This is a genomic window from Cellulomonas sp. URHE0023 (assembly GCF_000688475.1).
Classification (GTDB): domain Bacteria; phylum Actinomycetota; class Actinomycetes; order Actinomycetales; family Cellulomonadaceae; genus Cellulomonas.
In genome coordinates this window covers 625,933-683,603 of record NZ_JIAN01000006.1, presented here as the reverse complement: position 1 = coordinate 683,603, position 57,671 = coordinate 625,933, and the positions used below count along the sequence as shown (strand labels likewise).

Annotated in this window: 40 protein-coding genes (2 of these 40 only partly in view); 22 read left to right on the top strand and 18 right to left on the bottom strand. The window is 70.9% G+C overall.

Features of this window, described 5'->3' with window-relative positions; genetic code table 11:
- The 5 genes from N553_RS0112340 to N553_RS0112320 all read left to right on the top strand — a co-directional run.
- Positions 1 to 1,394, top strand: partial view of a DUF5107 domain-containing protein gene (locus N553_RS0112340; protein ID WP_028046776.1) — the 3' portion only. The gene continues 1,999 nt to the left of window position 1, outside the view; the window shows 1,394 of its 3,393 coding nt (coding positions 2,000–3,393); the start codon falls outside the window, past its left edge; it ends in the stop codon at positions 1,392 to 1,394.
- The gene (locus N553_RS0112335; protein ID WP_051640118.1) at positions 1,391 to 2,323 is read left to right on the top strand and encodes an aldose 1-epimerase family protein; all 933 of its coding nucleotides are present in this window, start codon (positions 1,391 to 1,393) and stop codon (positions 2,321 to 2,323) included. Before N553_RS0112340 ends, N553_RS0112335 begins: the two co-directional genes overlap by 4 nt.
- A gap of 100 nt (positions 2,324 to 2,423) precedes the next feature.
- Entirely contained in the window at positions 2,424 to 4,115 is a 1,692-nt protein-coding gene (locus N553_RS24300; RefSeq protein WP_081844534.1) for an HD-GYP domain-containing protein, read from the top strand.
- Positions 4,116 to 4,568: 453 nt separating this feature from the next.
- Positions 4,569 to 7,607, top strand: coding sequence for a glycosyl hydrolase 53 family protein (locus tag N553_RS25855; RefSeq protein WP_081844533.1), 3,039 nt, complete (start codon positions 4,569 to 4,571; stop codon positions 7,605 to 7,607).
- A gap of 167 nt (positions 7,608 to 7,774) precedes the next feature.
- A complete protein-coding gene (locus tag N553_RS0112320) occupies positions 7,775 to 8,611 on the top strand; it encodes a glycosyltransferase family A protein (protein WP_231505251.1) in 837 nt (278 codons plus the stop codon).
- A 70-nt stretch (positions 8,612 to 8,681) separates the two neighbouring features.
- Here N553_RS0112320 and N553_RS0112315 read toward each other — a convergent pair whose 3' ends face one another.
- Positions 8,682 to 9,713 (bottom strand): LacI family DNA-binding transcriptional regulator, encoded by a 1,032-nt coding sequence (locus N553_RS0112315; protein WP_051640116.1) that lies wholly within the window; start codon positions 9,711 to 9,713, stop codon positions 8,682 to 8,684.
- A 356-nt stretch (positions 9,714 to 10,069) separates the two neighbouring features.
- On the opposite strand from N553_RS0112315, the gene N553_RS0112310 reads away from it, so the two are divergent.
- From N553_RS0112310 to N553_RS0112280, 7 genes are all read left to right on the top strand, one after another.
- A complete protein-coding gene (locus N553_RS0112310; protein ID WP_028046772.1) occupies positions 10,070 to 11,389 on the top strand; it encodes an ABC transporter substrate-binding protein in 1,320 nt (439 codons plus the stop codon).
- Positions 11,390 to 11,474: 85 nt separating this feature from the next.
- Positions 11,475 to 12,458 carry a carbohydrate ABC transporter permease gene (locus N553_RS0112305; protein WP_197030038.1) on the top strand — a complete coding sequence of 328 codons (984 nt, stop codon included), beginning with the start codon at positions 11,475 to 11,477 and terminating at the stop codon, positions 12,456 to 12,458.
- A complete protein-coding gene (locus N553_RS0112300; protein ID WP_028046770.1) occupies positions 12,451 to 13,263 on the top strand; it encodes a carbohydrate ABC transporter permease in 813 nt (270 codons plus the stop codon). Before N553_RS0112305 ends, N553_RS0112300 begins: the two co-directional genes overlap by 8 nt.
- Complete coding sequence (locus N553_RS0112295) at positions 13,260 to 16,265, top strand: glycoside hydrolase family 2 TIM barrel-domain containing protein (RefSeq protein WP_028046769.1); 3,006 nt, start codon at positions 13,260 to 13,262, stop codon at positions 16,263 to 16,265. The genes N553_RS0112300 and N553_RS0112295 overlap by 4 nt, the downstream gene beginning before the upstream one ends.
- 170 nt (positions 16,266 to 16,435) lie before the next feature.
- Complete coding sequence (locus N553_RS0112290; protein ID WP_028046768.1) at positions 16,436 to 18,559, top strand: beta-galactosidase; 2,124 nt, start codon at positions 16,436 to 16,438, stop codon at positions 18,557 to 18,559.
- Complete coding sequence (locus N553_RS0112285) at positions 18,529 to 20,565, top strand: beta-galactosidase (protein ID WP_231505250.1); 2,037 nt, start codon at positions 18,529 to 18,531, stop codon at positions 20,563 to 20,565. Before N553_RS0112290 ends, N553_RS0112285 begins: the two co-directional genes overlap by 31 nt.
- A 50-nt stretch (positions 20,566 to 20,615) precedes the next feature.
- Entirely contained in the window at positions 20,616 to 21,656 is a 1,041-nt protein-coding gene (locus N553_RS0112280) for a LacI family DNA-binding transcriptional regulator (protein ID WP_028046766.1), read from the top strand.
- 88 nt (positions 21,657 to 21,744) lie between these two features.
- Here the strand turns inward: N553_RS0112280 and N553_RS0112275 are convergent, their stop codons facing one another.
- From N553_RS0112275 to N553_RS0112255, 5 genes are all read right to left on the bottom strand, one after another.
- On the bottom strand, positions 21,745 to 23,094 hold the full coding sequence (locus N553_RS0112275; RefSeq protein ID WP_028046765.1) for an ABC transporter substrate-binding protein: 1,350 nt from the start codon (positions 23,092 to 23,094) through the stop codon (positions 21,745 to 21,747).
- Between the two features lie 103 nt (positions 23,095 to 23,197).
- Positions 23,198 to 24,148 (bottom strand): carbohydrate ABC transporter permease, encoded by a 951-nt coding sequence (locus N553_RS0112270; RefSeq protein ID WP_028046764.1) that lies wholly within the window; start codon positions 24,146 to 24,148, stop codon positions 23,198 to 23,200.
- Between the two features lie 10 nt (positions 24,149 to 24,158).
- Complete coding sequence (locus N553_RS0112265; protein WP_028046763.1) at positions 24,159 to 25,097, bottom strand: carbohydrate ABC transporter permease; 939 nt, start codon at positions 25,095 to 25,097, stop codon at positions 24,159 to 24,161.
- On the bottom strand, positions 25,094 to 27,298 hold the full coding sequence (locus N553_RS0112260; RefSeq protein WP_028046762.1) for an alpha-galactosidase: 2,205 nt from the start codon (positions 27,296 to 27,298) through the stop codon (positions 25,094 to 25,096). Before N553_RS0112260 ends, N553_RS0112265 begins: the two co-directional genes overlap by 4 nt.
- A gap of 230 nt (positions 27,299 to 27,528) precedes the next feature.
- Positions 27,529 to 28,551 (bottom strand): LacI family DNA-binding transcriptional regulator, encoded by a 1,023-nt coding sequence (locus tag N553_RS0112255; RefSeq protein WP_028046761.1) that lies wholly within the window; start codon positions 28,549 to 28,551, stop codon positions 27,529 to 27,531.
- A 253-nt stretch (positions 28,552 to 28,804) separates the two neighbouring features.
- Between N553_RS0112255 and N553_RS22480 the strand changes: the two genes are divergently transcribed.
- Positions 28,805 to 30,559, top strand: coding sequence for an RICIN domain-containing protein (locus N553_RS22480; protein ID WP_156043816.1), 1,755 nt, complete (start codon positions 28,805 to 28,807; stop codon positions 30,557 to 30,559).
- A gap of 353 nt (positions 30,560 to 30,912) precedes the next feature.
- Here N553_RS22480 and N553_RS0112235 read toward each other — a convergent pair whose 3' ends face one another.
- From N553_RS0112235 to N553_RS0112220, 4 genes are all read right to left on the bottom strand, one after another.
- A complete protein-coding gene (locus N553_RS0112235) occupies positions 30,913 to 34,287 on the bottom strand; it encodes an ATP-binding protein (protein WP_028046759.1) in 3,375 nt (1,124 codons plus the stop codon).
- Positions 34,284 to 35,018: a DUF4194 domain-containing protein gene (locus N553_RS22475; RefSeq protein WP_051640114.1), complete on the bottom strand. Its 735-nt coding sequence runs from the start codon at positions 35,016 to 35,018 to the stop codon at positions 34,284 to 34,286. Before N553_RS22475 ends, N553_RS0112235 begins: the two co-directional genes overlap by 4 nt.
- Positions 35,011 to 36,483 (bottom strand): DUF3375 domain-containing protein, encoded by a 1,473-nt coding sequence (locus N553_RS0112225; RefSeq protein ID WP_028046758.1) that lies wholly within the window; start codon positions 36,481 to 36,483, stop codon positions 35,011 to 35,013. The genes N553_RS22475 and N553_RS0112225 overlap by 8 nt, the downstream gene beginning before the upstream one ends.
- A gap of 102 nt (positions 36,484 to 36,585) precedes the next feature.
- Complete coding sequence (locus N553_RS0112220; protein ID WP_051640113.1) at positions 36,586 to 37,908, bottom strand: nitrate/nitrite transporter; 1,323 nt, start codon at positions 37,906 to 37,908, stop codon at positions 36,586 to 36,588.
- Between the two features lie 272 nt (positions 37,909 to 38,180).
- Here N553_RS0112220 and N553_RS25655 point away from each other — a divergent pair, with 272 nt between their 5' ends.
- The 4 genes from N553_RS25655 to N553_RS0112200 all read left to right on the top strand — a co-directional run bounded on the left by N553_RS25655 (position 38,181) and on the right by N553_RS0112200 (position 42,548).
- Complete coding sequence (locus N553_RS25655; protein ID WP_028046756.1) at positions 38,181 to 38,483, top strand: hypothetical protein; 303 nt, start codon at positions 38,181 to 38,183, stop codon at positions 38,481 to 38,483.
- 133 nt (positions 38,484 to 38,616) lie between these two features.
- Positions 38,617 to 40,611 carry a serine hydrolase gene (locus tag N553_RS22470; RefSeq protein WP_051640112.1) on the top strand — a complete coding sequence of 665 codons (1,995 nt, stop codon included), beginning with the start codon at positions 38,617 to 38,619 and terminating at the stop codon, positions 40,609 to 40,611.
- A gap of 27 nt (positions 40,612 to 40,638) precedes the next feature.
- Positions 40,639 to 41,895, top strand: a complete 1,257-nt coding sequence (locus N553_RS22465; protein WP_156043815.1) for a sensor histidine kinase — start codon at positions 40,639 to 40,641, stop codon at positions 41,893 to 41,895.
- Positions 41,892 to 42,548, top strand: coding sequence for a response regulator transcription factor (locus tag N553_RS0112200; RefSeq protein WP_028046755.1), 657 nt, complete (start codon positions 41,892 to 41,894; stop codon positions 42,546 to 42,548). The genes N553_RS22465 and N553_RS0112200 overlap by 4 nt, the downstream gene beginning before the upstream one ends.
- Positions 42,549 to 42,564: 16 nt before the next feature.
- On the opposite strand, the gene N553_RS0112195 is transcribed toward N553_RS0112200, so the two are convergent.
- A complete protein-coding gene (locus tag N553_RS0112195; protein WP_028046754.1) occupies positions 42,565 to 43,626 on the bottom strand; it encodes a phosphotransferase enzyme family protein in 1,062 nt (353 codons plus the stop codon).
- A 300-nt stretch (positions 43,627 to 43,926) separates the two neighbouring features.
- On the opposite strand from N553_RS0112195, the gene N553_RS0112190 reads away from it, so the two are divergent.
- Genes N553_RS0112190 through N553_RS22455 form a run of 3 tightly spaced genes read left to right on the top strand, consistent with a single transcriptional unit; the run spans position 43,927 to position 47,601 of the window.
- Positions 43,927 to 45,291, top strand: a complete 1,365-nt coding sequence (locus N553_RS0112190; protein WP_028046753.1) for an aspartate aminotransferase family protein — start codon at positions 43,927 to 43,929, stop codon at positions 45,289 to 45,291.
- Between the two features lie 4 nt (positions 45,292 to 45,295).
- The gene (locus tag N553_RS22460) at positions 45,296 to 46,099 is read left to right on the top strand and encodes a GntR family transcriptional regulator (protein ID WP_156043814.1); all 804 of its coding nucleotides are present in this window, start codon (positions 45,296 to 45,298) and stop codon (positions 46,097 to 46,099) included.
- Positions 46,096 to 47,601 carry an amino acid permease gene (locus tag N553_RS22455; protein WP_081844531.1) on the top strand — a complete coding sequence of 502 codons (1,506 nt, stop codon included), beginning with the start codon at positions 46,096 to 46,098 and terminating at the stop codon, positions 47,599 to 47,601. Before N553_RS22460 ends, N553_RS22455 begins: the two co-directional genes overlap by 4 nt.
- Before the next feature lie 69 nt (positions 47,602 to 47,670).
- Here N553_RS22455 and N553_RS0112175 read toward each other — a convergent pair whose 3' ends face one another.
- The 5 genes from N553_RS0112175 to N553_RS0112155 form a co-directional block, all read right to left on the bottom strand.
- Positions 47,671 to 48,189 carry a hypothetical protein gene (locus N553_RS0112175; protein ID WP_028046752.1) on the bottom strand — a complete coding sequence of 173 codons (519 nt, stop codon included), beginning with the start codon at positions 48,187 to 48,189 and terminating at the stop codon, positions 47,671 to 47,673.
- A gap of 567 nt (positions 48,190 to 48,756) precedes the next feature.
- Positions 48,757 to 50,382 (bottom strand): beta-N-acetylhexosaminidase, encoded by a 1,626-nt coding sequence (locus tag N553_RS22450; RefSeq protein WP_051640110.1) that lies wholly within the window; start codon positions 50,380 to 50,382, stop codon positions 48,757 to 48,759.
- Positions 50,379 to 51,215 (bottom strand): carbohydrate ABC transporter permease, encoded by an 837-nt coding sequence (locus tag N553_RS0112165; protein WP_028046751.1) that lies wholly within the window; start codon positions 51,213 to 51,215, stop codon positions 50,379 to 50,381. The genes N553_RS22450 and N553_RS0112165 overlap by 4 nt, the downstream gene beginning before the upstream one ends.
- On the bottom strand, positions 51,215 to 52,165 hold the full coding sequence (locus N553_RS0112160) for a carbohydrate ABC transporter permease (protein ID WP_028046750.1): 951 nt from the start codon (positions 52,163 to 52,165) through the stop codon (positions 51,215 to 51,217). The genes N553_RS0112165 and N553_RS0112160 overlap by 1 nt, the downstream gene beginning before the upstream one ends.
- Before the next feature lie 72 nt (positions 52,166 to 52,237).
- Positions 52,238 to 53,518 carry an extracellular solute-binding protein gene (locus N553_RS0112155; RefSeq protein WP_028046749.1) on the bottom strand — a complete coding sequence of 427 codons (1,281 nt, stop codon included), beginning with the start codon at positions 53,516 to 53,518 and terminating at the stop codon, positions 52,238 to 52,240.
- Between the two features lie 163 nt (positions 53,519 to 53,681).
- Between N553_RS0112155 and N553_RS0112150 the strand changes: the two genes are divergently transcribed.
- Positions 53,682 to 54,527 (top strand): GntR family transcriptional regulator, encoded by an 846-nt coding sequence (locus tag N553_RS0112150; RefSeq protein WP_028046748.1) that lies wholly within the window; start codon positions 53,682 to 53,684, stop codon positions 54,525 to 54,527.
- A gap of 308 nt (positions 54,528 to 54,835) precedes the next feature.
- On the top strand, positions 54,836 to 56,245 hold the full coding sequence (locus N553_RS0112145) for a cellulose binding domain-containing protein (RefSeq protein ID WP_028046747.1): 1,410 nt from the start codon (positions 54,836 to 54,838) through the stop codon (positions 56,243 to 56,245).
- Positions 56,246 to 56,359: 114 nt separating this feature from the next.
- Here the strand turns inward: N553_RS0112145 and N553_RS22445 are convergent, their stop codons facing one another.
- Both N553_RS22445 and N553_RS0112125 read right to left on the bottom strand, forming a co-directional pair.
- Positions 56,360 to 57,100 carry a BTAD domain-containing putative transcriptional regulator gene (locus N553_RS22445; protein WP_081844530.1) on the bottom strand — a complete coding sequence of 247 codons (741 nt, stop codon included), beginning with the start codon at positions 57,098 to 57,100 and terminating at the stop codon, positions 56,360 to 56,362.
- A 562-nt stretch (positions 57,101 to 57,662) separates the two neighbouring features.
- Positions 57,663 to 57,671 carry the 3' portion of a hypothetical protein gene (locus N553_RS0112125; protein ID WP_028046745.1) on the bottom strand. It continues 381 nt past the right edge of the window, so only the last 9 of its 390 coding nucleotides appear in the window; its start codon lies beyond the right edge, outside the window; its stop codon occupies positions 57,663 to 57,665.

Sequence of the window (57,671 nt, the reverse complement as noted above, 5' to 3'; positions counted from 1 at the left end):
TCGACGTCTGGACCCGCGACCTCGCCCGGATCGAGGTCGCCGCCGACGCCCCGACGCTCCTCGATGTCGCCCTGGAGTACGACGCGCTCGGCGCGTGGCGCGATGCCGTCCGGCTGCTCGAGGCCGCGGCTGCGGCCGAGCCGGCTCTGGGTCAGGTCGAGGTCCGGCCGCTGGCGCACCTGCACGCCGCACGGATCCTCGAGGCCGCCGGTGACGGCCCAGCCGCGGCACGGCATCGCGGGCTGGCGCGGACGGCGCCGGCCGTGCACTGCCTGGCCTCGCGCCTGGACGACGTGGACATGCTGCACGCGCACGTCGCACGTCACCCCGACGACGCCCGCGCATGGGCGATCCTCGGTCACTGGCTGTACTCCCAGTGTCGTCACCACGACGCGATCGCCGCGTGGTGCACGTCCACTGAGCTGGACCCGAGCGATCCGGTCGTGTGGCGCAACCTCGCGGTCGCGGCGTTCAACGTCCAGGCCGACCCGGACGCCGCGCGCCTGCACTACGAGCGGGCGCTCGCGGTCGCCCCCGGCGACCCCCGCCTGGTCTACGAGCGTGACCAGCTGGCCAAGCGGTCCGGCGTGCGGCCCCAGGAGCGCCTCGCGGTGCTCAATGACCAGCGCTCGGCGGTCGATGCTCGTGACGACCTCAGCGTCGAGCTCGCGCAGCTGAACACCGCCACCGGCAGGCCTGAGGTCGCGCTCGAGCTTCTCCTCGCGCGCCGGTTCCAGCCCTGGGAGGGCGGCGAGGGTCAGGTGCTCTCGGCGTGGGACGAGGCGCACCTCGCACTTGCCCGCCGCGCACTCGCCGCCGGCGACGGGCCCCTCGCCCGTGAGCACGTCAGCGCGGCACTCGAGCCCGCCGAGAGCCTGGGTGAGGCCCGACACCCCTTGGCCAACACCGCGCAGCTGAACCTGATGCTGGGTGACGCGCGCGCAGCGACGGGTGACGACTCGGGCGCCCGCGTCGCCTGGTCGCGTGCCGCGAGCTCGACAGGCGACTTCCAGAGCATGGCCCCGGTCGACTTCTCCGAGCAGACCTACTACGCGGCGCTGGGCTGGCGCCGCCTCGGCGACGACGTCCGGGCTGACGCCCTGGTCGACGGCCTCGCGGAGCATGCGGCGACGCTCCGCTCGACGCCCGCGACCGTGGACTACTTCGCGACCTCCCTGCCGACCCTGCTGCTCTTCCGCGCGGACCTGCAGGCAGCGCAGACGGCGACGGCGATACTTCTCGAGGCACAGGTCGCCGCCCTGCGGGGCGACGTCGACGGGGCGGTTGCGGGACTGGACGACGTCCTTGCCCGCGAGCCGGACCGGTTGCGGGCCCTGGACCTCCGGCGGGAGCTGTCCCGGCTCCCCGAACGCGAGACCGGGATACCGACGTGAGCCTCACCAGGGAGGTCGGGTCCGAGCGGCTCCTGCGCGTCGCCTCGCCGTGCGGCCGGACCCGCGCCACCGTCGACCTGCGCGGCGGGGGCCTGCACAGCCTGAGCGTCGACGGTGAGCCGCTGGTCCACACGTACGTCCCGGCCGGGCCGGTCCCCGACTGCTCAGGCTCGCTGCTGTTCCCCTGGCCGAACCGCGTACGGTCGGGCCGCTGGGAGCATGACGGCGTCCAGCACCAGCTCGAGGTGAACGAGCCGGAGCTCGGCAACGCCAACCACGGCGTGGTCCGCGACGCCACGTTCCTCGTCGACTCGGCCGGTGCGGAGTGCGTCACGGTGTCGACGGTCGTCGAGCCGAGGCCCGGGTATCCCTTCGAGGTGTCGCTGTCCACCACCTACACCGCCGACGAGGCGGGCGTGCGGGTGGACCACACGATTCAGAACCGGTCGGCACAGCCGGCACCGGTGGCGCTGGGCACCCACCCCTACGTCCGCGTCGGCACGGCTCCGGTCCGGGACCTGCGTCTGACCGTCCTCGCCACCCGACACCTGCCCGTCGATGCCGCGCTCATCCCGGTGCGGGACGAGCAGGTCGACGAGTCCGTCGACCTCCGTGGCGGTCAGCTCCTTGCCGGGCGGGAGCTGAATGCCTGCTACCACGGGCTCGAGGCCGTGGGGGAGACCTACCGGCACGTGCTCGCGGCGTCTGACGGACGGGCAGTCGAGCTCTGGACGGACAGGTCGTTCGCCTACGTGCAGGTCTACGTCACGGGCGTGTTCCCCGACCCGGTGCTCGGGACCGTCGAGGCGATCGCTGTCGAGCCGATGACCGCCCCACCTGACGCGCTGAACTCCGGCCGAGGCCTGTGCTGGCTCGCTCCCGGTGCCGCGTGGGCCCTCTGCTGGGGTCTGCGGGCACGGGGCTGGTAGCTGCTGCCGGCGGTTGCGTCGCGCGGCTCGCGCGGGCGACGTGACGATCACCACACCTGCTGGGTCTCAATGTGTGGTACCGGAAGGTCGAGAAGAAGAGATGGCTTCCGGTCCCACCCAACACTACGAAGACGCGAGTCTCGGTGTGTGGAAGGGTCGACCACGGCTGGCCGCCACCCTCCGTGCGCTGATCGCGACGGTTCCGGTGCTGCTGTCCGTCGGGCTGGGTGTGGCTGCTGTGCACTGGTTCCCGCCCGGTCGGCTCGGTATCAACCGGTGGGTGTGGCTGCTCGCCGAGATGGTCTGCGCGACCGTGGTGCTGGTGGTGGCGACGAAGCTGGCACGCCGGCTCATGCCGCTGACGACGTTGTTCCGGCTGACGTTGTACTTCCCCGACCGCGCGCCGTCGCGACTCAGCGTCGCGATGACTCTCTACTCACCGCAGGCGCTGACCGACGGACCGGGTGTCGGCACCAAACGAGGCCTGCGCCCGCAGGACGACCACGCCGCCCGCATCCTTGCCCTCGTTGCCGCCATCGGTGACCACGACGAGAGCACGCGAGGCCACTCCGAGCGGGTCCAGGCCTATTCGGCGCTGATCGGCAAAGAGCTCGGACTGTCCGCGCAGGATGCCGCCAAGCTCAGCTGGGCCGCACTCCTGCACGACGTCGGCAAGCTGCATGTCCCGAAGAGCGTGCTCAGCAAGCCTGCGCTGCCCACCCCGCAGGAGTGGACCGTCCTGACCGCCCACCCCGAGTCCGGCATGGAGATCGCCGAGCCGCTGCGCCAGTGGCTCGGGCCGTGGCTGGACGTCATCGGTCAGCACCACGAGCGGTGGGACGGTGGGGGCTATCCCGCTGGTCTGTCCGGCGAGGCCATCAGCAGGGGCGCCCGGATCGTCGCGGTCGCCGACGCCTACGACGCGATCACGTCGGCACGCTCGTACAAGAAGGCTCTCCCTGCCTCCGTTGCCCGCCAGGAGCTCGCGCGGTGCGCCGGCGATCAGTTCGATCCTCAGGTCGTCCGCGCCTTCCTGGCCATCGGGCTCGGGAGGCTGCACCGGGTCGCGGGGCCGCTGAGTGTCCTGTCCACCCTGCCGGGTCTGCCGTCCCTGGCTTCTGATCTCACCGCCGTCGTGCAGAGGGTGACTGCGGTGGCCGCGCTGAAGGGCGTCGGGGCCTTCGGCCTCGCCCTGGTGGTGTCGGCAGCAACCGCAGGCTCGGCGCTCGCAGGCTCTCCGGCAGGACGCGAGGCGCCGGCCCCCGCTCCCGGTGGGATCCCGGCGGCGGGGACTCCTGGACTCGACCGGGACGGCGGCGCGCCGGTCCTCCCCGGCGACCCTGAGGCTGCGGACGACGGCGCACCGACCGATCCCGGAGCCGGAACGTCCGCGCGCGTCGCGCCTGGTGCGGTCTCGGCGCCCGGCCCGTCTGCCCTGCCGGTCGGCCCGACGGGGATGGTCGTGCCACCGACGGACCAGAACGGTGCTCGGCAGGACGGGCAAGGCGGCACCGGCGCGACACCCGCGCCGGCGTCCTCTGCGCCCGGGGCGCCCGCGGCGCCTGCTCCGGCAGCTCCTGCGCCCGCGGCTCCGGCCCCGGCGTCTCCTGCTCCCGCGCCTCCGGCTGCGGTGCCGCCTGCACCTGCGCCCCCCGCCCCGGCGGCCCCTGCGCCGGCATCGCCCGCGCCGACGTCCCCGGCCACCGCGGCGCCCGGGCGCCCGCCGTCCCACGTCGTCCCGTGCGACCCGCAGATCGACAAGGGCAAGGACCCCGGACTGGCGTGCTCCTGAGGCGGTGACTCGCGCGGACGCTGAGGGCTCCGGCCGCGGCGCGTCGAGGCGCGTCGACCTGCCTCACAGGGGTCCGCGCACCAGGCCTGTGCCGAGGTGACGCAGCATCCGGAGCCGACCCGGATGGTCACAGTCCGGTAACGGACCGATCTGCCCGCTTTTGCTACGTCGGCGTCGGTGCCTAGCCTGTGCACGTTCACAGTCGGACCCGCGCACAGCCGCGCGGACCGACCAGACGGAGAGTCACGGACCCGGGCGGGCCGCGCACGTGCGCGACCTCGGCTGGTCGTCGGCAGGGCGATGGCATGTGCGCAGACGCTCTGCCACCCGCTCGATCTCGAGCGGCCCGACGACGGCTCGGACCTGATATCTCGCAGCACTGTGGCAGCACCGGCTCGACCGGGGTCGACGACGACGTACGACCGATGACGCTCGACACGAAGGGACCACGCTGTGTCTTCACTGCCTCGCCGACTCAGGGCCGCCGCCTACCTGGCGTCCGGATCGCTCATCCTCGCGGCGGTCCCGGGAGCCGTGCTCCCCGCAGCCGCCGCCGACCAGGGGCCGGTCGACGCCGGGATCGTCGTGCAGAAGGTCGAGGGGCTGCCGGAGGGCTTCAAGCGAGGTGTGGACGTGTCCACGGCGCTGTCCCTGGAGGAGAGCGGAGTGACGTTCCGGGACACCCACGGCCAGGTCGCGGACCTGTTCGACGTGCTGGCGCAGTCCGGTGTCACCGACGTCCGAGTCCGCGTGTGGAACGACCCCTGGGACGCCCAGGGCCACGGGTACGGCGCCGGGAACGTCGACGTCGAGCGGGCGGTGGAGATCGGCGAACGCGCGACCGCTGCGGGCCTGGGCGTGCTCGTCGACTTCCACTACTCCGACTTCTGGGCGGACCCGAGCAAGCAGAAGGCGCCCAAGGCGTGGGCCGACCTCGCGGTCGCTGAGAAGGCGGCTGCTGTCGAGACGTACACGGCGGAGAGCCTTCAGGCGTTCGAGGACGCCGGGGTCGACGTGACGATGGTGCAGGTCGGCAACGAGACGAACAACGGCGTCGCGGGCGTGACCGGCTGGGACGACATGGCGCAGATCTTCTCCGCAGGCAGTGCCGCCGTGCGCGACGTGCTCCCGGACGCGCTCGTCGCCCTGCACTTCACCAACCCCGAGTCGGCGGGCCGGTACGCCGGGTACGCGGCAGAGCTCGACGCGCGCAACGTGGACTACGACGTCTTCGCGTCGTCGTACTACCCGTTCTGGCACGGCACGCTGGAGAACCTGACCGCGGTGCTGAGCGACGTCGCGACGACCTACGGCAAGAAGGTCATGGTCGCGGAGACGTCGTGGGCGCGGACCCTCGAGGACGGCGACGGGCAGCCCAACGTGATCCGCGAGGGCTCGGTCGCCAACCCGGCCTACCCGTACTCGGTGCAGGGACAGGCGAACGAGGTGCGGGACGTGATGCAGGCCGTCGCCGACGTGCCCGGCGACGCCGGGATCGGCGTCTTCTACTGGGAGCCCGCGTGGCTCCCTGTCGGCCCCCCCCGCACGCTCGAGGCGAACAAGGTGCTGTGGGAGCGGGACGGCTCGGGCTGGGCGACGAGCTACGTCGGCGAGTACGACCCCGTCGACGCCGGTGCCCGCTACGGCGGCTCCGAGTGGGACAACCAGGCCCTGTTCGACGACACGGGCAACCCGCTCGAGTCGCTGCAGGTGTTCCGGTACGTGCTGACCGGTGCGGTCGCGCCGCGGGCGGTCTACTCGATCGAGTCGCCCAGCGTGACGGTCACCGACGGTGACGCCGTCGCCCTCCCGGGCACGGTCGCGGTCACCTACAACGACCTGACGGTCGTCGATGTCGCCGTGACCTGGAGCGACTCCGTGTCCTGGATCCGCGGCCCCGGCACGTACACGGTCAGCGGCGTCACAGCAGATGGTGCCGCCACCTTCGCGACCGTGAACGTCCTGCCGGTCAACGTCGTGCCCAACGGCAGCTTCGAGAACTGGGGCGAAGGCTGGTCGCTCGACTGGAACGTCGCGAAGGTCAAGGACGAGGCGGCGAACGTGCACAGCGGCGGCATGGCCGTGAACTTCTGGAGCGAGACCGACGGCACCTTCTCCGTGAGCCGGCAGGTCACGGGGATCGCACCCGGCACCTACGCACTCTCGGTGTGGAACCACGGCGCCCCCGAGGTCGGCGGCATCGGGCTCTCCGCCGAGACGTCCGTGGGCTCCTGGTCCGTGCCGATGCCGCAGTCCGGGTGGGCGGCCTGGGCCAACCCGTCGGTCGACGGCGTCGTCGTCGGAGCCGACGGTGTCGTCACCGTCGCGGTCGGCGGGTCCGTCCCTGCGAACGGCTGGGGCTGGTTCGACGACGTCGTCCTCACCCCGACGACCGGCGCCGTCGCACCCGACACGTCCGCGCTGGACGCCGCGCTCGCGGCTGCCGGTGCGGTCAGCCGGGCCTGGTACACGGACTCCTCGCTCGCGGCGCTCGACCATGCGGTGGAGGTCGGGCACGTCGTGCTCGCCGGTGGCTTCGTCACCGCGGAGGACGTCGCAGCGGCGACCGCGCTGGTGAACGCTGCCATCGCCGGCCTCGAGGTCAGCGCTTCCGCGGCCCCGACCGTCACCGCCACGCTGTCGGCCACCACCGTGAGCACCGTGACGGCAGCGGCGGTCCACGTGACGGTGGGCGCGGGTGCATCGGCCGCACCCACCGGCCAGGTCACCGTGCACTACGGCCCGCAGTCCGTCGTCGCGACCCTGACCGCCGCCGACGCGGGCCAGGTCACCGTGCCGCTGCCCGTCCTGGCCGCAGGCGCCTACGCCATCTCGGTCGATTACGCCGGTGACGCGGCCGTCGCGCCTGGAGCCGCCTCCGCCGGCACGCTCACGGTGGTCAAGCTCGCGTCGAACGTCACGGCGCACGTGCGCAGGGCCATCGTCACGACGAGCACCCGTGCCGTCGTCGACGTCCGGGTCAGCTCGGTGCCGACCGGAACGGTCCCGACGGGGACGGTCACGGTCACCTACGGAACGGCGACCACGGAGGTCGCGCTGGCGCAGGCGGACGACGGTCGGGTCGCGGTCGAGCTGCCCCGCCTGGCGACCGGCCTCTACCCCGTCAAGGTGGCGTACTCCGGGGACGCGGTCGTCGCCGGGTCGGCAGCCACGGCGGGTGTGGTGGCGGTGATCCGGACGCCCCCGGTCGTGAAGGCGCAGCTCGTGAGCGCCAGCGTCACCCCGTCGCAGGCGGCGAAGGTCGCCGTCACGGTGCAGGCGGCGGACTTCACGTCGCCGACGGGCAGGGTCACGGTCACCTACGGGTCGAGGTCGACGTCGGTGGCCCTGCGGGCGAGTGACGACGGGAGCGTGACGGTGACGCTCGGCAAGCTGCCGAAGGGCACCTACACCGTGCACGTCGTCTACGTCAGCGACGACAGCAGGGTCGGCAGCGGCGCGGCGGCGCCGCTACGGCTGACCGTGCGCTGACCTCTCGGGTCGAACGCCGGGGTGGCCTGACGATCCAGGCCACCCCGGCACGGTCTGTCGACGACGACGAACGAGTCACCCGCGCGCCCGTGCACCGAGGTCGCAGGTCCCGGAGCACGTCGAGGCCCGCCGTCGCTCCGCGCGTGCCAGCATGAGGCGTGCTGAGCGTGAGCGTGATCGTCACCGCGTTCGACCAGGGCGGGCTGGTCTCCGAAGCGGTCGAGTCAGTCCTACGACAGACGCGCGTGCCGGATGCCGTCATCGTGGTCGACGACGGCTCGACCGACGAGGCGTCGGTCGACGTCATCGAGCGGCTCCAGGGCGACGCTCGTGTCAGGGTGCTGCGGCAGTCCAACCGCGGGGTCGCCGCCGCCCGCAATGCGGGGATCGGCGCCGCCGGGACCGACCTCGTGGCCGTGCTGGACGGCGACGACCGCCTCGCGCCGACGTTCCTCGAGCGGACGCTCGCGGTCCTGGAGCGCGACCCCGTCGCACGCGCCGCCTCGTCATGGCTGCACGCGCACGGAGTGATCGACGCGGTCGTGCGGCCCGGAGGCGGCGCGGCGGTCGACTTCCTGCACCGGAACGCCTGCCCTGCGACCGCCGTCGTCCGTCGCGACGCCTGGCGTGCGTGCGGCGGCTACGACGAGGAGATGCGCAGCGGCTTCGAGGACTGGGACTTCTTCCTGTCCCTCGTCGGCGATGGTGGGCACGTCTCGGTGGTGCCGGAGCCGCTCATCGAGTACCGGACGGCGCCCGCCTCCGCGAACGTGCGCTCCATGGACTCCCGGCTCGAGCTGTACGGCCGGCTCGTCGACAAGCATCGCGCCGTCTTCGAGCGGCACCTGCGCGAGGTGCTGCTGGCGCTCGAGGCCCGCGCCATGGACGCCGCCCGACGGTGGGAGGACCTCGTGGCCGCGGACCGGTCGCTGCCGCTCGGGGAGGTCGCGTACGGCGACGGCGGCATGGCGGCAGCAGTCCGGATCGCCGTCCGCCGGGGCTGAGCCTCGTCCTCGGCGGCGGCGGCGCTGCTGCTGTGGTGAGGCGGCCGTGCCCGAGGTCGGCGGTGGAGGCTCAGCGCGGGGGTGGTGCGGTGCTCGCGCGGACGACGAGCTCCGTGGGCACGACCGTCAGCGCCGGCGGTGCGACGGTCCGCGACCGGAGCTGGCCGACGACGAGGGTGATGAGCTCGCGGCCGATCGCGTGGAAGTCCTGCCGGACGGTCGTGAGCGGCGGTGTGGTCCAGCCGGCGACGGCGATGTCGTCGAAGCCCACGACGGACACGTCGTCAGGCACGCGGCGGCCGTGCTCGTTCAGCGCCCGGATGAGGCCGAGCGCCATCTCGTCGTTGGCGCAGAACACTGCGGTGACCTCGGGGTCGGCCGCGAGCCGCTGTCCCGCCTCGTAGCCGTCGTGCGCGCTCCAGTCTCCGTACACCGGCTCGGGTGGGCGGATCCCGGCCTCCAGGAGACAGCGGCGCCAGGTGCCGCTGCGCACCAGGGCGTGCTCCGAGTCCCGCGGACCGGCGAGGTGGTGCACGGTGCGGTGCCCGAGCTCGAGCAGATGGCGCACCGCGTTCTCGCTGCCCTGGATCTGGTCGGCGGAGACGGTGGGGTAGTGACCCGCGAACTTGGAGAAGGACACCGCGACCGGCATGCCGGCGGGGAGCACGAGCGTCGCCGGCGACGCCTGCTCCGCCCGCATGATGACGAGCCCGTCGATGGCCTGGTGGGAGATGCGATGTGCGGCGTTCTCCCAGCTCTCCGGGCCGGCGTTGCGCACGTGCAGCAGCGTGACGGAGTAGTCCTCGAGCGCGGCGGCCTCGACCAGGGCCTCCGCGGTGAGGGCCTCGCCGGTGCGCTGGAAGCCGGTCGAGAGGACCCCGATGGCGCCGAACGTGCCGTTCCGCAGTGCCTGCGCCGCCCGGTTGGGCGAGTACCCGAGCTGGTCCATCGCCTGCACCACGCGTGCGCGAGTACTCGGTTTCACCGAGTCGGCGCCGGTCGAGACGCGCGACACCGTCTGCGGTGAGACGCCGGCGAGGCGGGCGACGTCGCCGATCGAAGGACCCGACCGGCGGCGGCCGGGCGCAGGCGCGGTTGTCATGGCGTGATCGTAGTGCTACGGAGCGATGGTGACGTCACCACGACGCCGACATGGCCGGAAAACTGTGTGCTTTCCGTTACCAAAGCGTCGCCAAACCAGCGGCCGGGCGCTGCTATGGTGACGTCACCAAACGCCAGAGAAGGTCGAGCGACTCCCGTTTCGCTCGTGGTCGGTGTGGACCAGACCCCTGTGGCTTGGCACTGCTAACTCACCACAGCACGACGCACGACCTCACAACAGCACTGTCGACCTACCCCGATCGACCTCCGCGATGTCGCGCCGGTCGAGCTGGGACCGGCGACGCGGCGAGAGCCGGCACCGGTCAAGGACGACCAACAGCAGGAAGGGATCACCCGATGAAGAAGACACGCTCGCTCGGCGCGCTGGGCGCCGCCTTGACGCTCACCCTCGCCCTCGCCGCGTGCGGCGGCGGAGACTCCGGCTCCGGCTCGGACGAGACGGCCGGCGGGAGCGGTGGCACCGGCGACAACACACTGACGGTGTGGGCCTGGGACCCGGCGTTCAACATCTACGCCCTCCAGGAGGCCGAGAAGGTCTACCAAGCCGACCACCCGGACTTCAAGCTCGACATCGTCGAGACGCCGTGGGACGACCTGCAGACCAAGCTGACCACGCTGGCCCAGTCGGGCGAGACCGACCAGCTCCCCGACATCTTCCTCATGCAGAACAACGCGTTCCAGAAGAACGTCATCAACTACCCGGACATCTTCGCCGACTTCAACGACTCCACGGTGGACTACAGCGAGTTCCCCGAGTCCGTCGTGGCGTACTCCACGGTCGACGACACGAACTACGGCGTGCCGTTCGACAACGGGACCGCGATCGGCGCGTACCGGACGGACGTCCTCGAGCAGGCCGGCTACACGGTCGACGACTTCACCGACATCACGTGGGACCAGTTCCTCACGCTCGGCAAGGACGTGCTGGCCAAGACCGGCAAGCCGCTGCTGACCGGCCAGGCCGGCTCGTCCGACATGATCATGATGATGCTCCAGAGCGCAGGCGCGAGCCTGTTCGACGACGAGGGCAAGCCCACGATCACGGACAACAAGGCGCTCATGTCCGCCATCGACATGTACGGGCAGCTCGTCAAGGCAGGCGTCTTCGTCGAGGTCAACTCGTGGGACGAGTACATCAACTCGATCGTGAACTCGGCCACGGCCGGTGTGGTCCAGGGCGTGTGGATCTCCGGCTCCATCCAGTCTGCCGCGGACCAGTCCGGCAAGTGGGCCGTCACCAACGTCCCGAAGCTCGACGGCGTCGACGGTGCGACCAACTACACGGCGAACGGCGGCTCGTCCTGGGCGATCAGCGCGGACGGCAACACCGAGCTCGCCAGCGACTTCCTGGACGCGACGTTCGCAGGCTCGACCGACTTCTACGACACGATCCTCCCGAAGTCCGGTGCGCTCGCCAACTGGCTCCCGGCCGGTGAGTCGGACGTCTACAACGAGCCGCAGGCGTTCTTCGGCGGGCAGCCGATCTACGCCGACGTCCTGAAGTACGCCGCGAAGGTCCCGAGCAACAACACGGGCGCCTACTACTACGAGGGCCGCGACGCGGTGAGCGTCGCCGTCACCAACATCATGAACGGCGCCGACCCGGCCTCCGCGCTCGCGGAGGCGCAGAGCACCGTCGAGTTCGCCATGGGGTGATTCCAGGGCGGGCGGCGGATGCCAGCCCTTGGCTCCGCCGCCCGCTTCCTGACCTGTCCGTCACCTGCGAAGAAGAGGTGAGCTTGTGTCCGCTCCCACCGCACCGACCGAGGACCGCGCACCGGACGCGCTCGGTCAGGGGACGAAGAAGTCCCGCGGCCATCAGTCCAGACCGCCCGCACCACCCCTGTCAGCGATCGCGCGCCGTCGCAGCCTGACCGGGTGGGCGTTCATCGTTCCCGCCGCAGCCATCATCGTGCTGGTCAACTTCTGGCCGATGATCCAGGCGCTCTTCCTGTCGCTGAAGACCGGCCGAGGGACCAGGCTCCACTGGGCGGAGCCGCTGTGGTTGAACTACCAGCGGCTGTTCCAGGACGAGAACTTCCGGCTCACGCTGGGCACGACGTTCCTGTACCTGATCATCCAGGTACCGATCATGCTCGGGATCGCGATGGTGCTCGCGAACCTGCTCAATGCGCCCTGGCTGCGGTTCAAGGGTTTCTGGCGGACAGCGATCTTCCTGCCGTGCGCCGTGGGCCTCGTGTCGTACTCGCTGGTGTTCCGGCAGATCTTCGCTACGGACGGGCTCGCCAACGACCTGCTCATGCAGTTCGGGATACTCGACGATCCCGTCAACTGGCTCGGCCAGACCGGCACCGCTCGGATGGTGATCATCCTCGGCCTGCTGTGGCGGTGGACCGGCTACAACATGATCTTCTTCCTGGCCGCCCTGCAGAACATCGACCGCTCGACCCTGGAGGCGGCTCGCGTCGATGGCGCAGGAGGGTTCAAGACCTTCTGGTACGTGACCATGCCGCAGCTCAAGCCGATCATCCTGCTCTGCGCGATCTTGTCCACCAACGGAACGCTGCAGATGTTCGACGAGTCGTTCAACCTCACCGCCGGTGGCCCGGGCAACACGACGATGTCGGTGTCGCACTACCTGTACAACGTGTCGTTCCGCAACAGCCCCAACTTCGGATACGCGGCAGCCATCTCCTACGCGATCCTCATCATCGTGGCCATTCTGGCCGCCATTCAAATGAAGGTGGGCGACAAGCGTGACTAAGACAACACTTCGCCGGATCCCCGCTTATGCGTTCCTGACGGTCGCCGTCATCTTCTCGGTCTTCCCGCTCTATTTCATGGCTGTCTCGGCGACGAACACGAGCAACGACGTCATCGCGTCCAAGCTGTTGCCCGGGGGTCACCTCGTCGACAACTTCAAGGCGCTCGTCGACGCGCAGCCCCTCGGCTCGGCGGCCTACCACTCGTCGCTGAACGCCGTCGTGACGACCGTGCTGGCCCTTGTCCTGTGCTCGCTCGCCGGGTACGCGTTCGAGATCTACCACTCACGGGCGAAGGACGTCGTCATGGGCATCCTGCTCCTGGCGATCATGATCCCGTTCGCGGCGACGATGATCCCGCTGTTCCGGCTCTTCGCGCAGGTGGGACTGGTGAACTCGACGACCGCGGTCGTCCTGCCGCTGATCGCGACGCCGTTCCTGATCCTGCTGTTCCGGCAGGCCTCGCGGACGTTCCCGCACGAGATCATCGAGGCCGCGCGCCTCGACGGGCTCGGCGAGGTGAGCATCTTCACGCGCATCTACCTGCCGACGATGAAGCCCACCCTCGCTGCCGCGGGCGTCATCACCTTCCTGTTCTCGTGGAACAACTTCCTGTGGCCGAAGGTGATCCTCGTCGACAACAAGTACCAGACCTTGCCGATGCTGCTCTCGAACATGCGCGCCGGGTACGTCACCGACTACGGCAGCCTCATGCTCGCCGTGCTCATCGTGTCGGTGCCGACGATGGTCGTGTTCCTCCTGCTGCAGCGGAGCTTTGCCGAGGGCGTCACGGGGGCCATCAAGTGACATTCGACATCGACCGGATCGCGGACCCCGAGTTCGTCAAGGAGAACCGGCTCGACGCGCACTCCGACCACCGGTGGTTCGTCTCGCCGCAGGAGGCGGCGACCGGGGAGAGCAGCTTCGAGCAGTCGCTCAACGGGCTGTGGAAGCTGCACTACGCGAAGAGCCCTGCGCTCGTCGTCCCCGGCTTCGAGCGGGTGGACGTCGACGACTCCGGCTGGGACGACGTGCCTGTGCCGGCGCACGTGCAGCTGCTCGGCTACGACCGCCCGCAGTACACCAACGTGCAGTACCCGTGGGACGGGTACGAGCAGGTCTCGCCGGGGCAGGTTCCGCAGCGGTACAACCCCGTGGCGACGTACCGCAGGACGTTCACCCTCGATCACCCGCTCCAGCCGGGCGAGCGGCTCAGCGTGAGCTTCCACGGCGCGGAGAGCGCTGTCGCCGTGTGGCTGAACGGCGCCTATGTGGGCTACGGGACGGACTCGTTCACGCCGTCGGAGTTCGACCTCACCGACGCCCTCGTCGAGGGTGAGAACCTCCTCGTGGCGCAGGTGGTGCGGTGGAGCGCCGGGTCGTGGATCGAGGACCAGGACTTCTTCAGGTTCTCCGGCCTCTTCCGTGACGTCGTCCTGTACCGCCGGCCCGTCGTGCACGTCGAGGACGTCCGGGTGCTGACCGACGTCACCGACGACCACTCCGAGGCGACGGTGCGCGTCCGGGTGGTACTCGCCGGCGAAGGCCGCGTGGACGCGAGGATCGCCGGCGCCGGACAGCTCGAGGGCGACGACGAGCTCGTGGTCCGCATCGAGCGTCCGCGGCTGTGGAGCGCGGAGGATCCTCACCGGTACGACCTCACGCTCGACGTGTACGACGCGTCGGGCCGCCTGACCGAGCACGTCCCGGTGCGGGTGGGCGTGCGCCGGTTCGGGATCGAGGACGGCCTGCTGAAGGTCAACGGGTCCCGCGTGGTCTTCAACGGGGTCAACCGGCACGACTTCGGCCTCCAAGGTCGCGCGATGACCCGCGAGCAGACCGAGGCCGACGTCCGGCTCATGAAGCAGCTCAACATCAACGCCGTGCGGACGAGCCACTACCCCAACAACTCCTACTTCTACGACCTCTGCGACGAGTACGGGCTGTACGTCATCGACGAGATGAACCTCGAGTCGCACGCCATGTGGGACCGGCTCCGGTACGCCGGGGTGGGCATCGAGGAGGCCCTGCCGGGGAACCGCCCCGAGTGGCTCCCCACCGTGCTCGACCGCGCCGCAAGCATGCTGGAGCGGGACAAGAACCATCCGAGCGTCGTCATGTGGTCGTGCGGCAACGAGTCGTTCGGCGGGACGGACATCCTCGAGGTCGCCGACTACTTCCGCAGCGCGGACTCCCGGCCGGTGCACTACGAGGGCGTCCACTGGGACCCGCGGCACCCGCAGACCAGCGACGTCACCTCGCGCATGTACGCACCGGTCACCGAGATCGAGGAGTACCTCGCGTCCCACCGCGACAAGCCCTACCTGCTGTGCGAGTACGCGCACGCCATGGGCAACTCGTTCGGGGCGGTCCACAAGTATGTCGACCTCGCCTACCGTGAGCCGCTGTTCCAGGGCGGCTTCATCTGGGACTTCGCGGACCAGGCGCTTCTGCTCACCGACCGCGGTGGGCGCGAGTACTTCGGGTACGGCGGCGACTTCGGTGACGCGCCGCACGACTCGGACTTCAGCGGCAACGGCATCGTCTTCGCGGACCGCACCCTCAAGCCGCTCGCCCAGGAGGTGCGCTACCTCTACCAGGGGTACCGGCTCGTGGTGGACGGTGAGAAGGTCACCGTCGAGAACCGTCACCTGGTCACCCCCTCGTCGGCGCACGAGTGCGTGGTCACCCTTGCCCGCGAGGGACGGGTGCTCCAGGAGGAGGTGCTCGAGACCGCCGTCGACCCCGGGGCCTCGCAGGTCTACGCGCTGCCTGTCACGGTGCCGACCGTGCCGGGGGAGTACACCGTCGACGTGTCCTTCCGGCTGCGCCGCACCACCCGCTGGGCGGCGGCCGGGCACGAGGTCGCCCACGAGCAGTCGGTGGTGGTCGTCGCCGGTTCCGCACCGGCCCGCCGGGCCGCCGCGCCGGAGGTCGTCCAGGGCATCCACAACGTGGGCGTGCGGGGGCGGCACTTCACCGCCCTGTTCTCGCGGCTCCACGGAGGACTGGTCTCGTACCGGTACGGCCTGACGCCGGACGGCGGCCGTGAGCTGCTGCGCTCGGTGCCGCAGCCGTGCTTCTGGCACGCGCCCACGTCCAACGAGCACGGGTGGGGCGCGCCCCTGCAGGACGGTGCGTGGCTCCTCGCCAGCCGGTACGCGACGGCCGTCCGGGGGGTCGACGAGCCCGCGGTCGAGCAGGCCGACGACGGGGTGCGCATCCGCTTCCGCTACGAGCTGCCGACCGCACCCGCAAGTCAGTGCGAGCTCACGTACCTCGTGGACGGTGACGGTCGCGTCGAGGTGACGCTCGCCGTGCGGCCGGGCGCCGGCCTGTCCGACATGCCGGAGCTCGGTCTCCTCCTGGTGACCGACCCCGCGTTCCGCACGCTGCGCTGGTACGGGGACGGGCCCGAGGAGTCCTACGTCGACCGTCGAGCAGGCGCACGGCTGGGGGTGTGGGAGGCCGACGTCCGGACCGCGCTCACGCCCTACCTGCGTCCGCAGGAGGCGGGCAGCCGGACCGGCGTGCGCTGGGCGACCGTGACCGACGAGCGCGGTGCCGGCCTCCGGTTGGAGTCGGACCAGGGCATGGAGCTGTCGGCCCTGCCGTGGACGCCGTTCGAGATCGAGAACGCCGCCCACCACACGGAGCTGCCGCCGATCTACCAGACGGTCCTGCGTCCAGCGCTCCAACGGCGGGGCGTCGGCGGCGACGACTCCTGGGGTGCGCAGACCCATGCCGAGTACCGACTGCCCACGCAGAGCGAGCTGACGTTCCGGTTCGCCTTCCGGGGGCTCCTCTAGGCGCGCGACCCGGACAGAGGCGGACCGAAGGCGTCGCCGACGGGAGTGTCTGCACTCCCGTCGGCAGCCGGTTCACCTCCGCCGCGTCGGTGGCCCGCTCACTACCCGGAGGCGGGCGGGACCGGGCTCGGCCCCGCCGATGCAGCTTCCACCACCACGGAGAGACGACCATGGCTGTGCAGCACGACCGAGTGCGATTCGGCGCCGCGTACTACTACGAGTACGCGGGTCCAGGACAGGACCCGAAGCCCGAGACGCTGGAGCGCGACCTCGACCTCATGCAGGCCGCATCGTTCTCGGTGATCCGGGTGGGGGAGTCGGTCTGGTCCACCTGGGAGCCTGACGAGGGCAGGTTCGCGCTCGACTGGCTCGAGCCCGTCCTCGACGGCGCCCTGGCCCGAGGGATCGACGTGGTGATCGGCGCGCCCACCTACGCGCTGCCCCTGTGGCTGGTCCGGCGCTACCCCGAGGTCGCCGGTGAGGACCGCACCGGAAGCCCGATGGGGTGGGGCGCCCGGCAGGAGGCGGACTTCACGCACCCCGTCTTCCGGTTCTACGCCGACCGGATCCTGCGCAGGATCGTCGAGCGCTACCGAGACCACCCAGCCGTGATCGGCTTCCAGGTGGACAACGAGCCCGGGCTGCACCTCCTGCACAACCACGGGGTGTTCCAGCGGTTCGTCGACCACCTCCGGCACACGTACGGGGACGTCGAGACGCTCAACCGGGAGTGGGGCCTGGTCTACTGGTCGCACCGGCTGTCGACCTGGGCGGACCTGTGGACCCCGGACGGCAACGCCCAGCCGCAGTACGACCTCGCCTGGCGCGAGTTCCAGGCCATGTTGACCACGGAGATGATCGACTGGCAGGCCCGGGCCGTCCGTGAGCTCGCCCGGTCGGACCAGTTCGTCACCACCTGCATCTCCTACGAGCGCCCGGCCCTCGACGACGCCGATCTCGCCGCCGTCCTGGACGTCACGAGCGGGAACCCCTACTACCGCATGCAGGACGGGCTCGCCCACCCCAGCACGGCCGTCGTGCCGCAGTCCTGGACGACCACCGGCACGTGGACGCTGTTCCAGTCGGGCGACGCGATGTTCTCCAGCCGGGGCGAGCCGTTCCTGGTGACCGAGACCGACGCGCAGTCGATCGGCTTCCCGAGCACGAACTACCCGGCCTACCCGGGGCAGTGGCGCCAGGCGGCCTGGGCTCTGGTGGCCCGTGGTGCTCGGATGGTCGAGTACTGGCACTGGCACACGCTGCACTACGGCGCCGAGACGTACTGGGGCGGGGTCCTGCCGCACAGCGGGCGACCCGGCCGCGCCTACGACGAGATCGCCCGGCTCGGTGCTGAGCTCACGCGGGCGGGCGGTGCGATCGCCGGTGCGACGCCCGACGCCGACATCGCGATCCTGTCCTCGACGAAGGCGCGGTTCGCGCTCGCCGCCCAGCCACCGCTGCAGCTCGCCGACGGCACCGGGGACCCCCAGAGCTACCCGCGGATCGTCGCCGCCTTCTACCGGGGCGCGTTCGACGCCGGGCTCCAGGTGCGGGTGGTGCGCCCGCGGTACCTCTTCGACGACGAGCCGGCGGCGGCCGCCCGCACGCACCCGATCCTCGTGGCCGCGGGCTACTACCCGGCCTCCGACCATGACCTCGACTGGCTCCGCCGCTACGCCGAGGTGGGCGGGCACCTGGTCGTCGGGCCCCGCACGGGGTACGCGGACGACGAGGCACGCGCCCGGGCGGAGACGCAGCCGGCGCGCCTGTCCGAGCCTGCCGGCGCCTGGTACGACGAGTTCTGCAACCTCGACGAGCCGGTGCCGGTCCGCGGGTCCGCCGACTTCCCGCTCGACGAGGGCGTGACGGCCACGGCCTGGGCCGAGTGCCTCGTCGCGGACGGCGCCGACGTGCTGGCCACCTACGACCACCCGCACCTCGGAACCTGGGCAGCCGTCACCACGCGGACGTACGGCGACGGCCGGGTGACGGTCGTCGGCACCGTGCCTGACCTGACCCTCGCCCGCAGCCTCGCGCACTGGTTGGTCCCGACCCCGGTCGCCGGCTGGTCCGACCTACCACCGAGCGTCACCGTCCACAGCTCGACCCGAAGCGACGGCACGCGCGTGCACGTCGTGCACAACTGGTCCTGGGAGGCCACCGTGGTAACCGTTCCGACCGACCTCGACGTCATCGCGGCGCCGCACGGGTCCACGCCGACCCCGACCCGGTTCACCGCGGGCGACACCGTCACGCTCGGTGCGTGGGACGTCTTCGTGGCGGTGACCCGGTGAGCGCGCGCTGGACCGGTCCGTGGCCCACCGAGGGCATCGCGTTCGGCGCGGACTACAACCCCGAGCAGTGGCCCGAGGAGGTCTGGGCCGAGGACGTCGCGCTCATGCGTGAGGCGGGCGTGACGCTGGTGAGCGTCGGGATCTTCTCGTGGGGTGAGCTGGAGCCCGAGGAGGGACGGTTCGAGTTCGGCTGGCTGGACCGGGTCCTGGACCTGCTGCACGAGGCCGGCATCGGGGTGGACCTGGCGACGCCCAGCGCGGCGCCGCCCGTCTGGCTGCACCTCAAGCACCCGGAGATGCTGCCGGTGGACGCCGACGGCCTGCGGTTCACGCACGGCAGCCGCGAGTCGTGGTGCGTGAGCTCGCCGGTCATCCGGCACCACGCCACGCGGATCGCCCGGGTGGTCGCCGAGCGGTACGGCGACCATCCCGCGGTCAAGATGTGGCACGTCTCCAACGAGTTCGCCTGCCACAACGGGCGCTGCTACTGCGACGTGTCCGCCGCCGCGTTCCGCGACTGGCTGGGCAAGGAGTACGCGGACATCGATGCGCTCAACCTGGCGTGGGGGACCGCGTTCTGGGGTCAGCGCTACTCGTCCTTCGAGCAGATCCTGCCGCCCCGACGCTCCACCACGATCCCGAACCCGGGGCAGCGGCTCGCGTTCGAGCGGTTCTCCTCCGACGCGTTCGTCGCGCATCTCGAGGCCGAGGCGGCCGTGCTGCGCGAGGTGACGCCGCACCTCCCGGTGACCACCAACTACATGGTCATGGGCGACTTCCACCAGATCGACTACACGCAGACCACGCCGCTGCTCGACATCGTCTCGAACGACCACTACCTGTGGGGCGAGGACCCGCGCGGCTGGGCCGAGCTCGCCTTCAGCGCGGACCGGACGCGCGGTCTGGCCGGGGGGCACCCCTGGATCCTCATGGAGCACTCCACGAGCGCGGTCAACTGGCAGCCGCGCAACATCGCCAAGGAGCCGGGCCAGATGATGCGCAACGCGCTCCAGCACGTTGCCCGCGGCTCGGACGGGGTGCTCTTCTTCCAGTGGCGGCAGTCGCGCGCCGGTGCGGAGAAGTACCACTCCGGGCTGGTCCCGCACGCCGGACGTGACTCCCAGCTGTTCCGGGACGTCGTCGACCTCGGCGCGACCCTGGGCCGCCTGGCCGAGGTGCGGGGGAGCACGGTCGAGCAGGCTCGCGTGGCGCTCCTGTGGGACACCCAGGCATGGTGGGCCGCGGAGCTCGACGCTCACCCGACGGTCGACCTGCGCTACCTCGACCTCGCCCAGCGCATGCACGGGGCCCTGCTCGACGCGGGTGTCCCGGTCGACGTGCTGCCGGCCGGGTCTGCGCTCGACGGCTACGACGTGGTGCTCGTGCCCACGCTCTATCTCGCACCGGAGGACCTCTCGGACCGGCTGACCGAGGTCGTCGCTCGCGGCGGTCAGGTGCTCGTCTCCTACTTCTCGGGCATCGTCGACTCCTGCGACCGGGTCATCCTGGGTGGGTACCCCGGCGCGTTCCGGGACCTGCTCGGGGTGCGCGTCGAGGAGTTCGCGCCGCTGCCCGCCGAGGGGACCACGACGCTGAGCGACGGGAGCACGGGGGAGGTCTGGACCGAGCGGATGACGCTGGCGGGCGCCGAGGCCGTAGCGACCTACGTCGACGGACCGTCGGCGGGCGGTCCTGCGGTCACGCGCCGCAGCACGCGGTCGGGCGGTGCCGCGTGGTACCTGTCGACCCGCCTCGACCGCCCGTCCCTCGCCGGCCTGCTCGGACGCGTGCTCGCAGCGGCGGGCGTGTCGTCCCTCGTCCCGTCGCCAGGTGGCCTGGAGGTCGTCCGCCGCACCAGCGCGACCGGTAGCTGGCTGTTCGCGGTCAACCACACCGGCACGGACCTCCCGCTGCACGTCTCCGGGCACGACCTCGTGGCCGACCGGCGTCACGAGGCGGGGGCGGACGTCCCAGCCCTGGGGGTCGTCGTCGTCCGGGAGGACTGAGCCACCGTCGAGGCGTGAGTTGTGGTCCCGCTCCCCTAGAGTCTCGTGCGATGGGACCGACGACCGAGCCGCGCAGACGCCCGACGATCCGTGACGTCGCGGCTGCGGCCGGCGTGTCGCGGGGGACGGTCTCGCGGGTCATCAACGGTGGCCACTGGGTGTCCCCGGACTCGCTCGCGGCCGTCCAGGAGGCGATCCGGACCACCGGCTACTCCGCCAACCAGCACGCACGCAGCCTGGTCACGGGGCGGTCCAACTCGGTCGCGTTCCTGCTCACCGAACCGCAGCACCTGCTCTTCGAGGACCCCAACTTCTCCATCCTCCTGAGGGGTGCCGCCGAGGCGCTGGCCGCCCGCCACATGCCGCTCCTGCTCATGGTCGCCGGCACCCCCGAGGAGCAGAAGCAGGTCTCGTCCTACGTCGGCGCCGGTCACGTCGACGGCGTCCTCGCGATCTCCTCGCACAGCGGCAACCCGCTGCTCGACGCGCTGGTGCGGCAGGGCATCCCGATGATCGCCTGCGGCATCCCGCTCGGCTTCGAGGGCAGCATCGGCTACGTCGCCGCCGACGACCTCGGCGGCGGCCGCCAGATGACCCGGCACCTTCTCGGCGTCGGCCGCACCCGGATCGCGACGATCACCGGACCGTTGGACACCCCCGGGGGCCGCCTCCGGCTCGAGGGCTACCGCGCCGAGCTGGGGTCCCTCTACGACGAGTCGCTCGTGGCCCACGGCGACTACACGCGCGACGGTGGAGCGGCGGCGATGCGGACGCTCCTCGAGCGCCGACCCGACCTCGACGCGGTCTTCGTGGGCTCCGACCTGATGGCTGCGGGCGCCCTGCAGGTGCTCCGCGAGGCCGGCAGACGTGTCCCGCAGGACGTCGCTGTCGGCGGCTTCGACGACTCCGGGCTCGCCGCGACGCTCGACCCACCGCTGACCACCATGCGGCAGCCGCTCGACCGGATCGCCGGCGAGATGGTGCGCCTGCTGGTCGAGCTCGTCGAGGGCGGGGAGCCGGCCGCCGTCACGCTGCCGACCTCGCTCGTCGTGCGCGCCAGCACCGGACCGGTTCCTCCGACGCGCTCCTGACGGGAGACGAGTCAGCCTGCATCACGGCGCAGGCCCGAACCCTTGGGGGTCCGGGCCTGCGCACACCCACGGGGCGTCCGTCCCTCGGTCAGCCGCCGAGGATCTCGTTGACCTGGTCGTTCACGCCGGTGAGGGACGATGCCGGCTGCTGTCCGAGGTGGATCCCCTGCAAGGCGGGTGTGACGAGGTCCCCGATCTCACCGGAGTGCTCAGTGATGGGCGGCAGGAAGGTGTGGCCGCTCTCGACGTAGCTGTAGAACGCCTGGACGGGCCAGCCCTTGTCGGCGAAGGTCTGCAGAGCCTTCTCCGTTGACGACGGGATCGCGGGGAAGACGGTGCCCTCGCCGGCGACGACGTCCTGGCAGGCCGTCGACCCGAGGTACTGGACCCACTTCCAGGCCTCCGCCTGGTGCTTCGAGCTCGCGCTGATCGAGTCTGCGAGCCCGTTGAAGATGGATGCTCGTTCGCCGCTGGGGCCGACCGGTGCGGCGAAGACCCCGACGTTGACACCGTCGAGCCCGAAGAACTGGCTGCTGGCCCAGTCGCCGTTGGTGCCGATCGCGACCTTTCCGGATCCGATCTGGGCCGGCGTCTCGTCGGTGAACTCACCGCTCTTGGGCATGTAGCCCTTGTCGGAGAGGCCGTAGAACCACGCGATCGTCTTCTGGAACTCGGGGTCGTCGAGGTTGTAGTGCGTACCCCACGGGTTCTTGTCGAGGGAATCGAAGGGGAGCGAACCGGTGAAGTTGGCCCACTGCATCTGGCCGGTCACGTCGTACGAGGGGTTGATGCCGATGCCGTAGACGGCGACCGCACCCTTGTCGAAGCCCGGCTCGTCGCCGCGTACGCCGTTCTTGTCCACCGTCAGGTGTGCGACGAGCTTCTCGAACGTGCCGCCGTCGTCCGGGTTCCAGTCCAGGCCGGCGAGGTCCTCGTCGCTGTAGCCAGCGTCCTTGATCATGTCTGCGTTGTAGAAGAACGCGGTGGTGTCCCAGTCCTTGGGGATGCCGAAGGTCTTGCCATCGATGAACTTCCACGGGTCGACGAGGCCCTCGGCGAAGACGGTCGTGTCGAAGTCGTCCTGTGCGATGAGGTCGTCCAGGGGCACGATCTGCTTCTGGGCCGCGAAGTCGGCGTACTTGGCGAGGTGGTCGGTGAAGACGTCCGGGGCTGAGCCGCCGACGAACGAAGCGGTCAGCTTGGTCCAGTAGTCGTCCCAGGCGTACTGCTGGAACGCGATCGTGATGTCAGGGTTCGCCGCGGTGAAGTCGGCGGCGCACTGCTCGTAGCCGGGCTGCTGGTTGGCGTCCCAGAGCCAGTAGCTGAGCTCGATCTTTCCGGGCCCGGACTCCGTGCTGTCGGAGCTGCCGCCGCTGCAGGCGGCGAGAGCAAGGGTGACCGGAACGAGGCCGGCGGTGAGGAGCATGCGCTTTCGCATGGAGGAACCACCTTCTGTGACATCGGCAGTGATGCCGAGGGGGTACGCCGCGGCAGGGGTGTCGGGGCGCGCGAGCGGTGCTGTTCGGACCTACGGGGGCGAGCTACTTGATTCCGGTGAAGCCGACGGAGTTGACGATCTTGCGGGCGAAGAACAGGAAGAGCGCGAGCATCGGGAGAGCCGCCAGCAGGGTGGCGGCCATGAGTCCGGGCCAGTCGGGCGCGGAGGCCGGGGTCTGGGAGCGGAAGATGCCGAGCGCCAGAGTGAGTACGCGCGACCTGTCCGTCTGGCTGACGAGCAGCGGCCACAGGTAGTCGTTCCAGCTCGTGATGTAGGTCAGGACGGCCAGCGTCGTCACCGCTGGTGCCGCCATCGGCAGGATGATGCGGAAGAACGTCCGCAGTCGTCCGGCGCCGTCGATCATCGCGGCTTCTTCGATCTCGGTCGGGATGCCCATGAAGAACTGGCGCAGGAAGAACACAGCGAACGGCGTCATCAGCATGGTCGGCAGGGCGATGCCCGGCAGGGTGTCGAGCAGGCCCAGGTCGCGCAGCAGGATGAAGTTGGGCAGCAGCGTGAAGATGCCCGGGATCATGAGGCCGATGAGGAACGCGCCGAACACCACCTGCCGACCGGGCCAGCGCATCCGCGAGAACGCGTAGGCCGCCAGCGCCGAGAAGAACACCTGGCAGACGGTCACCATCGTCGCGACGACGACCGAGTTGCCGAGGTACCGCCAGAAGTCCATCGTCGCGCCGGATCCGCCGGCCGCGAGGGCCTCCTCACGGGGCGTCATGCCCAGAGCACGCCGGAAGCCGTCAAGGGTCGGGTTGACCGGCAGCAGGCTCGTCGGGTCGGTGACCAGCCCGGCGTTCGTCGAGAGCGCGGTGCGCAGCATCCAGTAGAAGGGGAACAGGGTCACGAGCGTGACGAGCGAGAGGACGGTCCACGCGAGCACGCGACCGATGGAGGTGCGGCGGCGCCGACGCGGCGCAGCGACGTCCACGGGTGTCGTCGGGGGACTGGTCACGGGTGACAGCGTCCGTGTGGTCATCGTGCGCACCTCAGTTCGTGTCGCTGTGGCCGGCGCGGGACAGTCGGTACTGCGCGACCGTGATGACGGACAGCACGACGAGCAGCGCTACCGACATCGCCGACGCATAGCCGAAGTCGTAGCGGCTGAACGCGACGTTGTAGATGTAGTACTGGATGACGTTGGAGGCGTTTGCCGGTCCGCCCTGGGTCGCGACCGACACGGTGTCGAACACCTGGAAGGACCCGATGCTCGTGACGATCAGCACCATGGCCAGGTACGGGCGAAGAAGCGGCAGCGTGATCCGCCAGAACATCGACCACTCGCTGGCTCCGTCGACCTTGGCGGCCTCGTAGACCTGCGGGCTGATGGTCTGGAGTCCGGCGAAGATCAGCAGTGACGTGTAGCCGACGTGCCGCCAGACGTTCACCATCGCGATCGTCGGGACCACCAGATGTGGGTTGCCCCAGAACGACTGGCGGCCGATGCCGACCCACTCCAGCAGCTCGTTGACGATGCCGAGCTGGTAGTCGAGCAGCAGGAGCCACAGCAACGCGGTCACGACGTTAGAGACCAGGTACGGCGTCAGGACGATGCCGCGAACCCACAGGGACGCGGTGAGCCGGCTGAGCAGGACCGCAAGGACGAGTGCCACGAGCGTCTGGACGGCGATGTTGAGGACGACGTAGTACACGGTCGTGCGCATCGACGACCAGAACACCGGGTCGGCGAGCATCGTTGTGTAGTTGTCGAGTCCGACGAACTTTCCTGGTTGGAACACCGAGTAGTCGGTGAAGCTCAACCAGATGCCTCGGATCGTCGGCCACACCAGGAACACGCCGAACCCGATGGTCGCGGGCAGGATGAAGGCGATCGCGAGCGGCAGGTCGCGCGTGGCTCCCCGGAAGCGGGGTCTCCTGGGCGCGGAGCGGTCCGCGGCACCGCGACGCAGGGGTGTCAGGATGCTCACGGCGCCACGTCCTTCACGTGCACCAGCGCGGCCTGGTCCGGGTTCAGCGCCGGCATCTGCAGCCCGGCCGCCAGCAGGGCGGCGCCGGTCATGCGCACCCCCGTCGCCCACCAGGCCGGATAGACCCGGGGGTCGTGGACCGCGTCGGCTGCGGGGCCAGCGGACGACACGTCGTACAGACGGTGCGGGTCGAGCCCTGGCAGCACCAGACGACCCGGCGGCCAGGTCACCGGTCGGCCCAGCATGACGACGGCATACAGCGCCTCGTCGCGTGAGGGAGATACGACTCCGTGCAACCAGACCTCGCCGTCGAGGTCCGCGCGCACCGTGGTGCCGGTGTGCACCAGCGTCCGAACCTGCTTCCCGAAGGCGATCCACGCGGCGAGCTCCTCGAGCTCGTCCTCGCCGGCCGCGGTCAGGTCCCACTCGATCCCGAGATGGCCGAACACCGCGGTCGCTGCACGGAAGGAGAGGTCCTGCGTGCGACCCGTGGTGTGCGCGCGGGCCGCTCCGATGTGCGCCCCGACGAGCTCGGGCGGCAAGAGCTGCGCGGTCCAGCGTTGGATACGTTGACGCTCGTGCGCGTCGATGCAGTCGCTCGCCCAGACCCGGTCGGTGCGCTGCAGGATCTCGAGGTCGACGCGCGCGCCGCCGGAGGAGCAGGACTCGATCTCGAGGCCGGGGCACGTGGCGCGAATCTCGTCGAGCAGCGCGTAGATCGCGAGCGTCTGCTCGTGCACGCTCGCACGCCCGGTCCTGCTCGTACCCGCGTCGACGAGGTCGCGGTTGTGGTCCCACTTGATGTAGTCGACTCCGCACTCGCGCACGATGCTGACGATGCGCTCTCGGAGGTAGGCGGCGGTCTCTGGGTTGGCCACGTCGAGTACCTGCTGGTGCCGGGCGGTCACCGGCAGTCGTCCGGGAACCTGCAGGGCCCAGTCAGGGTGGGCTCGGAACAGCTCGGAGTCCGGGTTGACCATCTCGGGCTCGAACCAGAGGCCGAACTGCATCCCGAGGCCGTGCACGTGGTCAGCGAGCCCGGAGAGCCCGTCGGGCCAGACCTCGGCGTCCACGAACCAGTCGCCCAGCCCGGTCCGGTCGTGGCGCCGCCCATGGAACCAGCCGTCGTCGAGCACGAAGCGTTCGACGCCCACCTTGGCGCTCAGCTCGGCCAGTGCGTGCAGACGCTCGGGGTCGTGGTCGAAGTACACGGCCTCCCAGACGTTGAACGTCACCGGGCGCAGCGTGCTCGGGTGCGTCGGCCGCGCGCGCAGGAAGGCGTGGAAGCGGTGAGCCAGGTCGTCCATGCCGTCGCCGTACGACCCGTAGAGCCACGGCGTCCTGTAGCTCTCATCCATGCCCAGCTCGACCTCTCCCGGCAGGAGCAGCTCGCCGCCTCCCAGCAGTCGCTCGCCGGTGAACGCCCGCTCGGCGAACGTGCGATGGTTGCCGCTCCAGGCCACGTGCAGTCCCCAGACCTGGCCACCGCGGAAGCCGAACCCCTGCGTGCCGGCCACCAGGACGAGAGTCGCGTCCGCACCGGTGCGCCCATGACGTCCTTCGCGCAGCAGCATGCCGACACCGAACGGGTGGCGCTGCGGAATGCGTTCCGTCGCCCAGCGGCCGGCGAGGTCGAGGACCTCCGTCGCCACGGGCGGCAGCGGGAGCGCGAGCAGCACGTCGTCGACGACATACGACTCTGCCAGCAGGTTCGTCACGGTCGCGCGTGCACGCAGGACGCCCTGCTCTGTGAGCTCGACGTCTAGGCGGACGGCCAGGCCGGCCTCGTCATCCCGGGCCTCGACGAGCACCAGCCCGCCCGCTCGTCGTCCCGCGCAGGTCTCTAGCGGGCCCACGTCGCCAGCTGTGACCGACCCGGCTCCCACTGACGCGCGCAGCGCCACGACCGTCAGCCGAGGCGACCAGGAGCTCCCCGACCGATGACCTGCCAGACCGGGGGAGCCGGTCCATCCCGTCCACGCCTCGGGAAGCAGCGCGACCGGAAGCGGGCGGTCCACGCCGTTGCTCGCGTTCGGCGCGGCGTTCGCGCGGAGCACGTCGTCCAGCTCGGAAGCGCCGAGCGCGCCCAGGTCCCCACCCCAGTGCGAGACCACGGGCAGTCGACCGTCCTCGATGGACAGGAGCAGGCTCACCCCGGCCGCCCGCAGGTGGACCACACCGTGGACGCTGGCTTCGGACACGCGACACTCCCTCGTTCGGTGTGCCCGGAGCTCAGGTCCGTTCCTGTGCGGGCGGCACTATGAAAACGATCATCAACCAAATATGCAAGTCCTCTGATCATCGTTTGCATAACGACTTGGTAACGGTCGAGCGCGCAGCTCTGAGAGGGTGCGTGGCGACCGCCAGTCGTGCGCTCGGCCACCTGGCCCGCGGCGCGATCAGGACGGGCGCCCTGCGGGCGCGGTCTCGGTCAGCGCCGACGTCCCGGCGGGGCGGCGCTCTCACGGACGACGAGCTGCGGCTTCGCGGATGAGGTGTGACGGGACGCCCCGGTGGCAAGGAGGGAGTCCAGCAGCCCGAACACACGACGTCCCAGGCCCACGAAGTCCTGGTGCACCGTGGTGAGGGCGGGCATCCACATCGACGCGACGGGCTGGTCGTCGAAGCCGACGACGCTGACGTCCTCCGGTACCCGTCGGCCCGCCTCGCTCAGAGCACGCATCAGGCCGATGGCGAGCTCGTCGTTCCCGCACAGGACGGCGGTGACGGTCTCGTCCTGCGCGAGGACGCTGCCCACCTCGTATCCGGATGCGGGGTCGTACGCCGCGACGACAGGCTCGTGCAACGGCGCGCCGGCATCCAGGATCGCCTGGCGCCAGCCGAGCGCGCGGCCGGTGCGCGTGTCTGTCTGGGGGATGGCCAGGTAGTGCACCGTCTCGTGCCCCAGACCGAGCAGGTACTCCGTCGCCTCCCGGGCTGCGACCCGGTCGTCGAGGTAGGCGTGCGGATAAGGGCTGCGACTCCGGCCCGCGGCGGCCGCAGCGACGACCGGGACGCTGGGCGACAACGATCGGGAGATCGCGACACCGACGGGGTCGAACTCGATCACGACGAGCCCTGCGACGCTCTGGCCCAGGAGCAGATCGACCGCGGCGTCGATATCCGCCTGGTCGGCGGACTCGACGACCGCGATGAGCACGAGGTAGCCGGACAGGCGGGCTGCCTCCTGGATGCCCTGGAGCGTCCGGGAGTATCCGTACCTCACGGTGTTGAACGTGATGACGCCGATCATCGAACGCTGGCCCAGCTTGAGCGCCCGGGCGGCAGGGTTCGGTCGGTAGTTCAGTCGCTCGATGGCGGCGAGTACGAGCTCGCGCTTGGCGGCGCTGACCGGCACGTTCCCGCTCAGCACCCGAGACACGGTCGGCACGGAGACGCCCGCCTCGCGGGCGACATCCGCGAGAACGGCAGGTCGGCCGAGGGGTGAGTCCACGTCGGGAGGCTATCCCGCCCGGGAGGTCCTCTGGCCGATCGACTCGGACTTGGCGACCCCGGCGAGCCGTCGACCGGCAGACCTGCGTGGGTGGCCGACCCTGCGACGCAGCCATGACCTTGTTGGTGCCGAGTGGTCCGATCGAGCTCGACGCTGCCTGATCATCGTTTGCAGAACTGCCTCGTTGCGCTCTAGGGTCCCTTGACCAACGTTTGCAGGATCGTCCTGCATGGCGACGAGCAATGGAGCTCACATGTCATCGCGTCCATGGGGCCGGCCACGGCCACCGTTCACCGCCCGTACCGAGACCGGTCCAGCGCCACGAGCAACGCCGCGCAGCGGGCGACGATCGAGGATCGTCTCCGTCGCCCTCGCCGCGATCCTCGGCGCGACGCTCACCTCCACGGTGACGGCTGGGCCCGCCGTCGCCGCCGACCCCTCGCTGGTCAGCGCCGCCTCGGGCAGGTGCCTGGACGTCACCGGGAACGTGGGCACCGCTGGTACCACGGTCGACATCTGGGACTGCAACAACCAGGCCAACCAGGGTTGGGTGCTGACGTCAGCCCGTGAGCTGCGGACGTTCGGGGGCTCGATGTGCCTGGACGTCGACCACAGTGGAACCACGGCGGGTACTGCGGTCCTCATCTGGACCTGCAACGGTCAGTCGAACCAGAAGTGGTCGTGGGGATCCAACGGATCACTCGTCGGTGAGCAGTCGGGGCTCTGCCTGGACGTCAACGGCGGTGCAACCTCCAACGGCACCAAGGCGATCCTCTGGACCTGCAACGGCCAGACGAACCAGCGCTGGACCCAGGGAGGCACCACGGGCGCGATCCTGGTCATCGATGCCGCCACGACGGTCCGTCCCGTAACCCGGGTAGGCACGAACTTCCTCTACGGCCTGAGTGACTCGACGACGCCGGCAGTCTCGCGCGTTTCTCCACTCAAGCCCACCTGGTTCCGGCAGCCGCCCCCGGGATCGCAGCACCGGCCGAACGGGGTCCCCGACCCGGTCGGCGACACGATCAAGGTTGCGTCCACCGTGCAGGCGGTCAACGGCAAGATCCTCGTCGACATGGCCGACAGCTTCGACGGCTTCCCGTACAACTGGACCAGCTGGAACGACTGGAACAGCCGGATCGACTACATGTTCACGACGCTCCGTGCTCACCCTGAGGTGACGAGCGCTGCTTCGTGGGAGCCGTGGAACGAACCGGACTGGACGTGGCCTTCCTCCGCCGGAACCTGGACCGACGGCTGGGCTCGCACCGTCCAGCGCGTCAAGCAGAACTCGCCGAACGCGGTCATCCTGGGCCCCAGCGAGTCCGCATGGAACGCCTCCCGCATGCGGACCTTCCTCACAGCAGCAAAGGCGTCGGGCACGGTGCCGGATGTGATCTGCTGGCACGAGCTCTCGGGCTGGCAGCGGGTTGCCGGTGACATCGCGGCCTACCGCGCGCTGGAGAAGGAGCTCGGGATCTCGCCCCGGCCCATCTCGATCGATGAGTACGCCACCCCCGACGAGATCGACGTGCCCGCCCAAGCGAACCACTATGTCGCTGCCTTCGAACGCGGCGGCGTACGGGATGCCGAGCGCGCGTTCTGGTTCGAGCCGGGAACTCTGAACGGCCTGCTGCACAACGGCTCGCCGACCGCCTCGTACTGGATGTACGCGTGGTACGCGGACCAGACCGGCAGCATCGTGAAGGTCACGCCGGCCGCCTCGCAGGACGGCGTCGCGTCCTATGACCCGGGGACCAAGCGGTTCAGCGTGGTGTTCGGTGGCGAGTCGGGCAACAACACCGTGCGCGTCACCGGTCTGAGCGGACTCGGCGCCAACGCCAAGGTGGTCGTGACGTCCGTGCCCGCTTCGGGTCGGACGACGAACGTCTCCGGACCGACCACCGTGTCCTCCCAAACCATGTCTGTGACCAACGGGACGGTGTCGGTGACGGTCAACGGGCAGAACTCCTCCGGCGCCTACAACCTGGTGATCACACCCGCCTGAACCCAGCGGGCGCGCCGGGACCTCGACGGGGGTCCCGGCGCGGGATCAGTGATTCGCCCTGGGCGGCGCTTCGTTGGTTCGCGACGAGCAGCTGCAGCGCGCCGAGGGCATCAGCGGAGGGGATCCGCTCCTGCTCGATTCGTCGAATGGTCGCTGGACCAGCGGTTGCCCCGGCGTGGTACGCGTCACGCTCATCTGGCGTGAGGTTCGTCAGCTGGGTCGTCGCCGGGCAGTGGACGTCCGTCCGCGCCGTGGTTCACACCGAGAGAGCCGTACCGGGCCAGCGCCGGGCCACCCCTGTCCGAGCCGTCGTGCGACAACGGCGGCCGCGTCCGCGGGGCTGTCCCGGACACTCACGGCGTGTCCGGGACACCGACCACAGGCTTGGTGCGGGAGCGCCCCGCGGCGTCCTTCAGCACCACGTACTTCAGGTCCATGTGAGGCTCGAGCGCGCCGAACTTGTCGTTCGGTGCGCCGATCACCAGCTGGAAGCCGAGGCCGCGCCAGGCACCGACGGCCCGGCCCGTGAACCGTGCGTCCGCCTTGATCAGCGCCTCGTCCAGGAACACGGGCGCGTAGCGGGGCCGCGCAGCACCGGCGTCACCGAGCTGGTAGCGCAGCGCGGCGCCGACGATGAACGCGACGAGCTCCTGCGACTCGCCGCCGGACTTCTCGCCGATGTGGTCGTAGAGCGCGACGTGGTTGCCGTCCAGGTCGACCTTCTCGGCGCTCAGCCGGACGTGGCGCCGTACGTCGATGAGGTCCGCGAAGTCGGGTGCGGTGCGTCGAACCCGGTCGATCACGCGCGCCATGCGTGCGTAGCGGCGCTCGCGCTCCACGTCGGTGGCGTCGGTCGCGAGCAGCTCGCGCAGGTCGCGCAGCTCCTTGTGGAACCGGGCGACGACGGTCGACTGGGTGTCGCGTGCGTCGATCCGGAGCCGGTGGTCGTCGTCCGCGAAGGGCAGCTCCGCGAGGATCTCGTTGACCGGCCGGATGCGCTCCTTGATCTCCCGCACCGAGCGGCTCAAGGCGTGGTGCAGGTCGGTCAGGTCGTTGCCGGACAGGCGCAGCAGGCTGCGTCGCCACTCGGCCTCGAGCTCGTGCAGCCCGTTCGTCTCGAGCTCGGCCAGGATGCGCTCGAAGTCTGCGTAGGACGCATCGGGGTCGGTGCCGAGGTTGGGGTCGGGCCACCGCTCGACGAACGTCTCGAAGGTGCGTCGCAGCGCGTCGCGGCCGGCCGCGAGCGCCTCCTGGGCTCGCTGTCTGTGGCCGCGCAGCACTTCGCCCGCGCGGGCGAGGACGGCGTCGAACGCGGCGAGCGCCTCGGACGGCTGGCCGGGCGCCGACTCGTCCCGGTCGGGCGTCGTGCCGAGCAGGTCCTCGAGGAACGCGCGGTGCTCGGGCACCACGAGGTCCGCGCCCGCTCGCGCCACGAGTGCGGCATCCAGTGCGGTCGTCGCGGCATCCACGGCGTCGCTGGTGCCAGACCAGAGCGCCGCAAGCTCCTGCGCCTCGCCCTTCGTCCGGCCGAGCGCCTCGGTCAGCTCGCGAACGGTCCTGTCCAGCTCCGCGGCCCGCGACTGCAGCGCGGTGACCTGCGGGTTGCCCGAGGTGACGTCGTCGACGACCCGTTCCCACCTGGCGCGCTCCGCCTCGACGCCGACGACGTCGACCTGCTCCCAGGTGACATCCGCGAGTGCCGCGAACGCACGGTGCTCCGCCTCGTGACGGTCCAGCACCCCGTCGGCCTCGTCGAGAAGCTCCTCGGCACGCCTGAGCCTGTTCTCGGCTCGCGCGATGCGCGCGTCGAGGTCTGCCAGGAGGCGCGTGTTGGTGAAGCCGAGCACGTTGGAGCTGCCCTGGCCGCCGTGCGCGCCCCGTGAGCCCTCGGACACCTGGCCGGACCGCGTCATCGCCTTGGAGTGCTTCCCGAGCTCGCCGGGTGTGTCGACGCAGACGAACGAGAACCGTCGTGCGAGCTCCCCGCGCAGCCACCCCGTGAAGGGCCCGGTGCGGAAGTCCAGCCGGCCCGGCAGAGTCTTCGGGTCGAGCGCGACAGCGTCGGTCAGGCCCGTCGCGACTCCCTCGAAACGCAGCCGCCGTGCGACCGGCACCGCGTCGATCGCCTTGCGGAAAGCCTGCACATGGGCCGAGTCGATGAGCATCAGGGTCGCGAAGCCACCCAGGGCGAGGTTGAACGCATCGCGCCACGGCTCGTGCTCGGTGCGGACCTCGACCAGCTCGGCGACGAAGGGCAGCTCGTCGGGGGTGAGACCCGCTGCGGCTGCCAGCACGGCGCGGACGTTGTGCAGGTCGCGCGGCACGTTGTCGCGGCGTCGCTCGACGTCGCCGCGCTCGTTGCGCAGCTCCGCCAGGGCGGCCGCCGCCTCCTTGCGCTCGGCCATCGCCTCACCCAGGACCGCACGGTTGTCACGCGTGCTGCGGGCGTCGCCGAGCGCGCTGCGCGCCCGTGCGGTGAGCGCAGCAAGATCGGCTTCACGCGTGACGGGCGCGGCACCGGCCTCCTCGACGAGCGTGTCCAGGCGTGCCCGGGACCGACGGACCTCAGCCAGCCGTGCGTCGACGGCCCGCAGCTCGCGGTGCGCCGCAGCGAGCCGGTCGCCGCCCGCGGCCCACAGGGTCTCCTTGACGCCGTCGAGCTCCGCCCGCGCGGCGTCGATCCGGGTGCTGGTCTCGACCGTCAACCGCTGCGCGTCGCTGTGGCGTCGCCCCAGGTCCTGCTCGAGCGAGCGCAGCAGATCCAGGCGCCGCTCGTTGCACCACAGAGCCGCGGGTGACCCGGTGTCGTCGAACGACCCGATCGCGTCGATCACCAGCAGGCGGCTCGCAGCGGCCTCGACCGCCGTGCGGTGCCCGCGGATCGGTTCCAGCGCCTTGACCTGGCGCCGTGCCGTCAGCATCTGCTCGTGCGTACCGGTGAGCTTGTCGAACTGCTCGACAACGGCGTCGGCGGTGGCGAACGTGTCGGGCTCCTCGAGGACCATCGACTTGTACAGCGCGTCCACGGTCGTGATCTGCTGGCCGGCCTGGATCCGGCCCAGGAGCGCCACCGCCTTGGCGCCGTCGCCCGACGCACCGATCCCGAGGGTCGAGTGCAGGCGCGCCGTGAAGTCGCGGTCGGTGTCGTAGCAGGTCAGGCCGGTCGCGGAGACCGCGGCTCGCGCAAGCCGCCCGGCCGCAGCCTGCTCCAGGTCGGTCAGGTCGAACGCGTCGTTGGACGTCGCCCGTACCGCCACGACGTCCTCCAGCGTGCGCGCCGTGGACGGCACGTACCACGCCCGCACCGCGGTGAGCTCGGCACCGGTGTTGTCCGCCCACGTCAGGGCGATCGCGGACCACGTGTCCCGGCCGTCCCCGCGCAGCACGCGCTCACGTGTGCCGTCCTCGGTGCGCGACTCGTCGAGCTTGCCGCGCGCGTAGGACACGACGTTGCGCTGGTCCTTGCCGCGCGGTCGCCCGACGACGCCTCCGTTGGAGGCACCGTTGAACGGTGTCGTGTGCGGCATCAGGAGCGCGATGTAGGCGTCCATCAGGGTCGACTTGCCCGACCCCGACGCCCCGGAGAGCAGGGTCGCGCTCGGCGCGAGCCGCAGGCGGTGATGGCCGTCGTAGCCGCCCCAGTTCACGAGCTGCAGCTCGCGCGCGATCCACTGCTGCCCGGTCGAGGCGGCCGGGATCAGCCCGAAGAGGGTGTCGATCATCGTCATCGAGCGTCGTGCCCCTCGTCGTCGGGTCGTCGGTCGTCCGTGTCGTCCACGCCGAGGTCGACGGGCGCCGCCTCGCCGCGCGTGCGGAGCCAGTCCCGCAGCTCGACCAGGCGCTCGTTGCTCAGGACGATCTCGACCAGGGAGGTGACCCGGAACCGTCCCTCGGACTCCTCCTCGATCAGCCCTTCCTTCGCGAGCCTGGCCACCGCCGCGCGGATCTCGCGCTGGTTGCCCGCGACGTTGGTGTCCTGGGCGTCGAAGTACGTCAGGGCGGTCTGCTCCAGCTCCTCGACGTCGACCCGGACCGACGTCTCACCGGCACCGCGCTCACGCTGGAAGACGGTGCGCAGGTGCACGAGCACCAGGGTCTCGGCGCGCGAGTACGGCTCGTCGCGCAGCAGGACCGGCACCTCCAGCTCGGCCGAACGCACCTGGCGCTTGTAGGCCAGGCCACGGTCGTGGTCGACGACGAGATGCACGAACAGGTCGTGCAGCCGCGACTCGATCACCGGCTGGTTCTCCAGGAGGGTGGTCCACAGTGCGGGCGTGCGCTCCGCGAGCAGGAACCGGCGCTGAAGGAGCCGCACGAGCACCCGTCGCACGTCGGCATCGAGGGTGCCGCGGTCGCCTGCGAACAGCTCGGCAGGGTCGTCCTCCATCGCCACGGGCGCGATGAACCCGTCCTCCGGCTCGTGCAGTGCGTCGCGGGTCCGCTCGGCCGTGTCAGTCATCCGTGTCCTTCATCGTGGTCGTCACACCGCCGAGCGCGAACCGCCGGCGGGTGCCGTCAGGCCGCAGGGTGTCGACGAAAGCGAGCTCATCGGTCTCGGTCATGCCGCGCGCGTGGGCGAGCTCGAGCATGCCCAGCAGGTCCACCGGCCGGCGCAGCGCGTCGGGTGCGGCGTTGAACGCGTCCGCGACATCGACGACTCCGGGGCCGCCTGCCGCCGCGGCGAGCCGGGCGTCGAGCAGTGCGTACTGCGGGCCGCCCCACGCACGCGCCTCGTCGTGCGAGACGTCCGAGCCGTCGTCGTCCCACGTCTCGAGCGCGGCGGGGCGTTCCGAGGGTCGCAGCTCTCCCGGCGTCTGGCGCAGGTGCTCGACCTCGGCCACCGGCAGCCGGCGCAAGGGGTCAGCCGCCTGCCCGCGACGGGCGTCCGGCATCCACCTCTGCAACCCGGTCATCACGTCGCGCAGCAGCTCGTCGACCTGCCGGTCACGCAGCGGGTCGTGGTTCCGGACCTGCGCGGTGATCACGAGGGACGCCTCGCGCTGCGCCGCGAACACCAGGTCCAGCCCGTGCTCGATGCGGCGTGCGAGCTCTCGCAGCTCGGTGAGCTGCTGGGCGGGCAGGCGCTTGGTGAACGGCTGGCGCAGAACGACGTCGAGCTGCCCCGCCAGCTGGTCGAGGCGCTGCGGGTCCCCGATGAGGCGCAGGGCACCCGCGAAGGCGCGGCCCTCGGGGGTCGCCTCCATGACGTGCTCGCCGCGCTCGAGGTACTCGCGCAGCACCTCTCCGGTCGGACGCTCGTCCTGGCGCAGGGCGTGAACCACGTCGCGTTGCATCGCCCGGATCGACTCGGCCACGCGGGCGAAGTCCGCGGGCAGCTCGCGCACCAGGTGCACGACGTTCTCGGCCTCCTCGACGAGCTGCTCGTCGTCGACCGTGTCCACCTGCCCCGTGCGCTCGACGCGCTCGAGCTCCTGCCGCAGCCGTGCGATCTCCGTATCGAGGCGTGCGATGCGCACCATCACGTCGGGGTCCGCGTCCTGCGCGAGACGCTCGACCGCGTCCAGGAGCGTACGCACGCGGGACTGCGACACCCGGGCGCGCGCTCCACCGGCTCGCCCTGCGACCTCTAGCGCGCCGACTGCGTGCGCGGACAACCGGTAGACCTCGACGTCGTCGTCGAGGACCTGGCGCACCAGCCACCCGGCATCGGCCCACCCGCGGCAGACGTCGCGCGCCGACCCGACCGGCAGGTCGTCGCCGTACCCCGCCGCACGCAGCTGGTCGAGCGCGTCGCCGACCTCGGTGTGCGCGTCCGAGACGGGGATCTGCCGCCGGTCCGACGTGAACAGCAGGGACAGCAGCGAGACGACCAGCGGCGCGTACCGCTTGTGGAGAAGGTCGAGCATCGGGTTCTGGAACGCCCGGACTGCTCCTAGGTACGCCCCTTCGGCTCGCGTGATCATCGCCGCACAGCGTAGGTGGCTCCACCGACATCCGTGACGAGGGGTCCGCCGTCGGCACGCCGTGCGTCCCCGCAGAACGGGCTTTGCGGACACAGGGGGAGCCTACGCGTCGTCCGAGTCCGATCGTCTGCGCCGCAGCACCTGCTGGATCGGCGGGACCACGACGCCCTCGGCCCGCATGTCCGCGCGGGTCAGGTGCCGGCTGCGCAGCACTCCGGCGATCCCGACGACCCAGGGCACGAGGAGCACGGTGAACGCCGCGCGGTAGGCGTCGAGCGTGTAGGACGTCGCTCCGGGTGGGGACACCGCCTGGAGCACGACTCCCACCGCGAGCACGGAGCCGATCGTCGAGATGAACCCGCCGGTGTTCACGAAGCCGCTGGCGGTGCCGAGCGTCGACGTGGGGGACCACGTGCGCGCGAAGTCCATGCCGACGAGCGACACCGGCCCGCCCGCGCCGATCACCACGACGAAGGCGAGCAGCTGCCACATCGGCCGCGGGGTCGAGGGCACCAGCAACGTGACCCACGCGACCGCCGTCAGGGCGCAGGAGCTGAGCACGATCCATGAGCGCCGCAGGGGGTGCCGCGCGGTGAGGCGCCCCACGAGCGGACCCGCCGCCATCGCCGACAAGGTCAGGACCGTCAGCAGCAGGCTCGCCTGCGCCGGCGTGCATCCCTGCGCCGACAGGAAGAACGGGACGCCCCACAGCATCCCGACGACGTTGGCGCTGAACGGCGTCGCGAAGTGGCTCCAGAACCCGAGGCGCGTTCCCGCGGTCCGCACGGTGCGACGGACGGTCGGGCCGAACCGCTGCGCACTCTTCGAGCGAGCCTGCGGCTCACGGTCGCGGATCCCGACGAATGCACCGACAGACGCGAGCAGGCCGGCGACCGCGAGGGTTCCGAACGTGGCCGTCCACCCACGCGTGTGCAGCAGCAGAGCCACCGGGATCGCCGACGCGAGCTGGCCCGACTGCCCGATGACACCCGTGACCTGCACCATCACCGGGACGCGCCTCGGCGGGAACCAGTCCGCCACGACCCGCAGCGCGCTGATGAAGATGCCCGCGTCGCCGGCGCCGATGAGGACGCGTGCGACGAGCGCCGTCGGCACGTCGTGCGCCAGTGCGAGCACCAGCTGTCCCGACGCCATGACGAGCGAGCCGGTGGCGATCAGCGCACGGGGGCCGAACCGGTCGAGCAGCCGGCCCGCCGGGATCTGCATCGCGGCGTACACCGTGAGCTGCGCGACCGAGAACGCGGCCAGACCGGTCGCGCTGAGCCCGAAGCGCAGCGTCGCCTCGACGCCTGCGACGCCGAGGGCGGTGCGATGCGTGACCCCGACGAAGTACGCGGCGACCGCCGCCCCGTAGACGATCGAGGGTGTGCGCCAGCCGCGGCGGGCTGCCGGGGCCTGGGACACGACTCACCTCGAACCCCCGCGGCAGGCCCGGGCACGCGCGTCGTGGCGGGCGGTGCGGGGAACGAGTCGAGGGTACGTGCCTGTGCACCACGGCCGCCGTCCGCGTCCGTCCGGGCACTCGCCTCGGCGTCCCCGGCGTCCTAGCCTGGACGCGAGGTGAGGGAACGTGCACGCGGAGGTCGGGGACACGGTGGTCCTCCACGGTGTTCCCGGGTCCGGACGTCCATGTGGAGCACCAGGGCTGATCCGGGTGCGGTCGACCAGGAGGCACGATGGGCACCAGCGCTGACCACGAGACGCACGGGCAGCACGAGCACCACCACGGCCCCGACTGCGGGCATGTCGCGGTCGAGCACGAGGGCCACGTGGACTACCTCCATGACGGCCACGTGCACCACTCGCACGACGGGCACGTGGACGAGCACGACGCGCACGTCCACGCGGTGGACGGGGCGCACGACCACGAGCACGGTCCGGGGTGCGGGCACGAGACCGTGCAGCACGGGGACCACGTCGACTACGTGCACGGAGAGCACCACCACGCGGGGCACGAGGGCCACTACGACGAGCACTGACCTCCCCCAAAGGTCGCAAGCGAGGTTCAGCACCGCGCCACAAGACCGGGCAGCACAGCGCTGACCAGCATGGAGACAGGTCGCGAGGCCGAGCCCGGAGCCGGTCCGGGCGCTCGCGGCGCAGGAGGTCACCATGGCCCGGACCCGTCGTCGCCCTGTTCACCTGGCCGCTCTGTCGCTCGTCGGGGCGGCGCTCGTCGCGACGCTCACCGCGTGCGGCGGCGCTGCCGCCGCACCCCCCGAACCTCGAGTACCCGAGCCCGCGTCGACCGCGGGCCTGACGACGGCCGACGTGGACTCGTGGCTCGATGCGACGATCCCCGAGGCGCTCGAGAAGGACCACATCGCGGGGGCGACGATCGCTGTCGTGCACGACGGTTCGATCCTCACTGCTCGGGGGTTCGGCGAGGCCGACGTGGCAGCGGGCACCCCCGTCGATGCGGACCGCACGCTGTTCCGCGCCGGGTCGGTGTCGAAGATGTTCACCGCGACGGCCGTGATGCAGCTCGTCGAGCAGGGCAAGGTCGACCTGGACACGGACGTCGAGCAGTACACGCACCTCGACCTCGGGCTGGAGCACCCCGTGACGCTGCGGAACCTGCTCACCCACACCGCGGGCTTCGAGGAGCGCATCACAGGTCTCATCGGCGGCCCAGGCACGCACGTCGACCTGCGCGCGAGTCTTGTCACGGACCCGCCGAAGCAGGTGTACGAGCCGGGCACCACCCCCGCGTACTCGAACTACGGCAACGCGCTCGCCGGGTACGTCGTCCAGGCGGTCAGCGGGCAGCCGTTCGAGGAGTACGTCGCGGAGCACGTCCTGGCGCCCGCCGGGATGACGTCCTCGTCGTTCGAGCAGCCGCTGCCGGACGACCTCGCCGCACGTGTCGCGCACGGCTACGCGACGTCCGACGGGCCGCCCACCCCGTTCGAGTTCGTCGGCCAGCCGCCTGCGGGCGCACTGAGCACGACCGCGACCGACATGGCGCGCTTCGCGCTGGCACAGCTCGGCGAACCGGTCGGTGAGGACATCCTGTCCGCGCAGACCCGCGCTCTCATGCAGCAGCCGGCCCTCGACGCCGACACGCTCGGCGCGCTCGCGAAGGGCCCGCGCATGGGCCTGGGGTGGTTCGACGAGTCACGTCACGGCCACCGCGTCGTGGGCCACGGCGGCGACACCGCCGTGTTCCACTCCCACCTGCAGCTGTGGCCCGACGACGACACGGGGCTGTTCCTGTCCTTCAACAGCACCGGAACCGACGCAGCGACGTACCTGCTGCGCGACGAGGTGCTCGACGCGTTCGCCGACCGCTACTTCCCGGCCGACGCAGCCCCAGCCGCGAGCACGGTCGACGACGCGACGCGCGCCGCTCACGCCGAGGAGCTCGCCGGTTCCTACGAGAGCACGCGAGGCTTCCACTCGACCTTCCTCACCGGGCTGGGCCCGCTGAAGCCGACCCGCGCGCAGGTCGTCGACGGCGACCACGTCCTCTTCACGCCCGGCCCCGGGCAGGCCGGACCTGCGGTGTACGAGGAGGTCGAGCCCTGGGTCTACCGGCAGGTCGACGGGGACCGGGTGCTCGCGGTGCAGACCGACGAGGACGGTCACGTGCAGATCATCGGGCACGACGGCGCCCTGTCGATCGTGCCGGTCACGGCCTCGCGGGCCGCCGCGATCCCCGCGCTCGTGGGCGGGGTGACGGTGCTGCTGCTGGGGCTGCTCGCCTGGCTCGTCGCCATCCTCGTCCGCACGGTGCGGAACCGCACCCGGCGCGGGAATGCGCCCGGTTCCTCCTCGCGGCCCACACCCGACGCCGTGCGCCTGCCTCGTGCCCTGACGCGCGTCTCGTCCCTTGCAGCCGTGCTCGCGCTCGGTGGCTGGGCCTACGTGCTGACGACGATCCTGCAGCTCGCGGGCGTCCCCACGGCGACGGTCCGGGTGGTCCAGGTGCTCACGGGCGTCGCCGTCCTCGGTCTGGCCGCGGCCGTGTGGCGGCTGGTCGCCGAGGCGCGAAGCCGCACCGGCTGGCCCAAGATCGTCGGGTCGGGTGTCCTGGTGGTTGCCTTCGTCGCGGTGTCCTGGGCGGCGCACCAGCTGCTCCTGACGTCCCCCGACATCACGTTCTGACCTGACCGGAACGGCAGGATGTCGGACATGGAGAACCGCGGGGCCCTCGCCCCCGAGTCGTGGTGGGACGCACGCCTGTCCCGGCTCGGGGTGCGAGGGCCCTTCGCCCACGACCTGGTGCTCGCTGTCACGGTCACCGTCCTGATGGTGCTCGCCGCCGTGGGGACGTTCGTGGCTGCCTCGGCGGACGAGCCGGACGCGCGGGCGGCGCTGCCGTCGGTGGTCGTGGTGGTGGCGGTCCAGTGCCTCGCGCTCACGCTGCGCCGCGTTCACCTGGGCATCTGCGTCGTGCTGACGGTGACGGCGCAGGTCGCGCTCATCGCGCTCGTCCCGGACGTGAACGTGCGGACCGTCGCGCCCTTCGTCGTCGGCGCGACCATCGGGAGCACCCGCCCGCCCGCCCGCGCGTTGCGCCTGGCGGCGGCCGTCGCGCTCACCGAGGCCGCGGCAGCCTCAGTCGTCGCGCTCGCCCGGGGTGCAGGCGCCGACGTGGTGCTGCAGCACTGCGGCTCCGCGCTCATCGTGTGGGGTGCGTCGGTGCTGCTGGGCATCTACGTGGCGACGCGGCGCGATCACCTCCGGCTCCTGCAGGAGCGTGCCGAGCAGCTCGAGCGCGAACGGGACGCACGGGTCCGCTCTGCGGTCGCGGACGAGCGGGCGCGCCTCGCACGCGAGCTGCACGACGTCGCCGCCCACCACCTGTCCGGCATGGTCGTCCAGGCGGCGGCCGTCGAGCGGCTGGTCGGGCGGGACCCGGAGGCCGCACGGGCCGGAGCCCTGTGGCTGCGGGACCAGGGCCGCGAGACGCTCGACAGCCTGCGGCAGGTGGTCGGGCTGCTGCGCCGGGACGAGACGCCTGACGGCACGGCACCGGTACCTGGGCTTGCCGCACTGGAGTCGCTCGTGCGCGGTGCACGCGAGCTGGGCGACACGGTCGAGCTCTCCCAGGTGGGCACCGGCTCACCGTTGCCTCCGCTCGCGGACGTGTCTGCGTACCGGGTCGTGCAGCAGAGCCTGACGAACGCCCGGCAGCACGCCCCAGGGGCTCCCGTGCGGGTCCGCGTGGTGCACACCCCCGGCGAGGTGGTGCTCGAGGTGACCAACGGACCGGACGGCCGAGCGGCAGGTCCCGCGGGCGGTGGGCGCGGCGGGGCCGGGCTCGCCGTCATGCGCGAACGTGCCGCACTGGTCGGGGGGACCCTCGACGCGGGGCCGACGCACGACGGCGGGTGGTGCGTGCGGCTGCACGTGCCGGTGGACGACGACAGGACGGTGGGCGCGTGATCCGGGTGGTGCTCGTGGACGACCAGGCGGTGGTGCGCGCGGGCTTCCGCGTGCTGCTGGGCGATGCGGAGGACCTCGAGATCGTCGGCGAGGCCGCCAGCGGTCCGGAGGCCGTCGCCGTGGTGCGCAGCACTCGGCCGGACGTCGTGTGCATGGACGTGCGGATGCCCGGCGGTGACGGGCTGACCGCGACGCGGCAGATCGTGGCGGAGCGCGTCGGCGTCCTTCCGGCCGTGCTGGTCGTCACCACCTTCGACCTCGACGAGTACGTGTTCGGCGCGCTGGAGGCCGGTGCCGACGGGTTCATCCTCAAGGACTGCGACCCGGCGGAGCTTGCCGACGCGATCCGCCGCCTCGCCCGCGGTGACGGCATGCTCGACCAGTCGGTGACCCGCCGGGTGATCGCGGAGTTCGCGCGCCGGCGGCCCGCACCCGCACCCGACGGTCAGACCGAGCTGCTCACCGCTCGCGAGACCGACATCGTGCGGTTGCTCGCGCAGGGCATGTCGAACGCCGAGATCGCGGAGGCGCTGTTCGTGGAGCCGTCCACCGTGAAGTCGCACCTGGGCCGGGCGATGACCAAGCTGGGCACGCGGGACCGCCTGCAGACGGTGGTGTGGGCGTACCGCACAGGGCTGGCCGCCCCGGACTGATCGGGTCAGGAGAGCGTCAGTCGACCAGCCACGTCGGGTTCCGCAGGAAGCGTTCCGCCACCTCGAGGGTTCCGGAGGTCTGCGCGGCCCAGAGCGCAGGCGGGAGCGCGTCCTCGCGGTGCGTCGTGGTCCAGCCGAGCATCTGCAGGCGCCGCACCATGGACAGCGCACACGCACGTCGCACGTCCAGCACGTCGAGCGGTCGGACCTCGGAGTACCCCGCCAGCCACTCCTGAGCCATCTCGGGGGCAAACGGCACGTGCTCCATGAACGTCAGCGCGGCGGCGAAGTCGTACGCGTACCAGCCGTACCCGCAGTCGTCGAAGTCGATCACGGCGAGGCCGTCGTCGCAGACCATGATGTTCGAGGGCCGCAGGTCGGCGTGGATCAGGCCGCGGTTACCCGTGCCCCGTGGTGCGGCGACGAGCACGTTGAGCGCCGCGGACTGGGCAAGGCGCAGCAGCACCCGCTCGCTCCGGGAGACCGGGGCGTCCTCCCACCGCCCCCAGCGCGCCGAGGGGCCGACCATGTCGGCGAGCTCCCAGGCGTGCCGCACGAACCCCGCCGGCGGCGTCCACCGGTCTGCGTGCTCGTGCAGCAGGGCCGTGGTGCGCCCGATCGTGCGGTAGTGCGGCACCGGGTCGGCGACGTCCTCCAGGATCGAGCCCGCCAGGAACTGGAACGACACGCACCACCAGGGCGTCCCGGTCGCGTCGAGCACGCGGGCGACGAAGCGCCCCTCGCGGGTGCGCAGGCTGGTGGGCACCCGGGCGACGTCCTCGAGCGCGATGGCCTCGACCCACGCGACCTCCGACTCGAACGCCGCGGGGTCGACGACGTAGCCGGGCCGGGCGACGCGCGTGACCGCGACGGCCCGTCCGTCCACCCGGACCACGAAGGTGGCGTTCTCGGAGACCGTGATGAGGTCGGCGGTGGTACGCGCCGGGTCGAGGTTCCAGGCGTCGACGATTCCGGCGAGCAGCCACTGCGGCGCCGGTGAACCCGCGCGCAGCGCGTCGAAGACAGCCAGCGAGGACGCGGTCCCGACCTGCGGGTCGACGGCCTGGTCGTTGGTCATGGGTTCCCCCGGGAAGTGCGGGGGCGGTGCCGGGCGGCTGCGGCGATCGTGCCGCACGTGGCGCCACCGGCACCAGCGACCTGGGCGACATTTCACGTGACCGTTACGCGCGCCGACCTCCGACCCCGACCGTTTACATCCGGGGGTCGCTGTTTACACGCTTCTTACCGCGGACCGCCCGTCGGCGACGGGCACGACGCGACCATGGGGACCTGACTTCTCACCTGGGCGGTGCCGGGCGGCACGACCACGTGGGCGCGCACTCCGGCGCCCGCACGACCCGAGGTGGAGGAGCCGACCGTGGCGACACGTTCGACGATCATGGACACGAACAGCTTCCGCGCCGACCGCGCCGAGGCCCTGCCTGCACCCATCGCGCAGCTCGTGGAGCGACGCGCGAGTGTCCTGGGTCCGTCCTACCGGCTCTTCTACCGCACACCGGTGCACCTGGTGCGCGGGCAGGGTGCCCACCTGTTCGACGCGGACGGCGCGCGCTATCTCGACGTGTACAACAACGTCGCCTCGGTCGGCCACTGCCACCCTCGGGTGGTCCGGGCCGTCGCCGAGCAGGCCGCGCAGCTCAACACGCACACGCGTTACCTGCACGAGCGCGTCGTCGCCTACTCCGAGGACCTGTTGTCGACGCTTCCGCCGGCGATCGACCGGGTCATGTTCCTGTGCACGGGGTCGGAGGCGAACGATCTCGCGGTCCGGGTGGCCGAGCACGCCACGGGAGGTACCGGCGTGGTGGTCAGCGCCGAGGCGTACCACGGCAACACGGCGCTGACGTCGCTCCTGTCGCCGGCGCTGGGCACCGCGCAGCGGCTCGGGGCCCAGGTGCGCACGGTCCCGGCGCCCGACCCGTACCGGTCCGGGGTGCCCGCCGCGGAGCTCGGGACCTGGTTCGCGGACCGGGTGGCCGAGGCCATCGCCGACCTGGAGCGGCACGGGGTGAAGCTCGCCGCGTTCGTCGCCGACTCGATCTTCTCCTCGGACGGCGTCTTCCCCGACCCGCCGGGCTACCTGGCCCGCGCGATCGAGGTCGTCCACCGTGCGGGTGGCGTCTTCGTCGCCGACGAGGTGCAGCCGGGGTTCGCTCGCACGGGCGAGGAGTTCTGGGGCTTCGCCAGGCACGGCGTCGTGCCGGACATCGTGACCACCGGCAAGCCGATGGGCAACGGCGTGCCGATCTCGGCACTCGCCGCGCGTGCGGAGGTGCTGGCTCCGTTCGGGGAGTCGATCCCGTACTTCAACACCTTCGGCGGCAACCCGGTGTCGATCGCCGCGGCGCAGGCGGTGCTCGACGTGATCCGCGAGGAGGACCTGCAGGCTCGGACCGCGGTCACCGGACGGCTGTTCCTCGACGCGATCACCGAGGTCACCGCGCAGCGCTCCTGCGTGGGTGACGTGCGGGGGACCGGCCTCTACATCGGCGTCGAGGTGGTCGACGACGAGGGCCGGCCGGACTCGGCCACGGCGCTCGACCTGGTGGAGGGCCTGCGCGACCGGCACGTGCTGACGTCCGTGTGCGGTCCCGGCGGCAACGTGCTCAAGGTGCGCCCGCCGCTCGTCTTCGACGCCGCCGACGTGGAGTGGTTCGCCACCGCGCTGGACTCCACGCTCGACGACGTCGCGGTGGGCCGCGGACCCGACGGAAGGCGGTGACGTGATGACGCACGGCGACGAGGCGAGGACCGAGGTGCTGTGCGCGCGGCTCCGCGCCCTGCTGGACGCCCGACAGCTCGACCCGGGGGAGCGCCTGGGCGACGAGCGGTCGCTCGCAGCCGAGCTCGGTGTGACCCGCACCGCGCTGCGGCACGCCCTCGACCGGCTCCAGGACGAGGGCCTGGTGCGCCGCACCATCGGGCGCACGGGAGGCGTCGTCGCGACGGACCGACGGATCGAGCGGAACCTGAGCACCCTCGAAGGGCTGCCCGACATCGCTCGGCACCAGGGGGTCGTCGTCGAGACGAGCGTGCTGCACGCGCGGCTGACCTTCGCGGCTCCGCGCGAGCGACGCCTCCTCGAGCTGGCCGAGGGCGCGGCCGTGCACGAGATCCTGCGGGTCCGCAGCGCCGGGGGGCGACCGTTGTCCCTCGAGACCTCGCACCTGCCTGCCGCGATGTTCCCGGGGCTGGCCGCGCACGACCTGACCTCGCTGTACCGGACCCTGCGCACCGCGTACGGGGTGGTGCCCGCCGTCAGCGACGAGTCGCTCGAGCTGGACGGCGCCACGCCCGTCGAGGCTGCACTGCTGGGCGTCGAGCCCGGCACCCCCCTGATCCACGTCCGCCGGTTGGCCACCACCGTCGGCGGGCGTCCGTTCGAGGTCGCGCACGAGCAGTTCGTGGGCGACCGCATGCGGTTCCACCTGCGCAAGTACGGCTTCGTCCGGCACGAGCGCGAGCCCGCACCACACGAGGACGGCACGCACCCGGCGACCGTCGCCTCGGCTTCGAGGGAGGTTCCATGAGCACCACGAGCGTGTCTGGCGTGACGTATGCGACGGCTGGGCAGGAGTACTTCGACAAGCGCGGGCTGACCCGGTCCGCCGGGTTCTGGGGCCTGTGGGGCATCGGGATCGCCGCTGTCATCTCCGGGGACTTCTCGGGGTGGAACTTCGGCATCGACAAGGCCGGCTGGGGCGGGTTCGTCGTCGCCGCGGTGCTGGTCACCGTCATGTACTTCGGGATGCTGTTCTCCATCGGCGAGATGTCGGCCGCCATGCCGCACACCGGTGGGGCGTACTCGTTCGCCCGGGCCGCGATGGGGCCGTGGGGCGGCTTCGTGACCGGCCTCGCCGAGACCGTCGAGTACGTCATGACCACCGGTGTCGTCGTGTACTTCTCCGGGCAGTACGCCAACTCGATCACCGACGAGCTGTTCGGCCTGTCGCTGCCGGCGTGGGTGTGGTGGCTCGTGATCTACGCGGTGTTCCTCGCCCTGAACACGGTCGGTGCGGAGATCTCGTTCAAGTTCGCCATCGTCGTGTCCGTGATCTCGCTGGCGGTGCTCGGGGTGTTCGGGGTGATGGCGCTGACGTCCTCGCACCTGGACCTGGGCAGCCTGTTCGACATCGAGCCGGACGCCGGGCAGAGCACCTTCCTGCCGCACGGGCTCAGTGGCGTGTTCTTCGCCCTGCCGTTCGCGATGTGGCTGTTCCTCGGCATCGAGGAGCTGCCACTGGCCGCCGAGGAGTCGCACACGCCCGCCAAGGACATCCCGCGTGCCGGTCTCTGGGGCATGGTCACCCTCGTCGTGACCGGCGCGGTGGTCGTGGTGCTGAACCCGGCGTTGACCGGGTCAGCGGCCCTGGCGACGTCGGGCGAGCCCTTGCTCGACGGGTTCCGCGCCATGCTGCCCAACTCTCAGATGGCGGCCGTGCTGTCGGCTTTCGCCCTGGTCGGCCTGCTCGCCTCGACGCAGGGGATCATGTTCGCGTACGGGCGCAACATCTACTCGCTGTCCCGTGCGGGGTACTACCCGAAGGCGCTCTCGCTGACCGGCAAGCGCAAGACGCCGTGGGTCGCGCTGCTCGTCGGCGGGGCCATCGGCTACGGCGCGCTGTTCGCCGTGCAGTACGGAGGGAGCTCCGCCGGCTCGATCGTGCTGAACATCGCGGTGTGGGGTGCCGTGATCGCCTACCTGCTGCAGATGGTGTCGTTCGTGCTCCTGCGCCTGCGGTTCCCGGACGTCGCGCGGCCGTACCGCAGCCCGGTCGGCGTCCCCGGTGCGGTCGTGGCAGGTCTGCTCGCGGCGATGATCTTCGTCGGGGTCATGCTCAACCCGGACTACCGCTCGGCCATCGTCGCGATCGGGGTCGTCTTCGTGGCGGCGCTCGCGGCGTTCGCGCTGTGGGGCCGCAAGCGGCTGGTGCTCTCTCCCGAGGAGCAGTACGCGCTCACCGGTGGCGCGCAGGACGCGGCGACCGTGCTGCCGGAGTCTGAGGAGCCGGACGAGCTGGCGCGGGTCTGAGAGAGAGCGACGGCCCGCCCATCGACTGGTGGGCGGGCCGCGTTCGCGAGCGGAAGAGTGCTGAGGGAGCTAGATCTTCGTCCGTGTGGTCAGCCACTCGGCGATGGCTCCGAACGCGAGGCCGACCAGGACCAGGAGGAGCGGGTACGCCGCGCCGACGTCCCGGACTGCATTCCACGAATATGGCCATGCGCCCGGCAACGCGGTCGACCAGAGTGTGAACGCGAGCACCGCGAGAACGATGCGAACGGTGATCGCGCGGCGTGACGCCGTGTGCTCGTGGTCCTTCTTTGCCCGAGTCGCCGCCGTGAGTGCCCCGGTCAGTACGAGCGCGACAGCGACAACGAGACCGCCGTAGAACCAGGCGGCGGATCCGGCGTTGATGCGCTCCAGTATCTCCTTGGGAGTGGAGTCGTCCTTGAGCGGGGATTGCGCTGCACCAATGCCGAGGATCGCCGCATAGAACGTGAGCGCCTCGCTGGGTATCCACTTGACGACGGAATCGAGTGCGCTGGTCGTGTCCGTCGGTTGGCGCTCACCTTTGGGGTCCTTGGTGGCCGCGTCCGAGCCAATTCTGAGGGCGCTCATGGATCCACTCCATCTCCGTCGGCCGGGCTTGACGTGCCGAGACGGTCGGGTTACCTCGGGCGATGCCGCAGACGGCACGTCGTCGGATGGCACTCCGGCGACGATCCGCCGGACGTGGGACCGGTCGCGGGAAAGCCGCCCGGGGCCTCCGACGTGATTCGCGCTCTCGCGGATATCAGAGCATGCCTGCGGCGCCCCTCGGAGTCGGGCGGCGCTTTGACTGCCGACGCTCGGGGGCGTGGCCGATGAATGGCGCGTTCGATTCGAGTCCCGTGCCGGCGCAACGACGCGTCAATGCTCACCATCACGCGAAGGGCGCCGACGAAGAGAGTGACGGGTTAATGGTCGAAAGCGATTGCCTACGTGAGGCATCGTGGCATCACGACATAGCCGAGCGCCAGACTGAATGATTCTCTGCCGCGGATGAAAAACGTCAGCTTCGTACCTGCTGCGAGCGGCGGGGGACGGGTCCGCTGTGGACCCGGCCCCCTCGACCGCGCCCCCGTCGTGACCGGGTGCGAGATCTTCGTGCAGCGGCGCAGACCCGGGAGGAGGCTGCGCCGACGTCTACTCGGTGCGCATCCCGGCGACGATCGTGCTCAGGTGGTCGGCCATGGCGGTGCGCGTCATCGGGTTGCCGGGCACCCCGGGACGCGACTGCCACGGCCGCGGTCCAGACGGGTCCCGCCCTTCCACCCCGAGCGCCCGCAGCCGTTCACCGTGGACGCCGAGGCGTTGCGTGAACTCGTGCACGTCTCGAGGTCCGCTCGTCCAGACCGCCTCGGCGAACGCGGCCAGGCGCGGGAAGAGCAGGTAGTCGAGCCGACGTGCCGAGTCGACGTGCTCGGTCCAGATCTGGCACTGCGCGCCGAGCACGGTCCCGCCGCCCGGCGGCAGCGTCGGGGGCTGGGGGTCGAACTCGTACACGTCCTCGACGCCGAGCGCTATCCCGACGGGTACGGGCTCGTCGTCGGAGTCGGACTGGCGGTAGTCGAGGTAGACGGAGTCGGCGGGGCACGAGATCACGTCGTACCCGCGGCGCGTCCCGAGTGCGACGCCCCGGTCGCCACGCCACGACGCGACGATCGCACCCGGGACGTCGTCGCCTTCGAGCACCTCGTCCCACAGGAGCGTGCGGCGGCCCTGGTCGGCGAGCCGCGTGGCGAGACGGCGCAGCAGCCAGTTCTGCAGGTCTGCGTCGCGCGTGATGCCGAGCTCCGCCTTCCGGGCGTCCGCAGCCTCGTCCCGGTGCCACCGACGCTTGGGTGACTCGTCGCCACCGAGCGCCACGACGGCACCAGGGAACTGCCCGACGACGTCGTCGAGGATGTCCTCGACCATGCGGATGGCGGGCTCGGCCAGGCTGAGCACGTGGTCGGAGATGCCCCAGCGGGTCCAGACGTCCGGGGTCACCCCGTCCAGCCCGGCGCCGAGGGTGGGGTAGGCCGCGACGGCCGCTTGGACGTGCCCCGGAAGGTCGATCTCGGGCACCACCGCGACGAATCGCTGGGCCGCGTAGGCGACGATCTCGGCGACGTCGTCGCGCGAGTACCAGCCGCCGTGCGGGCGCCCGTCGCCCTGTGCCGTGGGGCCGGCACCGAGCTGCGACTCCCGGCGCCAGCCGCCGACCTGTGTGAGCAGGGGGTACCGCTCGATCTCGAGCCGCCAGCCCTGGTCGTCGGTGAGGTGCAGGTGCAGGACGTTGAGGCGGTGCATCGCGGCCAGGTCGATCACTCGCAGCACGTCGTGCACCGGCAGGAAGTGGCGGGCCACGTCCAGCAGGAGCCCTCGCCAGCCGAACCGCGGGGCGTCCTCGATGTGGCAGCCACCGATCGTCCACGCGCCCGCGGCGCCGGCCCGCCGGTACGCCGACGCGGGCAGGAGCTGACGCAGCGCCTGCAGGCCGTAGAAGACACCCGCCGGGTCGCCGCCGCGCACGATGACGCGCCGGTCCGAGACGTCGACGGTGAACGCCTCGTTGCTCAGTCCGCGGTCGAGGCCCAGCACGATCCCCGCATCGGCCACGGGTACGGCCGGAAGGTCCAGGGCGAGCTCCGAGCGCAGCCACCGCGCGACGCCGTCCAGCCCGGAACGTGGCTGCAACCCGAGGCTCGTGTGCTGGTCGAGCACGAACGACCCGGGACGCACCTGTGCGTGAGCGGGTCTGGGGACCAGCGACTCAAGGGGGTTCATCCCTTCACCGCCCCGGCCGTCAGGCCTCCGGTGACCCGGTTCTGCAGGACCGAGAAGATGATCAGCACGGGCACCATGAAGAGCGTCGCAGCCGCCATCGTGGCACCCCAGTCGGTGCCGAACGTGTTGGAGAACGACGACAGCCACACCGGCAGGGTCCGCTGCGACTGGTCCTTGATGATGAGCGTGTTGGCGAACGCGAACTCGTTCCACGCGGTGATGAACCCGAACAGCGACGTGGCCAGGAGCCCGGGCGCGAGCAGCGGGAAGACGATCTTGCGGAACGCGGTGAGCTGCGAGCACCCGTCGACACGCGCCGCCTCCTCGAGCTCGACGGGGATCGCCTGCAGGAACCCGCGCAGCGTGAGCACGGTGAAGGGCAGCGTGATGGCGACGTAGATCACGAGCAGCGTGCCCAGCTGGTCGAGCGCCCCGGCGTCGCGCGCGATGACGTACATGGGGATCAGCAGGGCCTCCCACGGTGCCATCTGCGCCGCGAAGACGATCAGCAGGAACGCGCGTCGTCCCGTCCACCGCAGCCGCGCCGCCGCGAACGCCGCGAGGGCGGCGACGACGAGTGCGACGAGCACGGATCCGACAGCCACGATCGCGCTGTTGCGCCAGAACGACCAGAACCCGTCGGCGGCCAGGGCCGTGCTGAAGTGCTCGAGCGTCAGGCCGCGCGGCAGGAGCGTGGGGTGCTCGCTCTGGATGTCTGTGGTGGGCCGCAGCGCGGTGAGCACCATCCAGTACACGGGGAAGATCGACAGCAGGACCACCACGACCGCGAACGTGTTGGTCGCGCTGCGTCGGGCGAGGCGTTGCGGGGACATCAGTCGGCCTCCTGGCGCAGGGTCTGGCGGAAGTACACGAGCAGCAGGACGGTCAGCATGACGACGGTGAGCACGGAGATGGCTCCGGAGAGGTCGTAACGGTGCAGCGCCTGCGCGACCTTGTACGCGTAGACGGGCAGGGTCGTCGTCGCGTCGTTGGGACCGCCCTCACTGATGGCCCAGATCTGCGTGAAGGCCTTGAACACCCAGATGACCTCGAGCGAGGTGATGAGCCCGAACATCGGCCGCAGGACCGGGAAGGTGATGGTCCGGAACAGCCGGATGCCGGCGGCGCCGTCCATGCGGGCGGCCTCGAAGATCTCGTCGGGCACGGTCGTCAGGCCGGCGTAGAGCGTGAGCGCGGCGAACGGCACGGACTGCCAGACGATGAGCGCGACGATGAGCCCGAACGTGGCGGAGCCGTTGGCGAGCCAGGAGTAGTTGTCGAACTGGTCGAGCCCGATGCCGACGAGGAGCGCGTTCACGATGCCGAAGCGTGACTGGAACAACCACTGCCACACGGTCGTCGCCGCGATGATCGGCATGGCCCAGACCACGACCAGGGAGCTCATGACGGCCACCCGCATGGCCCGGCGCAGGTGCGTGAGCAGCAGCGCCACCGCCGTCGACAGCACCATGACCAGCACGACGTTGGCCGCGGTGAAGACCAGGGTGCGGAGCACGACCTCCCAGAACGTGCCGTCGGACAGGAGCGTCGTGTAGTTCTCCAGGCCGACGAAGACCGCGCCACCCCTGACCAGCTCGCGCAGGCCGAAGTGCTGCAGCGACATCACGAGGTTCTGCAGGATCGGCAGCCCGAGCAGGACGACGAGGACGAGCATCGCCGGTGCCACGAGCAGGTAGGGCATGAGTCGGCGGGTGCGCGAGCGGCGTGGGCGGGTGGGCACCGTGGTCTCGACGGGGACGACGAGATCGGTCGTGATGGCCAAGCGGGGCCTCCGGAGGTGGTCGAGGGGGAGGGGACGGGACCGGGTAGAGCACGCCGGTCCCGTCCCGACGGATCAGCTCTGCGCGTTCAGCGCGGTCGTGATCGCCTCCGACGCGGTCGCGGCGGCCTCGCCGGCGTCGGCCCCGGTGAGGACCTGTGTCATGTAGTTCTTGATCGGGTTGTCCGCCTCGACCGCGGCCCAGTTGGGCGAGTTCGGGGTGCCGTGGCCGTTGGTCGCGCCCTTGGCCATCGCGGCGGCACCCGGGTCCCCGTCCAGGACGCCCGCCAGGGTCGTCTTGTTGGGCACGTAGCTCATCGTCGTCGCCAGCTTCTTCTGCCACTCGTCACCGGCGAGCGCCTTGACGAACTCGTAGCCCTCGTCGGGGTTGGCTGCCGAGAGCGGGATCACGAGGTCCGAGCCGCCGGTGAACACGGCGCCGGGCTCTGCGGACGTCTTGCCCGGGACCGGGAAGAAGCCGAGCTTGCCGTCCAGTGCCGGGTTGGCCTCGACCACCTTGGCGGCCGCACCGGGGGTCGCGATGATCTGCGCGACCGTCCCTGCGGAGAAGACGTCGACCTGAGGTGGGTTCGCCTCGTCGGAGTCCTTGGGGCCCTTGCCGAGCGCCTGGAGCTGCTCGTAGAAGTCCATCCCGGCAAGCGCCTCGGGGGTGTCGAGGGTGCCCTTCCACTCGTCACCCTCCTGCACGGCCAGGTCCCCGCCCTCGTCCCAGATGAAGCCGGACAGGGCGTACCAGTTCTGGCCGGGCAGGTAGATGCCCTGCACGTCACCGGTGTTCAGCGCGGTGGTGTCGGCGATCCACTGGTCGCGGTCGGCGGGTGCCTCCGTGATGCCGGCGGCCGTGAACAGGTCCTTGTTGTAGATGACGACGCGGTTGGCTGCGTAGTAGGGGATGCCGTACTGGGCGTCGCCGATCTTGCCCGGGTCGGCCAGGCCGGGGATCCAGTCCTCGCCGCCCAGCTCCTCCACCTTGTCCGACAGGTCCGTGAGGCCGCCGCTGGCGGCGTACTGGGCGACCTGGGTGTTGCCCACCTCGATGACGTCGGGTGCCTCGTCGCTCGCGATCGCGGACACGATCTTCTGCCCGATGCCGTCCCACTCCTGGATCTGGACGTCGGCCTTGATGTCGGGGTGGTCGGCCTCGAAGTCGGCGACGAACTCGTCGAGGAAGGCGTCGGTGACGCTGTCCTTCATGAGCCAGACGTCGATGGTCGTGGGGCCCGACGAGCTGGCGTCGTCCGACGAGCCGGACCCGCCCGACGACGAGCATGCGGTGAGACCGAACGCGACGATGGCGCCCAGCGCGACCGCGCTGGTGGTGCGGGACTTCCTCATCGTTACTCCATGGGTCCGCGGTTGTTTACCAGTTGGACAACTGGTTAGGTACGAGGCAGAACGTTCCACGGGCCGGTGGGACTGTCAAGACACGATGTGGTGACGGCTTGGGCGCCAAGCGCGCGTGCCATACTGACCAGTGGTCAACCAAGGGAGCAGCGGGATGGGTCAGGCGGGCACAGGCCCCACGCGCAAGCGCGAGATGGTGCGCGACCGGATCCTCGAGATGGTCGAGTCGCAGCCCGCCGGGCACCCGCTGCCGTCGGAACGCGACCTCTCGGCGATGCTCGGCGTGTCCCGCCCCACCATCAGGTCAGCGGTCGACGGGCTCGTCGCCGCCGGCCTGGTCACCCGCGAGCACGGACGGGGCATGTTCGTCGCCCGCGCCAAGGTCACCCAGGAGCTGGTCGGCCACGAGACCACCGTGGACGTGCCGCGCGCGACCGGTGTCTGGTCGAGCAGGGTGCTCGACTTCACCACCGGCCCGGCGGGTCCGCGCGTCGGCCGGCGGCTGCACCTGTCCCCGTCCGCCCCGGTGAGCCACATCGCGCGCCTGCGGCTCGTGGACGGCGAGCCCATGGCCATCGAGTACCTGTACATCCCCGCCGAGCTCGTCGCCGGACTCGCGCCCGAGGACCTCGAGGCCGGCGACTTCTACGACCTGCTCGCCGAGCGTCACGACGTGCACGTCCGCGGTGCCACGCAGGCGATCGAGGCCACCGTGGCCAGCGAGGAGGAAGCGCGCATCATCGGCATCCCCGCGTTCTCCGCAGCGCTGATGTTCGAGCGGCTGACCGAGGACGACCAGGGGCGGCTCGTGGAGTACGTGCACTCGATCTACCGCGGCGACCGGTACCGGATCGTCTCCCGGCTCGCCCTGGGCGCCTCGGGCGACGGCGCCCAGGCCGACGTCGGGGCCATGGAGCACCGCCCCGGGATCCCCGCAGGCCCGCTCACCGGTCCCGGCCTCGTCACGCAGACCGTCGGATCGGTGCACGCGTCCTCGTAGTCATCGACGCCGCCGGCGGCACACGCGGCGCAGCTCCGCCCACTCACACGGCCGAGAACTGACCAGTTGCACGCTCCTGTGATACCTGTGACGGTCCCTCTTGACAGCGCGACTGGTTAAGTCCAATCTCTCCTGGAAGCCAAACTTGGCTTACCAGTAGTTGACCACTGACGCATGCATCCCTCGTTCGGCACGGTGGTGCCGCAGAGGACGCATGCGTGGGCGTGGCCAGGACGACGACGTCCCGGCTGGTGATCTGGCGTCCGTGGCGGCCTGGACAGACACCGTGGATGAATGGGGAGATCTGCATGAAGATCCGACAACTGACCTGGTGGGCCGGCGCCGCAGTGGCAGCAGTGGTCGCCGTTGGAGTGGCCGTCCCGGCGCAGGGAGCGCCCTCTGTCAGCCTGCAGTACCGCACGAGCGCCACAGGGGCGACCGTCGACCAGGTCGAACCGTGGTTCGTCCTGCGCAACAGTGGCGCGTCGCCGGTCGCCCTGAGCTCCGTCAAGATCCGGTACTACTTCGGTGCGGACTCCCCGTCCCAGCAGTACCGGTTCGCCTGCTCCTGGGCCGTCGTGTCGTGCTCGACCGTCACGGGGACGTTCGGCGCCATCACGCCCGGGGCCCCCGGCGCCGACCGCTACCTCGAGGTCGGGTTCACGTCCGGTTCGCTGGCCGCGGGAGGCAGCACGGGGGACCTGCAGCTGCGCTACTACCGGTCCGACTGGCAGCGCATCACGCAGGGTGACGACTACTCGTACAGCCCGACCACCGCCTACGCACCCGCACCCAAGGTCGCCGTGTTCGTCAACGGCGCGCTCGTCTCGGGGACTCCGCCCACGGGCGGCAACCCGACACCGACACCGACACCGACACCGACACCTACCCCGACCACGCCGCCCGCCACCGGCCAGGTCGTGTTCGACGACTTCAGCTACTCGAGCGCCGACGACGCGAGCATCGCAGCGCACAACTGGACGATCCGCACGAACGCAGGCGGCCCGGGCATCCCGGGTGCGGCCTGGCTCAAGGGCAACGTGTCGTTCCCGACCGTCTCCGGTTCCAACAAGGCACTGCAGCTCAGGTCGTCGACCGACGGCACCGGCGCGGGGACGCAGCAGTCCGAGGTGCTCAACCAGCGCAAGTTCCTGGAAGGCACCTACGCCGCTCGCGTCTTCTTCACGGACGTGCCTGACAGCGGCCCCGACGGGGACGCGATCGTCGAGACGTTCTTCACGATCACGCCGCTCGCGCGCGACCTGGACCCGGACTACTCCGAGCAGGACTTCGAGTACCTGCCCAACGGTGGCTGGGGCGAGCCGAGCAGCATCCTGTACGAGACGTCCTGGGAGACCTACCAGAACGACCCCTGGGTCGCGGTGAACGCGCACGGCGAGCAGCGCCAGAGCTACGCAGGCTGGCACGACCTCGTCCTGGTCGTCGCGAACCAGGAGATCACGTACTACGTCGACGGTCTGCTCGTCGCCACGCACGGCGCCGACTACTACCCCGAGACGGTCCAGTCGGTGAACTTCAACCTCTGGTTCATCAGCGGCGGCCAGATCGGCAGCAGCACTCCGCGGACCTACACCCAGAAGGTCGACTGGTTCTACCACGCGAAGAACGTGGCGCTCAGCCCGGCCCAGGTCACCGCCGCGGTGAACGGCTACCGCGCGGCCGGCACGACGTGGCTCGACACGGTGCCGGCGTCCTGACCGTCGGATCTGAGCGGGAGCTGACTGAGCTCGCTCAGGCCTGACGACGACGGCCCGCGCACCCGACGGTGGGCGGGCCGTCCGTCGAGCCAGAGCGCCGGTCCGCGGGACGCGTCACCGTGCACCTGACATGTACGGGGCGACGAGGGCCTGGATGGCTGAGGACGGCTCCACATCCATCTCCTCACGAAGGAGTGCGACGTACATGTCGTACTGGCGGATCGCCTCGGCAACATTTCCCTGCATCAGGTGCACACGCACGAGGAGCCGGTGAGCGCTCTCGCGCAACGGCTCCGTCGTGGTGACGGCAAGGCCCACCTGAAGGGCGTCGTAGCAACGACCCGACTCGATGAGCTGCTCGCCGATCCGGTCCATCGCATGCAGGCGCAGCTGCCGGAAACGCTCGCGCTCGACGATCACCCAGTCGTCGTACCACCCGACCAGAAGGTCTTCGCCCACGTCGATGAGCTCACGGGCCGTGGCGACCATCGTGTCGTCCGAGGACGTCGTCCTCAGGACCCCCATCGCCTGACCTGTGGCGCGACGCAGGTCGACCTCGACGCACGGGTTGAGCCACAGGTGGGTGTTCGACGCGAAGACCAGGTCGAGAGGGTGCAGCCGCCACAGTGCCGACCGCAGGCTGGCGCTCGCGTGGTGCTCGTCGGCGTCGAGCCACAGCGTTCCGCTGATGTAGGCGCGCCCTACCGGCTTGGACTGGAAGGCCAAGAAGCTCACGAGCCGCTGCGAGGACGGTGGGATCGTGACGGCTTCACCAGCGCACCGCACCTCGAAGCCCCGGATCAGGTTCAGCTCCACGGCCTGCGGGACGGGTTCTGGGATCACCGAGGCGGTCACGGCTCTCCTTGCGGTTGGGTCGCCGTGGGAATTCTCGGCTGCTCAGCGCCGCAGGCGCAAGTAGGTGATGCACCATCAGATGACGGATGGCGCGAGCGGGATCGGGGTGGTGACTGATCGCGCTGGGACGTGCTGACCGGTCTTCGGTGGCCGTGCCCAGCGGCGCGAGCGACTCGTGGTTCTTCGCTCTGCACACTACTGTGCGCGCCCGGCGTCACGGGAGCGTTGAATCGGCATGACCGCGCCGTCACCGCCGCCGGCTGGGACGTGGTCCGTGTCCCTCCGGTCGGGCGTCTCCGGCGCCGGTGGTCGGGTCGGAGGGCACCGCGTGGAGCCGGTGGCTCCTCGCCTGAACCTCCTCCAGCCAACCCCCGACCAGGGCCAGCACGGCCGCGTTGCTCGGCGCGTAGCTCCGCTGAAGCTCGGGGACGGCGTCGGTGGGGTGCGGGTCGAAGCCCGTGAGGCTGACCAGCCGATGCAGACCGTTGCTGTCCGACCACACCGTCACGACCAGCACACAGGTCGGGCCGCCCGCGTTCCCTGCGTGGTCGATCACGTCCGATCACGAGTC

Coding starts and splice junctions, on each gene's coding strand:
- N553_RS24300 (WP_081844534.1), top strand. CDS start 2,424: ATGGCTTCCGGTCCCACCCAACACTACGAAGACGCGAGTCTCGGTGTG.
- N553_RS0112315 (WP_051640116.1), bottom strand. CDS start 9,713: ATGACAACCGCGCCTGCGCCCGGCCGCCGCCGGTCGGGTCCTTCGATC.
- N553_RS0112310 (WP_028046772.1), top strand. CDS start 10,070: ATGAAGAAGACACGCTCGCTCGGCGCGCTGGGCGCCGCCTTGACGCTC.
- N553_RS0112290 (WP_028046768.1), top strand. CDS start 16,436: ATGGCTGTGCAGCACGACCGAGTGCGATTCGGCGCCGCGTACTACTAC.
- N553_RS0112280 (WP_028046766.1), top strand. CDS start 20,616: ATGGGACCGACGACCGAGCCGCGCAGACGCCCGACGATCCGTGACGTC.
- N553_RS0112275 (WP_028046765.1), bottom strand. CDS start 23,094: ATGCGAAAGCGCATGCTCCTCACCGCCGGCCTCGTTCCGGTCACCCTT.
- N553_RS0112270 (WP_028046764.1), bottom strand. CDS start 24,148: ATGACCACACGGACGCTGTCACCCGTGACCAGTCCCCCGACGACACCC.
- N553_RS22480 (WP_156043816.1), top strand. CDS start 28,805: ATGTCATCGCGTCCATGGGGCCGGCCACGGCCACCGTTCACCGCCCGT.
- N553_RS0112235 (WP_028046759.1), bottom strand. CDS start 34,287: ATGACGATGATCGACACCCTCTTCGGGCTGATCCCGGCCGCCTCGACC.
- N553_RS22475 (WP_051640114.1), bottom strand. CDS start 35,018: ATGACTGACACGGCCGAGCGGACCCGCGACGCACTGCACGAGCCGGAG.
- N553_RS0112225 (WP_028046758.1), bottom strand. CDS start 36,483: ATGATCACGCGAGCCGAAGGGGCGTACCTAGGAGCAGTCCGGGCGTTC.
- N553_RS25655 (WP_028046756.1), top strand. CDS start 38,181: ATGGGCACCAGCGCTGACCACGAGACGCACGGGCAGCACGAGCACCAC.
- N553_RS22470 (WP_051640112.1), top strand. CDS start 38,617: ATGGCCCGGACCCGTCGTCGCCCTGTTCACCTGGCCGCTCTGTCGCTC.
- N553_RS22465 (WP_156043815.1), top strand. CDS start 40,639: ATGGAGAACCGCGGGGCCCTCGCCCCCGAGTCGTGGTGGGACGCACGC.
- N553_RS0112195 (WP_028046754.1), bottom strand. CDS start 43,626: ATGACCAACGACCAGGCCGTCGACCCGCAGGTCGGGACCGCGTCCTCG.
- N553_RS22460 (WP_156043814.1), top strand. CDS start 45,296: ATGACGCACGGCGACGAGGCGAGGACCGAGGTGCTGTGCGCGCGGCTC.
- N553_RS22455 (WP_081844531.1), top strand. CDS start 46,096: ATGAGCACCACGAGCGTGTCTGGCGTGACGTATGCGACGGCTGGGCAG.
- N553_RS0112175 (WP_028046752.1), bottom strand. CDS start 48,189: ATGAGCGCCCTCAGAATTGGCTCGGACGCGGCCACCAAGGACCCCAAA.
- N553_RS22450 (WP_051640110.1), bottom strand. CDS start 50,382: ATGAACCCCCTTGAGTCGCTGGTCCCCAGACCCGCTCACGCACAGGTG.
- N553_RS0112165 (WP_028046751.1), bottom strand. CDS start 51,215: ATGTCCCCGCAACGCCTCGCCCGACGCAGCGCGACCAACACGTTCGCG.
- N553_RS0112155 (WP_028046749.1), bottom strand. CDS start 53,518: ATGAGGAAGTCCCGCACCACCAGCGCGGTCGCGCTGGGCGCCATCGTC.
- N553_RS0112150 (WP_028046748.1), top strand. CDS start 53,682: ATGGGTCAGGCGGGCACAGGCCCCACGCGCAAGCGCGAGATGGTGCGC.
- N553_RS0112145 (WP_028046747.1), top strand. CDS start 54,836: ATGAAGATCCGACAACTGACCTGGTGGGCCGGCGCCGCAGTGGCAGCA.